The sequence below is a fragment of the Pseudomonas sp. 1L-B-1-E-C1 genome (assembly GCF_057291835.1).
The window spans coordinates 285,206-328,959 of record NZ_JBXAWN010000009.1 but is presented as its reverse complement, the minus strand read 5'-3'; the positions used below and the strand labels follow the sequence as shown (position 1 = coordinate 328,959).

General features: G+C 57.1%; 25 protein-coding genes and 2 pseudogenes (1 of these 27 cut by a window edge). 15 read left to right on the top strand and 12 right to left on the bottom strand.

All coding sequences use genetic code 11. The features are described 5' to 3' along the window. Positions 1-168 precede the first annotated feature (168 nt). Entirely contained in the window at positions 169-1,560 is a 1,392-nt protein-coding gene (locus AC0Z4S_RS17845; RefSeq protein WP_485623978.1) for an aldehyde dehydrogenase family protein, read from the bottom strand. Positions 1,561-1,663: 103 nt separating this feature from the next. Here AC0Z4S_RS17845 and ptrR point away from each other — a divergent pair, with 103 nt between their 5' ends. Then, the gene (gene ptrR, locus AC0Z4S_RS17840) at positions 1,664-2,542 is read left to right on the top strand and encodes a putrescine utilization regulator PtrR (RefSeq protein WP_485623990.1); all 879 of its coding nucleotides are present in this window, start codon (positions 1,664-1,666) and stop codon (positions 2,540-2,542) included. A gap of 12 nt (positions 2,543-2,554) precedes the next feature. On the opposite strand, the gene AC0Z4S_RS17835 is transcribed toward ptrR, so the two are convergent. Both AC0Z4S_RS17835 and AC0Z4S_RS17830 read right to left on the bottom strand, forming a co-directional pair. Further along, entirely contained in the window at positions 2,555-3,178 is a 624-nt protein-coding gene (locus AC0Z4S_RS17835) for a glutathione S-transferase family protein (protein WP_485623976.1), read from the bottom strand. A 116-nt stretch (positions 3,179-3,294) separates the two neighbouring features. Beyond that, a complete protein-coding gene (locus AC0Z4S_RS17830) occupies positions 3,295-4,113 on the bottom strand; it encodes an alpha/beta fold hydrolase (protein WP_415762218.1) in 819 nt (272 codons plus the stop codon). Positions 4,114-4,336: 223 nt separating this feature from the next. Between AC0Z4S_RS17830 and AC0Z4S_RS17825 the strand changes: the two genes are divergently transcribed. The 4 genes from AC0Z4S_RS17825 to AC0Z4S_RS17810 all read left to right on the top strand — a co-directional run bounded on the left by AC0Z4S_RS17825 (position 4,337) and on the right by AC0Z4S_RS17810 (position 18,998). Next, positions 4,337-6,043 carry a ShlB/FhaC/HecB family hemolysin secretion/activation protein gene (locus tag AC0Z4S_RS17825; protein WP_485623974.1) on the top strand — a complete coding sequence of 569 codons (1,707 nt, stop codon included), beginning with the start codon at positions 4,337-4,339 and terminating at the stop codon, positions 6,041-6,043. 26 nt (positions 6,044-6,069) lie between these two features. Beyond that, positions 6,070-17,982 carry a two-partner secretion domain-containing protein gene (locus AC0Z4S_RS17820; RefSeq protein WP_485623973.1) on the top strand — a complete coding sequence of 3,971 codons (11,913 nt, stop codon included), beginning with the start codon at positions 6,070-6,072 and terminating at the stop codon, positions 17,980-17,982. A 2-nt stretch (positions 17,983-17,984) separates the two neighbouring features. Further along, positions 17,985-18,350, top strand: a complete 366-nt coding sequence (locus AC0Z4S_RS17815) for a hypothetical protein (RefSeq protein ID WP_122507940.1) — start codon at positions 17,985-17,987, stop codon at positions 18,348-18,350. Between the two features lie 303 nt (positions 18,351-18,653). Then, positions 18,654-18,998: a hypothetical protein gene (locus AC0Z4S_RS17810; protein ID WP_485623971.1), complete on the top strand. Its 345-nt coding sequence runs from the start codon at positions 18,654-18,656 to the stop codon at positions 18,996-18,998. A gap of 93 nt (positions 18,999-19,091) precedes the next feature. On the opposite strand, the pseudogene AC0Z4S_RS17805 reads toward AC0Z4S_RS17810, so the two are convergent. Continuing rightward, positions 19,092-19,607, bottom strand: a pseudogene (locus AC0Z4S_RS17805) (LLM class flavin-dependent oxidoreductase); the annotation flags it as partial. Between the two features lie 578 nt (positions 19,608-20,185). Between AC0Z4S_RS17805 and AC0Z4S_RS17800 the strand changes: the two are divergent. From AC0Z4S_RS17800 to AC0Z4S_RS17780, 5 genes and pseudogenes are all read left to right on the top strand, one after another. Further along, positions 20,186-23,896: pseudogene (locus AC0Z4S_RS17800) on the top strand (DUF637 domain-containing protein); the annotation flags it as partial. Continuing rightward, complete coding sequence (locus tag AC0Z4S_RS17795; protein ID WP_485623969.1) at positions 23,886-24,533, top strand: hypothetical protein; 648 nt, start codon at positions 23,886-23,888, stop codon at positions 24,531-24,533. The pseudogene AC0Z4S_RS17800 and the gene AC0Z4S_RS17795, both read left to right, overlap by 11 nt. A 259-nt stretch (positions 24,534-24,792) precedes the next feature. Further along, positions 24,793-25,419: a hypothetical protein gene (locus tag AC0Z4S_RS17790; protein WP_485623967.1), complete on the top strand. Its 627-nt coding sequence runs from the start codon at positions 24,793-24,795 to the stop codon at positions 25,417-25,419. An 869-nt stretch (positions 25,420-26,288) separates the two neighbouring features. Next, a complete protein-coding gene (locus AC0Z4S_RS17785; protein ID WP_485623965.1) occupies positions 26,289-26,873 on the top strand; it encodes a hypothetical protein in 585 nt (194 codons plus the stop codon). Between the two features lie 695 nt (positions 26,874-27,568). Further along, positions 27,569-28,120: a hypothetical protein gene (locus AC0Z4S_RS17780; RefSeq protein ID WP_485623963.1), complete on the top strand. Its 552-nt coding sequence runs from the start codon at positions 27,569-27,571 to the stop codon at positions 28,118-28,120. A gap of 115 nt (positions 28,121-28,235) precedes the next feature. Here the strand turns inward: AC0Z4S_RS17780 and AC0Z4S_RS17775 are convergent, their stop codons facing one another. Next, positions 28,236-29,279 carry an LLM class flavin-dependent oxidoreductase gene (locus AC0Z4S_RS17775; RefSeq protein WP_485623961.1) on the bottom strand — a complete coding sequence of 348 codons (1,044 nt, stop codon included), beginning with the start codon at positions 29,277-29,279 and terminating at the stop codon, positions 28,236-28,238. Between the two features lie 203 nt (positions 29,280-29,482). Between AC0Z4S_RS17775 and AC0Z4S_RS17770 the strand changes: the two genes are divergently transcribed. Beyond that, positions 29,483-31,429: a methyl-accepting chemotaxis protein gene (locus tag AC0Z4S_RS17770; protein WP_485623959.1), complete on the top strand. Its 1,947-nt coding sequence runs from the start codon at positions 29,483-29,485 to the stop codon at positions 31,427-31,429. A gap of 139 nt (positions 31,430-31,568) precedes the next feature. Here the strand turns inward: AC0Z4S_RS17770 and AC0Z4S_RS17765 are convergent, their stop codons facing one another. Continuing rightward, complete coding sequence (locus tag AC0Z4S_RS17765; protein ID WP_016775037.1) at positions 31,569-32,054, bottom strand: flavin reductase family protein; 486 nt, start codon at positions 32,052-32,054, stop codon at positions 31,569-31,571. Between the two features lie 322 nt (positions 32,055-32,376). On the opposite strand from AC0Z4S_RS17765, the gene AC0Z4S_RS17760 reads away from it, so the two are divergent. Both AC0Z4S_RS17760 and AC0Z4S_RS17755 read left to right on the top strand, forming a co-directional pair. Beyond that, complete coding sequence (locus AC0Z4S_RS17760) at positions 32,377-33,783, top strand: purine-cytosine permease family protein (RefSeq protein ID WP_485623957.1); 1,407 nt, start codon at positions 32,377-32,379, stop codon at positions 33,781-33,783. A gap of 250 nt (positions 33,784-34,033) precedes the next feature. Continuing rightward, complete coding sequence (locus AC0Z4S_RS17755) at positions 34,034-35,134, top strand: polyamine ABC transporter substrate-binding protein (protein ID WP_471878689.1); 1,101 nt, start codon at positions 34,034-34,036, stop codon at positions 35,132-35,134. Between the two features lie 124 nt (positions 35,135-35,258). Here AC0Z4S_RS17755 and AC0Z4S_RS17750 read toward each other — a convergent pair whose 3' ends face one another. From AC0Z4S_RS17750 to AC0Z4S_RS17740, 3 genes are all read right to left on the bottom strand, one after another. Then, a complete protein-coding gene (locus AC0Z4S_RS17750) occupies positions 35,259-36,233 on the bottom strand; it encodes a TerC family protein (RefSeq protein WP_485623956.1) in 975 nt (324 codons plus the stop codon). 175 nt (positions 36,234-36,408) lie between these two features. Next, entirely contained in the window at positions 36,409-36,882 is a 474-nt protein-coding gene (locus AC0Z4S_RS17745) for a hypothetical protein (protein ID WP_485623955.1), read from the bottom strand. A gap of 163 nt (positions 36,883-37,045) precedes the next feature. After that, the gene (locus AC0Z4S_RS17740; RefSeq protein ID WP_485623989.1) at positions 37,046-37,834 is read right to left on the bottom strand and encodes an AraC family transcriptional regulator; all 789 of its coding nucleotides are present in this window, start codon (positions 37,832-37,834) and stop codon (positions 37,046-37,048) included. Between the two features lie 82 nt (positions 37,835-37,916). Between AC0Z4S_RS17740 and AC0Z4S_RS17735 the strand changes: the two genes are divergently transcribed. Next, positions 37,917-38,915 (top strand): bile acid:sodium symporter family protein, encoded by a 999-nt coding sequence (locus tag AC0Z4S_RS17735; RefSeq protein ID WP_485623954.1) that lies wholly within the window; start codon positions 37,917-37,919, stop codon positions 38,913-38,915. A gap of 6 nt (positions 38,916-38,921) precedes the next feature. Here AC0Z4S_RS17735 and AC0Z4S_RS17730 read toward each other — a convergent pair whose 3' ends face one another. Continuing rightward, entirely contained in the window at positions 38,922-39,524 is a 603-nt protein-coding gene (locus AC0Z4S_RS17730; protein WP_485623953.1) for a LuxR C-terminal-related transcriptional regulator, read from the bottom strand. A gap of 114 nt (positions 39,525-39,638) precedes the next feature. Here AC0Z4S_RS17730 and AC0Z4S_RS17725 point away from each other — a divergent pair, with 114 nt between their 5' ends. Then, a complete protein-coding gene (locus AC0Z4S_RS17725; RefSeq protein ID WP_485623952.1) occupies positions 39,639-41,267 on the top strand; it encodes an ATP-binding response regulator in 1,629 nt (542 codons plus the stop codon). A gap of 52 nt (positions 41,268-41,319) precedes the next feature. Here the strand turns inward: AC0Z4S_RS17725 and AC0Z4S_RS17720 are convergent, their stop codons facing one another. Next, positions 41,320-42,492, bottom strand: a complete 1,173-nt coding sequence (locus tag AC0Z4S_RS17720) for a cystathionine gamma-synthase (RefSeq protein WP_485623951.1) — start codon at positions 42,490-42,492, stop codon at positions 41,320-41,322. Further along, positions 42,489-43,754: the 3' portion of a pyridoxal-phosphate dependent enzyme gene (locus AC0Z4S_RS17715; protein WP_485623950.1), read on the bottom strand. Its footprint extends 111 nt past the window's final position; the window shows 1,266 of its 1,377 coding nt (coding positions 112-1,377); its start codon lies beyond the right edge, outside the window; the stop codon is at positions 42,489-42,491. The genes AC0Z4S_RS17720 and AC0Z4S_RS17715 overlap by 4 nt, the downstream gene beginning before the upstream one ends.

The following is a 43,754-nucleotide window of genomic DNA, read 5'->3' as shown; positions in this document are numbered from 1 at the left end:
AGCAAGCTCGCTCCCACAATGGAAGGGTGTTACGCCCCACATCACATACGCCGCCGTCCCCCTGTGGGAGTGAGCTTGCTCGCGAAGAGGTTGTGTCAGTCAATACATTCGCGACTGACAGACTGCTTCGCGAGCAAGCTCGCTCCCACAGGTTTCAGGGCGTCTGGCTTATTTGCGATCCAGCCACACGGTCTGGGCGTTGCAGAATTCCCGTACGCCGAAGTGCGACAGCTCACGACCGAAGCCGCTCTTCTTCACGCCACCGAAGGTCACGCGCGGGTCGCTGGCGGAGTAGCCGTTGATGAACACGCCGCCGGTTTCCAGTTCGCTGGTCAGTTGCTCGGCCAGCGCGACGTTGGCGGTGTAGATCGTGGCGGTCAGGCCGAAATCGCTGTCGTTGGCCAAGGCGACGGCGTGCGCGCAATCGCGGGCGGTGATGATCGAGGCGACCGGGCCGAACAGCTCCTGCTTGAACGAGGTCATGCGGTCGGTCACGTCGGCCAGCACGGTCGGTTCGTAGTAGTTGCCAGCGCCCTCGGCTTTGCTGCCACCGAGCAACAGGGTCGCGCCTTCTTCAAGGGTGTCGCGCACTTGTTGATCGAGTTCGTCGCGCAGATCGAAACGCGCCATCGGCCCGATGTAAGTGTCGGCGTTCAGCGGATCACCCATTTTCAACTGGCGTGTCGCTTCAACGAACTTGCGGGTAAATTCCTCGACCACACCTTGTTCGATGATCAGCCGCTTGGCAGCCGCGCAGACCTGCCCGGAGTTCTGATAGCGACCGACCACCGCCGCATGCACGGCTTCATCCAGATCGGCGTCATCAAGCACAATGAATGGATCGGAGCCGCCCAGTTCCAGCACGCACTTCTTCAACGCCGCACCGGCCTGAGCGCCGATGGCCATGCCGGCGCGGACGCTGCCGGTCAGGGTCACAGCGGCGATGCGCGGATCGGCGATGGCGGTGGAAACGCCCTCTGGGGTGACGTTGATCACCTCAAACACGCCCTCGGGGAAACCGGCGCGGACGAACGCATCGCGCAACAGATAAGCGCTGCCCATCACGTTCGGCGCATGCTTGAGCACGTAAGTGTTGCCGGCAAGCAGCGTTGGCACCGCGCCGCGCAGTACCTGCCAGATCGGGAAGTTCCACGGCATCACCGCCAGAATCGGCCCCAGCGGGCGGTATTCGATGCGTGCCTTGCCGCCTTCAACCCGCGTGGCTTCAGCGTCGAGCATGGCCGGGCCGTGTTCGGCGTACCACTCGCAGAGCTTGGCGCATTTCTCGATTTCGCCACGGGCCTGGGCGATCGGTTTGCCCATTTCCTCGGTGATCATGGTTGCCATGGCTTCGGCGGTTTCACGCAGCGCGCCGGCGAGGGCGGTCAAAAGGCGCGAACGATCCTGCAGCGGCTTGCGCTTCCACTTGCCGAAAGCGAATGCAGCGCGAGTCAGTGCCGCATCGAGGGCAGTGGCGGATTCAAATGCGTAGTGACCGATCCGCTCACCAGTGGCGGGGTTGATCGAGATGGCGTGGGTCTGGCTGGAGATCTGGCTCATGACGTTGTCCTGTAGGTTCGTCGAATGGGCCTAGAGTAGGGTGGCTTTAGTTTTCTGGAAACTGAATAATAAAGATCGTTTCCTTCACGTTTGGAGAATGACTGTGGATCTGGTGCAACTGGAGATCTTCAAGGCCGTGGCCGAGCACGGCAGCATCAGCGCGGCCGCCACGCAGATCCATCGCGTGCCGTCGAACCTGACCACTCGGATCAAACAGCTGGAGCAGGATCTCGGCGTCGATCTGTTCATCCGCGAGAAAAGCCGTCTGCGCCTGTCACCGGCCGGGTGGAGTTTTCTCGAGTACACGCGGCGCATTCTCGATCTGGTGCAGGAAGCCCGCGCTACGGTGGCAGGTGAGGAACCCCAGGGCGCGTTCCCTTTGGGTTCGCTGGAAAGTACCGCGGCAGTGCGCATTCCGGAACTGCTGGCGGCGTACAACCAGCAGCACCCGAAGGTCGATCTCGACCTCTCGACCGGACCCTCGGGGACGATGATCGACGGCGTGCTGGCCGGGCGTCTCGCCGCTGCATTTGTCGACGGCCCGGTACTGCATCCGGCCCTGGAAGGCGTGCCGGCGTTCGAGGAGGAAATGGTCATCATCGCGCCGCTCAACCATTCACCGGTCGAGCGTGCGGCAGACGTGAATGGCGAAAATATCTACGCTTTTCGTTCCAACTGTTCCTACCGTCACCATTTCGAAAAATGGTTCAGCACTGACGCCGCCGTGCCCGGCAAGATTTTTGAAATGGAGTCCTACCACGGCATGCTCGCCTGCGTCAGCGCCGGTGCCGGCCTGGCGCTGATGCCGCGCAAAATGCTGCAAAGCATGCCCGGCAGCGCGACGGTGAGCGTCTGGCCGCTGACGGCGGATTTTCGTTATCTGACCACATGGCTGGTCTGGCGCCGGGGCACCGTGTCGCGCAGTCTGAGCATGTTCGTGCGTTTGCTTGAAGAGCGTGGCGTGGTGCGTGAGCAAGCCTGATCGAGCGTGTCTTTATGGCGTGCCGTTGCGCCCGTACAAACGATAACCGTCGCGCTGATTCAAGCGATCGTAATAGGCGCGCACCGCAGCCAGGTCCCCGTGATCGAGCGGCGTTTCGAACCAGCGATTCACTGACAGCCCGAGCGGAATATCCGCCAGGGAAAACTGCTCGCCGCTGACGTAAGCGCCGGTCTTCTGCAGTTGGCGATCGAGGATTTCCATGTTCCGCGTCCAGTCTCGGCAGCCAGCAGCCAAGGCGTCGGGGTCCTGATAATCCGGCGACTTGCGCACCAGCGCCATCAGCGGGTATGACCACGAGCGATTCAGCTCCGAAGCCTGCCAGTCGATCCATTGATCAACCCGCGCTCGGGCGATCGGCTCAGCCGGATACAAATGAGCGCCGCCGTAACGTGTCGCCAGATAACGGATGATCGTGTTGGATTCCCACAGCGTGAAATCGCCATCCTGAATCACCGGCACCATGGCGCAGGGGTTGAGCGCGAGAAACTCCGGTGTGTTCGGCGACTTGAAACCCGATCCCCAGTCCTCGCGCTCGAACGGGATGTCCAGTTCGGCACAGGTCCACAGCACTTTGCGCACATTGATCGATGAGGCTTTGCCGAGAATTCGCAGCATGGGATTTCCTTCTCCTGATGTCGGATGCTGAAAAATACCATAGCGCAAAACACAAGGCCCTCATTGCGCGGGCCTTGGTGGATCAGCATTTACCGGCCGCTTGTGCCAAGCGGAATTCAGCGATTGAGGAACGCCAGCAGATCCTCATTCAATGCCTGCGCATGAGTCACGGCAAACCCGTGCGGCGCACCTGCGTACACCTTCAACTCAGCGCCCTTGATTTGCGCGGCGGCCTGCTTGCCGGTGGTTTCGAATGGCACGATCTGGTCGCCGTCGCCATGGATCACCAGTGTCGGCACGTCGATCTTGGCCATGTCCGGGCGGAAGTCGGTTTCAGAGAACGCGGTTACGCAGTCGACGGTGCCTTTGAGCGACGCCAGCAGCGCGATGTTCAGGGTTTGCGTGAGCACGCCGTCAGAGACTTTCTGGCCCTGATTGATGCCGTAAAACGGCGCGTTGAAGTCAGCGATGAACTGCGCGCGATCCTTCAGCAGGCCGGCCTTGATGCCGTCGAATACCGACTTGTCGACGCCGTCGGCGAAGTCGGCTTTCTTGCCGAACAGCGGCGTAACCGCGCCGAGCAATACCAGGCCGGCAACGCGCTCGCTGCCGTGGCGGGCGATGTAGCGGCTGACGTCGCCGCCACCCATGGAAAAGCCGACCAGGGTCACGTCGCGCAGATCCAGATGGTTGATCAGGCCGGCGATGTCATCAGCGAAGGTGTCGTAGTCGTAGCCAGTCCACGGCTGATCCGAGCGACCGAAACCACGCCGGTCGAACGCGATAGTGCGGTAGCCGCGGCTGCTCAGGTATTCCATCTGGTATTCCCACATGTCGGCATCCAGCGGCCAGCCGTGGCTGAACAGCACGGGCTTGCCGCTGCCCCAGTCCTTGTAATAGATCTCGGTGCCGTCTTGGGTCTTGAAGGTGCTCATGCAAACTCCTTGTGATGGTGTGTGGCAAGAATAGATGCCGAATGGGCAACGGCAACTATCCGCGCAAAACGCGCCGGCCACTTGTACGCAGGTGCTGGTTTCACCCGTATGAAGGCGCGGCAAACATCGATGAACGGTGCAAACATAAGTTTGACGTCAAAATGATGGCCATCTAATATCGCGCCACTATTTTGATGTCACTTTTTCTGTCGAGGGATCGAAGATGTTTTCACCCGCCTTCACGGCGCGGTTGTGCTTGGCTTTGCTCTGCCTTTCTCCGCTTGAATCCGCTTGGGCTGCGCCCACCCCCGGCGAAACCGACCTGATCCGCGAACGTCAGAACCGTTTGCTCGAAGAGCAGCAGCGGCGCCTTGAAGAACTCAAGGACCTGCCCGGCAAAGACGCCAAGCCTGCGCAACCGACGGCGCCCGTCGATAGTCGCTGTTTCACCATCAAGGACATCGAGCTCAAGGGCGCCGACAGCCTGTCGGAGCGCGAAAAGGCGGGTTTGCTCAAACCCTATATCGGCGAATGCCTCGGCGTGCCGCAGCTCAACGAGCTGCTTAAAGTCATTACCGACCTTTACATCGAAAAAGGTCTGGTCACCAGCCGCGCATACTTGCCACAGCAGGATCTGTCCGCCGGGCACCTGAAAGTGCTGGTGGTCGAAGGCAGACTCGAAGGCTTGAAAGGCGCGGAAAACAGCCGGCTCTCGGATCGCGAACTGGCCATGGCCTTTCCCGGCAAGAGCGGTGAGCTGGTCAACCTGCGCGAGATCGAGCAAATGGTCGACCAGCTCAATCGCCTGCCGTCCAATCAGGCCAAAATGGAGCTGGCGCCGGGGCAGAATGTCGGCGGCAGTGAAGTGCGGGTCACCAATACGCCGCAGACGCCATGGCGCGCCGGCCTGTCCCGCAGCAACGATGGCCAGCGCAGCACCGGCGAGCAGCAGTGGGGCACGTCATTCGACTGGGACAGCCCGCTGGGCCTCGCCGACCAACTGAGCCTGCGCGGCGGTCACGATGCGATGACCGATCACCAGCACACTTCCAACAACGCCATGCTCAATTACAGCCTGCCGTGGGGCTGGTGGACGTTCAGTTACACCTACAGTCAGAGCGAATACCGTTCGCAGATCGCCGCCAACGGCTACAACTTCAAGCAGACCGGCGACAGCGAAACCCATCAGCTGCGCGCCGAGCGCGTGATCCATCGCGACTCGGTGAGCAAGACCTCCCTCAGTGCGGGACTTTCGTACCTGCGCAGCAACAACTTCATCGAAGACAGCAAGCTCAAACTGAGCAGCAATCGCATCAGCGAAGCGCAGTTCGGTTTCAACCATGGCCGTCGTGTCGGCAGCGCGTTCGTCAACTTCGATGCCGGCGTGCAGGAGGGCATCGGTGCTTTCGATGCGCAGGGCAGTCACGATCCCGGCCCCGGTGAACCGGACGCACGCTACCGCAAATACACCGCAACCCTGAGCTATTTGCAGCCGTTCAAATTGCTCGGCGAATCCTTCAGCTTCAGCAGCCTGATGACCGGCCAGCGCAGCGAAGATGTGCTGTTCAGCCCGCAGCGCACCAGCCTTGGCGGCTCGGCGTCGATCCGTGGCTACAAGGATCAATCGCTGTCCGGCGACAGCGGTGGCTACTGGCGCAACGACCTGCGCTGGAGTCGTCCGGTAACGGCCGAATGGCTGCAACCGGTGTTCGCCGAATACGGTACCAGCCTCGGTTATGACCAGGGCGTGATTCGTGGCGATCGCTACAACGGCGATCAGCACGGGCGCATGTCGAGCAACTCGCTGGAGCTGTTCGCCCGCGGCCAGCACGTGGCGGCAAGCGTGACCTTTGCCCATTCCCTGGAACGACCGGACGCGCTGACCGAGCGCGAAGCGCCGATCTATTTCCGCCTCGACTTTTTCATCTGATAACGACTTTTTAGAGAACCGCCCACATGGACGTTCGTGACCACACCTCGCTCGCCAATCAGCCCCGCGCGGCCGTAGAAAAACAGGATACTTTTCTGGGCATGCCCAAGCGCGGCCTGGCCTTCCTGCTGGCGAACGTCATGTTCTGGCAACCAATGTGGGCGCAGGCCGATGGCATCGTCGTTGCCAACCCCAATACCTCGCTGGACCGCGCCGGCAACGGTGTGCCGATCATCAACATCGCCACGCCCAATGGCAGTGGTCTGTCGCATAACCAGTTCCATGATTACAACGTCGGTGCGCAGGGCGTCATCCTCAACAACGGCGCGGCGCAAACGTCAAACACGCAACTGGGCGGGCACGTCATCGGCAACCCGAACCTGAAAAACAGCGGTCCGGCCCAGGCGATTCTCAACGAAGTCATCAGCGGTAACCCGAGCCAGTTGCGCGGTTACACCGAAGTGGCTGGGCAGTCGGCGCGGGTGATTGTCGCCAACGCGTATGGCATCACTTGCAACGGATGCGGTTTCATCAACTCGCCGCGCGTCACACTGACCACTGGCAAACCGGTGATCGAAAACGGCCGGCTGGATCGCTTTCAGGTCGATCAGGGTTCGGTGGCCATCGAAGGCGCGGGCATCAACGCGACCAACGTCGATCGCTTCGAAATCATCACCCGCAGCGCGAAAATCAATGCGCAGATTCAGGCACAGAACCTGACCATCGTCGCCGGTCGCAACGACGTCAATGCCGACAGCCTGAATGCCACGGCCCGCGCCGATGACGGCAGCGCCAAACCGCAACTGGCAATCGACTCCTCGGCGCTCGGTGGCATGTACGCCGGGGCGATCAGACTCGTCGGCACCGAGGCCGGCGTCGGGGTGAAGCTCGACGGCAAACTGATCGCCAGTGGCGGCGATATTCAGCTCGATGCCAATGGCCAATTGAGTCTGGCCGACACCTCGGCCACCGGCGCGGTCAACGTCAAAGCCGCCAGCCTCGACGCGCAAGGACCGGTCTACGCCGGTACCGCGCTCACCGTGCAGGCCCAAGGCAACCTGACCAACCGCCAGACCCTCGCCGCCCGTAACAGCATCAACCTCAGCGCTGGCGGGCAGTTGACCAACGCCGGCGCCATCGAAGCCGGCGTGAATGCTGACGGCAGCCGTAATGTCAGCGGCGATCTGAACCTGAGCGCACAGACCCTCAATAACAGCGGTAAAAGCCTGACTGCCAGCCGCAATCTGACAATCAACGCTGTGCAAACCCTGAACAACCAGAACGGCACGCTCAACGCGCAGAACATCGCCATCATCGGCGGCATGCTCGATAACCGCAGCGGGCAGATTCTCGGTGACATGGGGCTTAATATCGATCTGAGCGGGGCGCTGGACAACCGTGACGGCGTAATGGGTTCGGCACGCACAGTGTTTCTGAAGGCGGCCAGTCTGGACAACCGCGAGGCCGGCGCGCTGGTCAGCGATGGCAACCTGACGGGGCGCATCAGCAGCACGCTCGACAACCGCAACAAGGGCGACATTTCGGCCAAAGGCGCCATCGATCTGCAGGCCGGCACATTGCTCAACAGCGACGGCAAAGTCATCGGCAAGAGTACGCTGGCCGTGCGCGGCGACATGGCTGACAACCGGGGCGGGGTGATCCAGGCCGACCAGCAACTGAACTTGAATATCGCGCAGCTGAATAACCGCGACAAGGGCGTGGTCAGCGGCAAGGCTGGCCTGACCTACGTCGGCACCCGGCTGGATAACAGCGGCGGCCTGCTCAGTGCAGTCGGCCCGGTGAACCTTACGGCTGCGGAGATTCAAAACGCAGCGGGACGGATTTCCAGCCAGGGCGATCTGTTGGCGACCATCGGCCTGCTGCAACAGCAGGGCGGCGCGCTGGTTGCACAAGGCAATCTCAACCTTAGCGGCAAAACCCTCGATAACCGCAACGGCGGTCTGGTCGGCACTACTAAAGCGCTGACACTGACGGTCGATGACATCGACAACCGCAGCGGCGAAATCTCCAGCAGCGTGTTGATGAACGTCAAAGGCCTGCGTCTGGACAACAGCGACGGCGGCAAGATTCTATCCGGCAGCGATCTGGGTTTGAGCGTCGCCAGATTGATCAACCAGAACAAAGGTTTGATCTCCGCCGTCAAGGGCGCGGCGACCCTCAACGGTACAACGCTGGACAACAGCGGCGGCACGCTCAATAGCCTCAATGGCCTGGTGATTACGCTGGACGATGCGCTGATCAATGCCGGGGTCATCAGCACGGAAGGCGTGCTGACCGTCAATGCCGCGCGCATCGACAATGGCAAAGGCAGCCTCGGCAGTGCCGGTAACCTGCAGTTGACCAGCACCGGCGCGTTGCTCAATCAGGGCGGTTCGATCAGCACTGACTCGGCGCTGACCCTCACCAGCGCCAGCCTGGATAACAGTCACAAGGGCGTGATCTTCGGCCAGGGCGTTAGCCGCGTCGAGACCGGCGCGTTCGACAACAGCGATGGCGGCAAACTCACCAGCGGTGCGGCGCTGACGCTCAAGGCCGGGCAGGTCAACAACGCCGCTGGCCGCATCGCCAGCCAGCAGGCGCTGGACGTTTCGCTCAGCGGGCTCGATCAGCAGGGCGGTGAACTGTTCAGCAAGTCCGACCTGACGCTCGATCTGAACCATGGCCAATTGAACAACCAGAACGGTTTGATCAACGCGCCGGGCACGCTGCTGCTGAAAAACCTCAATGGGGTTAACAACCAGAGTGGCGAGATTTCCAGTCAGCAATCCTTTGCGCTTGCCGCGCACAGCCTCGATAACAGCAACGGCAAACTGCTCAGCCAGCAGGGCCTGACGTTGCGCATCGCAGCGGCATTGAACAACCTCAAAGGCGTCATCTCCGGTGTCTCGCTGGACAGCCACAGCGCCAGCCTCGACAACCGTGAAGGCCTGATCAGCAGTCGCGGCCAATTGTTGCTGAGCGCTGACAAGACGCTGGATAACCAGCTCGGCACGGTCATCGCAGACGGCCAACTCACCGTCACCGCTGATGAACTGGTCAACCGCGCAGGCAATATCGCCGGCAAGGCCGATGCCAGCGTGCAGGCAAAAACCGTCAACAATCAGAAGGGGCAGTTGATCGCCACCGGCGTGCTCAAACTGCAGGCCGATCAACTCGATAATCAGCAGAACGGTTTGCTCGGATCGAGCAAGGACATGACCCTGGCCGTCGCTGACCTGGACAACCGTGGCGGCGAAATCAGCAGCAACGGCGATTTGCTGGTCACTGGCAAAAAACTCGACAACAGCGACGGCGGCAAGATCTTCACCGGTAAAGGCCTGACGCTCACCGTCGACGAGGTGCTCAACCGCAGCAAAGGCCTGATCGATGCGGGCGCCCAGTTCACTCTGCAGGGGCGCTCGCTGGCCAACAACGGCGGACAGTTGCTCAGCCAGCAAGGCATGTCGCTGAACCTCACCGGCACCGTTGACAACAGCTCGGGCAAGGTCAGCAGCGAAGGCACACTGACGGTCGACACCGCGAAACTGACCAACGTTGGCGGGAGCCTGTCCAGCGCGGCGGATCTCAAGCTGGACAGCGACGGCAGCGTCGATAACCAGGCTGGCCAGATCGTCACCGATGGCGCGCTGCTGCTGGCCAGCGCCAGCCTCGACAACCGCCAACAGGGCACGCTCAGCGGTAAAGGCGCGGTCACCGTGACCACCGGCGCCTTCGATAACAGCAACGGTCGACTCAGCAGCGCCGACACCCTGAACCTCACCGCCGGCCAGGTCACCAACGGCGGCGACGGCAGTATTGGCAGTCAATACGCACTGACGGCTTGGGTCAGTGGCTTCGATCAGCAGGGCGGCAAGCTGTTCAGCAACACGCAACTGAGCCTGGACTTGAACCATGGCCAGTTGAACAACATCGGCGGTTTGATCAACGCTCCGGGCGCGCTGCTGCTCAAGCAGCTCAACGGCGTCAACAACCAGGGCGGCACGATTTCCAGCGCTGAGGCGTTTACCTTCACTGCGCAAAATCTGGATAACAGCAACGGCAAGCTGTTGAGCAATCAGGGCCTGACCCTGCGCATCGCGGCAGCACTGGACAACGTCAAAGGCATGATCGGCGCAGCGGCCATCGACGCGCACGCGGCAAGCCTGAACAACAGCGGCGGCAACCTGGTCAGCCGTGGCGACCTCGATCTGACCGTGGACGGTTTGCTGCGCAACGATGCCAAGGGCTTGATCAGCGCGGCGCAGTCTCTGGAGATCAGCAGTGGCGAGTTGAATAACCGCGACAGTGGTTTGATCAACAGCCAAGGCAACCTGACGCTGACCGCCACTGGGCTGGATTCCAGCGACGGCGGCGAAGTCTCCGCCAGCGGTGACATGGATCTGAAACTGACGTCCCTGACCCAGCGTGGCGGTCGCCTGCTGGGCGACAAAGCTATCACTCTCGACCTGGCCAATGGTGATTTCGACAACCAGCGTGGCTTGTTGACTGCCCAGGGACCGTTGACGCTCAAACGCCTGCGTGACGTGAACAACCAGAGCGGTGAGATCTCCAGCAACCTCGGTTTCGATCTCATCGTCCGAGCGCTCAACAACACGTCCGGCAAGATCATCAGCGGCGAAAAACTGCTGTTGCGTGGCACCGGGCTGATCAACCAGAAAGGCCTGATCTCCGGCTGGCAGGGCCTCACGGTCAATGCTGACAGCCTCGACAACCGCAACAGCGGCACGCTCTCCAGCAAGTTCGCCGATGTCTCGGTCGACCTCAAGGACGCGTTGCTCAACAGCGACAGCGGCGCGGTGGTCGCCCAAGGCGAGCTGACCGTCAAGGCAGGCAGCGTCGACAACAGCAACAAGGGCAACCTCAGCAGCGGCGCAGGGCAGACCCTGACGCTGGGCGGTGCGCTCAATAACAATCAAGGCCTGATTTTCAGTGGTGCGGCACTGGATGTCGTCAGCACGGCGTTCACCAATGCCGGCGGCTCAGTCAATGCCGAACAGGCTTTCACCGCAACCGCCTCGCGTCTGGACAACAGTGGTGGACAGATCGCCAGCAACGACGCAATCACTCTCGGCCTGAGCGGCGAGCTGAACAACAACGCCGGCAAGCTGGCGAGCAGCGGCGCGATGTCGATCAAGGGCGTGACCGACCTGCGCAACCAGAACGGCCAGATCGCCAGCCAGAAATCCCTCGAGGTGCGCACCGGTTCGCTGGACAACAGCAACAAGGGGACGGTCGCGGCCAACGATCAGTTGCAGATCACCGCAACGGGCGACGTCAACAACAGCGCCGATGGTCTGATCTACAGCCAGAACGCCGGCGTGGAACTGAGCGCCGCCAGCCTGGGCAACGGCAAGGGTTCGATCCAGAGCGAAGGCGCGTTGAGCCTTGAAGTCAGCGGCGATTTCGACAACCAGAGCGGCAAGGTCATCGCGCAAAACGGCAAGGTTTTTGTCAAAGCGGCCAACATCGACAACCGTGGCGGCACACTGTCGAGCATCAAAGGCGCACTGGAAGCACGCACGGTCGGCGTGCTGCGCAACGGTTTTGACCTGAACAACAATCGCCAGGGCGGCATCATTCAGGCGCAGGGCCTGACACTCACTGCCCTGGCTGGCCTGAGCAACAATGGCGGGCGCATTTCGGCGCAGTCGGCTGACAGCAGCATCACCACCACCGCGCTGGATAACAGCAGCGGCGTTCTGTACGCAAAAGGGTTACTCGGCGTAACCGGCTCGAATCTGGAAAACGCCAGCGGCCAGATCGCCGCGAATCGCATTGACTTCGGCCTGACCGGTGCGTTGCGCAACGGCGCGGGCGTCATCGAAAGCGAAACCCAACTGAACGTAAAAGCGGCCAGCGTCGACAACCAGAACGGTCGTCTGCGTTCGCTGGGCAACACGGGCAAGACCCTGTTCCAGATCGGCGGTCTGCTCGACAACCGCAACGGCGTACTGGAAACCGCCAACGTTGACATGACCCTGGCTGTCGGCAGCTTTCTCAATGGCGGCGGGCAACTCAACCACGTCGGGCGCGGCAAATTCGATATCTCCACCGCCAATGTCATCGGCGCCGGCGGCAGCATCGTCACCGGCGGATTGCTGGAACTCAACGCTGACAGCTGGAGTAACTCCAATGTCATTCAGGCTGGGCGCCTGAACGTCAATGTCGGGCAATTCAGCCAGACCGCGAGCGGCAAACTGCTGGCTTCGGATTCGCTGCAGATCCGTGGCGGTAACTGGAACAACGACGGGCTGATCGCCAGTGATGGCATCCTTGATCTGCAAATCGGCGGGACCTACGGCGGCAGCGGCCGCTTGACCAGTCAGCGCGGCGCTTACGTTTCTGCCGCGCAGATGAACGTCGCGGCGGGCGGTAGCTTTGCGGTAGGCGCAACGTCGACCGTCAATATCGGCGGACAGCTCACCAATGCCGGACGCATGACCTCCAGCGAAGACCTGACCATCAATGCGGGCGGTGTTGCCAACTACGGCACCCTCGGTGCGGCACAGAACCTCATCATCAACACGCCTTCGCTGCTCAATGATCGTGGGCTGATTTTCAGCGGCAACAACATGACGCTTGGTGTCGGTACGTTGACCAACCAGCACGGTGATTTCTACGGCCTGGGCGATGTGGTAATGGGCGGCTATGGCGGCGCGGCTCGGGCGGCGGGGGTGTACAACATTTCCGGCTCGATGGAGAGCGGGCGCGGCTTTACGATGAATGCGGATGTGTTCGAGAACCGTACGGAAGGCGCGGTGATGTCGGGCGACCGGAAGCTGACTTCAGGCTATATCGCTAATGTCTGCGGTGACTGTATAGGTGGCACTTACACCTTCAAACTGATAGCCCGTGAGTTTTTTCAGAGTACTGACACAGACAGCAGTGCCTCGGCAGTACTCAATGTCGGCAAGGATTTTGTTTTCCGGGGCGGTACGTTTCTCAACAGCAAAAGTACAGTTTCTGCGGGTGGCGACATTAACATCACCGCTGACAGTCTAAAAAATGTCGGCGCTAAAAGCGGCACAATCGAGCGTTCGAGTACTTACATACTGTCCATGGGGGGCGGCACTACGACGAAATTTCTCGAAGACGTCGTAATGCCCTACAACCAGCGCAACAACCCAGACTTCCCGTATGTGTACTACATCGATTCGACAGGCGCCATCCGAAAAGCCATTCCAAGTTCCGGCCGCGTCAGAGAGGGGAATCGTGACGGTGAGTGGTATAACGTTGTGTCGCTTAAGGATAGTGAGACGGGCGCAATTGTTAGCGCGTTGCGTGGATACGGCATCGCATTGCCCGCCCTGAATTACGGCTTCGAAACCACCACACCGTCTCTTTATGATCCGCATAACCTGGTTGACTTGCCTAGTCAGTTAACCCAGTACACTCCCGAATCTGTAACAGAAGTTGCCGTGGACAGCACCGGTGCCGTTGCGACAAACACCGGCCGCAACGCAGTCATTCAGGCGGGCGGCAATGTTTCCATTACCGCTGCCAAGGAACTCGAAAATAGCGTTATCCACCAGGATTACGGTTCGACCGGCGGCACCAACAAAGTCGCCGATACCCAAGTTGGAAGCAACGGTTCTGTTGTCATTCGCATCAATAGCCAACTGCCTCCAGATCTCGCGCAACAGCAGGTAAATCCGCTGAGCCTGCCAGGCTTCTCCCTGCCGACGGGTGAGAACGGCCTGTTCCGCCTGAGCGGGCAGGGCTCCAGCAGTACCGCAGCCAGCAATACCGGACCAGCACCAACGTGGACGGTCGGTAATGTTGCGGTAAATGCCCAGGACCATCTGGTCGCCGCCAGCAGCGGCGGGCCGCGCAACCTGTTCATCGATGCCCCGGCACCGGTGTCTGACAGCACGCGCGCCGTTGACACCTTCCACCGCACCCCAAGCATGGTTCAGGCGGTTGCAAGTACGGTCGACGTCAAGGTGCCCGAGGGCAGTGCCGGATCGGGCATGCCGAGTCGCGGCAACGACATGAAGGAATCGATCGACACCCGACCAGTCACTCGTGTCACCGGCCTGCCCGACACCACGGCACCGTCCAATCCGCACAAATACCTGATCGAAACCAACCCGGTGCTGACCGAGCTCAAGTCGTTCATGAGCTCCGATTACCTGTTGGAAAAACTCGGCTTCGACCCAGACCAAAGCGCCAAGCGTCTGGGCGACGGCCTTTACGAACAACGCCTGATCCAGCAAGCCGTCACCGCACGCACAGGCCAGGCTTTCCTCGACGGCCAGACCTCCAACGAGGGCATGTTCAAGTACCTGATGAACAACGCCATCGCCAGCAAGGACGCGCTCAACCTTTCCGTCGGCGTCGGCCTCACCTCACAGCAAGTCGCCGCGCTTACCCACGACATCGTCTGGCTCGAAGAACACGAAGTGAATGGCGAGAAAGTGCTGGTGCCAGTGGTGTATCTGGCGCAAGCCAATGGCCGCCTGGGTCCAACCGGGGCGCTGATTGCCGGTAACGATGTGACGCTGATTGCTGGGGAGAATCTCGATAACGTTGGTACGTTGAAGGCGACCAATAACCTGTCGGCCACCGCAGGCAAGGATCTGGTCAACAGCGGCTCGATTGAGGCTGGAAATCGTCTGGATTTGTTGGCCGGCGACAATATCGTCAATAAATCTGGAGGAATTATCTCCGGACGTGACGTCAGTATGGTGGCGCTTACAGGTGACATCATCAACGAGCGTACAGTGACCAGTGCTGACTTTAGTAAAAACGGTCAAACCCGATATCACGAGTATCTGGACAATGCTGCACGTATTGAAGCGGCCAATGATCTGACCATTAGTGCAGCACGGGATGTAACCAGCAGTGGTAGCGTTATCTCTAGCGGTCGGGATACCAAGATCGAGGCAGGTCGCGACGTAAGTATTGTTTCTACACAGCAGGTGCAAGTTGAGTCCGGGGCACGAAATCAAAGTTCCATTACTCAATTCAGTTCCAGCTTAAACGCCGGGCGCGATGTAGCCATCAGTGCGGGGCGTGACTTCAGCGCCATCGCGAGCGGAATCGATGCCAAGCGAAATGCTGTGATTCTCGCTGAAGGTGATTTAACGGTTACCTCCGCTGCCGATGAAAGTCACTCATACTCCAAAAGCAAGAAGCTCACTACCCAAGAGGATCATGTCAAGCAGATAGCCAGCAGTATAACTGCAGGCGGTAATGTGGCGATGCGAGCGGGTAATGACCTTGCATTGATTTCAAGTCGGATCACTGCAGGTGATGAAGCCTATTTAGTCGCTGGAAATAATCTCGACGTACTCGCGGCCCAAGACAGCGACTATTCGTTGTACGACAAAAAGAAGAAAGGCAGTTTCGGTAAAAAACAAACTCGACGCGACGAAGTTACCAAAGTTACTCATGTCGGCAGCGAGATTAGCACTGGAGGCGATCTGGTATTGGCCAGTGGTGGTGATCAGCGTTATCAGGTTGCGAAGCTGAACAGCGGTAAAGATCTGGTTCTTCAAAGCGGCGGTTCAATCACCTTTGAGGGAGTTAAAGACCTCGATCAGGAAAGTCATCAGAAAAGTAGTACCAGCATGGCCTGGAACTCCATGAAGGGTAAGGGGCACACCAACGAAACCCTGCGCCAGAGCGAACTGGTTGCACAAGGGAATCTGGTGATCAAAGCCGTTGATGGTCTGCATATCGACGTCAAAGACATCAACAAAAAAACAGTCAGCGAAAGTATTGATGCAATGGTTAAGGCTGATCCTCAGCTGGCTTGGCTGAAAGAGGCCGAGAAGCGTGGCGATGTCGACTGGAACTTGATTAAGGAGACTCACGAGTCTTTCAAATACAGCAGCTCGAGCCTGGGTCAAGGCGCAATGCTCGCAATCATCATAGTTGTAACGGTGCTCACGGCAGGCGCTGCAAGCGCTGCTGTGGGTAGCGTTGCGGGTGCTGGCGTCGGAAGCGGGTCGGCAATGGCAGCGGCTGGTAGCACCGCTATGGTTGAGGCAGGGACCGCGGTGGGGACCGCAGCAGCCGGTTGGGGCAACGTGATGGTTTCCAGCGTACTCACTTCGATGGCCGGTTCGGCCGCTGTGAGCACGATCAACAACCGGGGGAATGTTGGTGCAGTACTCAAAGACATCACTTCCGAAGACAACTTAAAAAACTATGCTGTCGGGGCTGCTACCGCCGGATTTACCAGCGGTTACCTGGATGATGCGTTTGGTGTGACCAGCGATAACGTCAACAAGGTTACTCACGGTTTTGATCTGAGCAGCCTTGAAGGTATTGGTAAATTCAGTGCTTATTCTGGGGCGCAAGGATTGTTCCAGGCGGGTGTCAGTACGGCGATAAATGGTGGAAGTTTCACAGACAATCTTGGTTCGTCAATGACTGCTCAGGCGCAAGCCGTTTTACAGGCCGTGGCCTTCAACGCAGTTGGCGATTATGCGAAGAAACAGAAATGGCCTGATGGCAGTCTCCAGAAAACAATTTTGCATGCCGTCGTCGGCGGGCTCCTGAGTGAAGCGGCAGGCAAGGGGTTCGCCACGGGTGCAGCGGCAGCAGGCGCCAACGAAGCGTTGAGCAATAGCTTGGCCGCAATTGTCAAAAACAATCCGAAGTTTCAGCTCACGGCATCTCAGTTGGTGGGCTTGACGGCTGCGGGGTTGGTAGGTGGAGACCTGCAAACAGGTATCGACATTGCCAAGAACGCAACCTCATTCAACCGGCAATTACATCCGGATGAGATCAAATTTGCTTCTGATGATGAACGGGTTAATCGATACGCTGCAGAAAGGGGAATTAGTGAAGATCAAGCCCGGACTGAGTTGCTGCGTACGGCCGCAGCAATGGTGGACAAGGGCTGGAATGCGACCTTCAGTGAAAGCGATGGTAAGACCAATGCAGCGGCGAATTTCCTTCGTACGGAAGTTTCACAGTCGCAGAATACTGGGTTGTTTCGGGTCACTCTAGCTGACTACAACGACGAAAGGCTGGGCTTGAAGGAGCTGCTCAAAGACCGAGATTCAGTCAAAGCTCTGCTCGACCACATTGCTTTGGTCGATCCATACAAGTACCGGCACGATCCGAAGTACCAAGCAGAAATCCTCAATGCAAAGGGAATCGGTAGCGCTGAAGGCTTCGCGGCCGTCATGGAGGGACTTGTCAGTTCCAGCTCGAAATCAGCCTTGTGGGTGATGGGAGCCGTCAATTGCCCTAGCTGCGCTGCTACCGATCTGGAGGCAGCTTTTGACTCGGTCATGAATTGGCCGGAGGAGGTTCGGCTCAAGGGGTATCTGGATGTCTTGCACACCATGCAAGACAACGGAATTGATGTCGTCAGGGCGAATGCAGCAGTGGCTACGGCCACGGGTGTCGGACTTGGGCTGGTGTTGGATGGGGGATTGTCCTGGGGCGTGAAAGACACCGTGCCCACGATTTCAACGGTGAAGCCGGATCCTTTGATTTATTTGTCCAACTCAACGGCTCCGGAAGTTCGTACAGGCCTTATAAACGCCCTTCAAGAAATACGCAGGGAGCTTCCTGCGCAGGGCAACGCTGCATTTGCAGAAATAAAGATTGACTCGCTATCTGCCGAGCCCATGGTGTTCAAGGCATACAGTAAATACAATGATCGTGAAGGATCCTATTTGCCGAAACCGCCAGGTGATGTGGATACATGGGTCTTGAAGCCAAAGGTCGCATCGAGTAAATATGTAAATTCACCTGAAGGGTACATGCGAGATATGGATACGGAATTCAAGATTCTTGAAACAGTGGCGCAACGGCTCGGTGATAACAAGGAGGCAGTTGGGAGAATAGACTTGATCTCCGAGAAGGCTGTCTGTCCTAGCTGTACCGATGTGATCACTCAGTTCCGTGACCGCTATCCAAAGATTCAATTGAATGTATTTACGGTGGAAAATTGAATATGCGAGTCGATAGTATGTTTAATCAGGCCAAGGCTATGGTTGCAGGGAACTATAGTTACGCGATTGATGAACTTTGTTTTCGTCCGGAACAAGCGTTTGCGTATACTCAGGACGAATTGGAGCGTCTTATGCGAAAGGATGCTCCTGGCGCAAACGCAGTTCTTCAGACTGCTATTTACATGGAAGGCATTCGTCGAGGGCTAAGGCTGTCAAAGGAAAGTCAATACGCGATTGATATGTTGGAGGTTTTGGCAGATACGTACGAAAAGTGCAGTGTTGAGAGTCTTATAGAAATCGGCGTTGATGATAAAGAATTAGAAATTATCCAGTCTGATATGGACACTGTTAGAAAAGTGTTTTTGTGATGAAAATTATAAGGCCGGGCTTTAACTGCTTTTTGAAGGGTAAATGGGGATAGATCACGTTTAATTCAATTAGCTGAAGCACCGGTACCGTTCATACCTTGTTGAAAGCATTTTTTAGGGGTTGTCCCTTTTTATTCAATTTAGCGTTAGCGAAGTGTCAGAGTAGTGAGAGGTATGTTGGATAAATATTTAGATGAAGTTGTGCGCATTCTGATGAGGGCTGCCGCTAATAAGGTGTGAATCAAAATAAGGGCAGGTTGTCGGCTGAAATATCTGGAGCTTAAAGCACCCAAGGATCAACCATTGAGCAATGTTGAAGCACTGAATGGCTTTCTGCGTGAATACGTTCATGTGGAAAGTCTTCGCCTGGATTCCGAAGATGGACTTACCGGTTACAACCTGTTGATGACGCTGGCGAAGTCTTCGGATCCTGGAGCAGTGACTATCGCGGTCATATTTTTTAACGTGGGCGGTCTGAACGTGCGGGGATTTGGTGGTGGCCTGACACAGTTCATGGATCTTTGCGTGTCGAGGGTTGAAGGCGGACTGGATCGTATACGGTATGAGCTGGTTGATGAGGAAGAAGAAAAAATAGCCTTCAACTTCCACTCCTTCAAAGTGCTCAGCGAGGATGTCAGCGGCGAATAGGCTGCGAAAGCCAGGTTGCACGAGTTGGTGCCTGTTTCCAAAAAAACGCCCCGTCTGAAGCGGGGCGTTTTTTTGGTTTAACCTGCGAAACCTTTAGCGAAACGCCGGCACCACATGCTTGATAAACAACTCCAGCGACTTCTTCTTCTCCTCATGCGGCAAGCTGTTGTCACACCAGAAACTGAACTCATCCACGCCCAGTTCCTGGTAGTACTTGATCCGCGGAATGATCTCTTCCGGCGTGCCGATCATTGCGGTCTTGTGCAGGCTCTCCAGCTCAAACTCCGGACGTCCGGCAAACTTCTCTTCCGGGCTCGGCGCGAGGAAGCCATTGACTGGTGTTTGCTTGTTGCCAAACCACGCATCAAAAGTGCGGTAAAAACGTGAGATGGCTTTGGCGCCGACTTTCCAGCCATCCGGGTTATCAGCGGTGTGCACGTGGGTGTGGCGCAACACCATCAATTGTGGGCGCGGTACGTCTGGGTTGTTGTCCAGTGCGGTCTGGAATTTGTTCTTCAGGTCGAGGACTTCTTCGTCGCCTTTCATCAATGGCGTGACCATCACGTTGCAGCCGTTGGCCACGGCGAAGTTGTGCGAGTCGGGGTCGCGGAAAATAAATGGGGACAGACCACGTTTAGAAAACATTACGAAAACGTGGTCTGTCCCCTTTTCATACAGGTACCACGGCGCAATTCATGGCCAACGTGATCATGCCGTACAACCAGCGCAACAATCCTGATTTTCCGTTCGTCTATTACGTTATCGCGCCCGAGGGTTTGATCCGTAAAGCGATCGCCAAAACCGTCGGCAATGGCATCGTCATCGTTGACGCCGAGACAGGCGAGAACGTCGGCAGTCGCAAATACGGTAGGGCGATGTCCGGATACAGCGCGGGCTTTGAGACTTCAACGCCGTCGTTGTACGACCCGAATAATCTGATGGCGATACCGAGTGAGCTGGCGCCTTACCAACAAGGCGTCGCTGTCGAGAAGCCCGTAAACAGTACCGGTGCTACCGACGTCACGAGCTCTCGCAATGCCGTGATTCAGGCCGGTGGAAACGTCTCGATAACCGCCACCCAGGAAATCGCCAACAGCGTCATTCATCAGGACTACAGCGCTAACGGTGGCACCAATAAAGTCGCCAATACCAATGTCGGCAACAGCGGCACTGTTGTCGTGCGCATCAACAGCCAACTGCCGCCGGACCTTGCACAACAGCAAGTCAATCCGCTGAGCCTGCCTGGCTTCTCCCTGCCAACCGGTGAAAACGGTTTGTTCCGCCTGAGCGGGCAGGGCTCCAGCAGCACCGCAGCCGGCAATACCGGGCCAGCTCCGACCTGGACGGTTGGCAGTGAGTCGGTGAATGCCCAGGACCATATGGTCGCCGCCAGCAGCGGCGGGCCGCGCAACCTGTTCATCGATGCCCCTGCAGCGGTGTCTGACAGCACGCGCGCCGTTGACACCTTCCACCGCAACCCAAGCATGGTTCAGGCCGTCGCCAGTACGGTCGATGTCAAGGTGCCCGAGGGCAGCGCCGGATCGGGCATGCCGAGTCGCGGCAACGACATGAAGGAGTCGATCGACACCCGTCCGGTCACTCGTGTCACCGGCCTGCCAAACACCACGGCACCGTCCAATCCGCACAGATACCTGATCGAAACCAACCCGGTACTCACCGACCTCAAGTCGTTCATGAGCTCCGATTACCTGTTGGAAAAACTCGGCTTCGACCCAGACCAAAGCGCCAAGCGCCTCGGCGACGGCCTATACGAACAACGCCTGATCCAGCAAGCCGTCACCGCACGCACAGGCCAGGCTTTCCTCGACGGCCAGACCTCCAACGAGGGCATGTTCAAGTATCTGATGAACAACGCCATCGCCAGCAAGGACGCGCTCAACCTGTCGGTCGGCGTCGGCCTCACCTCGCAGCAAGTCGCCGCGCTGACGCACGACATCGTCTGGCTGGAAGAGCATGAAGTGAATGGTGAAAAAGTGTTGGTGCCGGTGGTGTATCTGGCCCAGGCCAATGGCCGTTTGGGCCCGACCGGGGCGTTGATTGCCGGGAGTGATGTGACGCTGATTGCCGGTGAAAACCTGGATAACGTCGGGACGTTGAAGGCCACGAATAATCTGTCGGCGACGGCGGGCAAGGATCTGGTCAATAGTGGTTCGATCGAGGCGGGTAACCGTCTGGATCTGTTGGCAACCAATAACATCGTCAACAAGGCCGGCGGCATCATTGCCGGCAAGGACGTCAGCCTGACCACCCGCACGGGCGATGTGATCAACGAGCGGACCATCACCTCGATGGACGACAAGTACGGCTCCGTCACTCGTCATGAGGATTTTGCCGATAACGCAGCGCGGATCGAGGCGGCCAACGACCTGACCGTCAAAGCGGCCAACGACATCAACGTCATCGGCGGCGTCCTGAAAAGTGGTCAGGACATGTCGTTGAACGCAGGGCGTGATGTCAACGTGGCCTCCGTGCAGGTTAACGACAGCGCGTCGCTGGGCTGGAGAGGAGCTGTTAGCAGCGTCACGCAACTGGGCGCCGATATCGATGCCGGGCGTGATTTCAAGGCGGATGCCAAGCGTGACATCAGTGTTATTGCCAGTGACATTGAGGCCAAGCGTGATGTGTCGATGAAGGCCACCGACAACGTAGTCATAACCTCGGCGGCGGACGAGGAACATTCGCGCTCCAAAAACAAGAACATGACTCGTCAGGAGGATCATGTCACTCAAGTCATGTCAGGTATCACTGCTGGGGGCGACGTCAAACTGGATGCGGGCAAAGACCTGAGTGTGATTTCCAGCCGCGTTACAGCGGGTGATGAAGCGTATCTGGTGGCCGGCGATAACTTGCAGCTCCTGGCCCTGCAAGACACCGATTACTCCCTTTACGACATGAAGAAAAAGGGCAGCTTCGGCAAGCTGAAAATGCAGCACGATGAGGTGACCGACATTAAGCACGTCGGCTCTGAAATCAAGGCCGGTGGCAACCTGACGCTGTCGAGTAAGGGTGATCAGCTGTATCAGGTTGCCAAACTGGAAAGTGGCAACAACATCACGCTGGACAGTAGTGGGGTGATTACTTTTCAGGGGGTCAAAGACCTCCATGACGAAAACCATACCAAGACCAACAACAGCGCTGGCTGGGTGTCCTCCAAAGGTCGCGGCAATACCGACGAGACCTTGCGCCAAACCCAGATGATCGCTAAGGGCAATATCGTTATCAAGGCAGTCGATGGCCTGAAAATCGACATCAAGGATGTGAATCAGCAATCTGTCAGCCAGACCATCGACGCTATGGTCAAGGCTGATCCGCAGTTGGCCTGGTTGAAAGATGCCGAAGCCCGAGGGGACGTGGATTGGCAGCGAGTGAAGGAGATTCACGAGTCTTTCAAGTATGAGAATTCGGGGGTTGGACCGGCGGCACAAATCGCTATTGCGATCATGATGTCGTTCGTAATGGGGCCGGGTGGATTGGCTCTTGTCAGTGGAGGCTTCGGTGGCGTCATTGCTACCAGTCTGGCAACGACGGCTGTAACCAGCACCATCAGTAACAAGGGCAATCTCGGTGCTGCCTTCAAGGAAACTTTCAGTGCCGACAGCCTGAAGAATGCAGCCATCGCTGGATTCACGGCGGGCATGCTCGATTATGCGGACGCCAATTGGTTCGCGGCTGGAAACAGCAAAACGGCGAGCATTTTATCCAGCAACAACTTTACCGAAGTAGCGATCCGCACAACTGGGCGGGCCGTCATTTCCAGCGGGATCTCTACGACTATCGGTGGCGGCAGCTTTGCTGACAACTTCGGTTCCGCTTTGATTGGAGAGGCGGGCAACGTCGCCATGGCCACTGGGTTCAATTGGGTTGGCGACAACACAATTAGGTTCCCGGATGGCAGCGTTGAGAAGGTTATTGCGCACGCGCTGATGGGGGGATTGATTTCCCAGGTCATTGGCGGGGATTTTGCTACCGGTGCAGCGGCTGCTGGATTGAACGAAGCTGCGATAAATGCACTCATCGATTTCGCTGGCGGCAATGACCAGCTGCAGGTGATGTTGTCCCAGCTGACGGGTGTACTTGCAGCGACTCTCGTTGATGGCAATTCACAGATAGGAGCCAGCATAGCCGGGAGTGCCACGACCTATAACTATCTCTATCACCGGGAGGTGAAAGAAATGCTGGCCGAAATGGACAGCAAAGCCACGGATAAGGAAAAGCTTGCTGTCAGGGATAAATATGAAGCGCTAGACAAAATTCGAGAAATGGAACGCGACGGGGTTTGTGAAAAAACACCTGATACCTGTCGCCAGATCGCCCATCAATTAGCCGACGACGATACGAAATTCTCAGAGCTGGTCAAGAAATTAAGGGTTGAAGGACGGGGCGGAGAGGCCGCTTGGGTAGGAACTGTCCAAGCGGGTAATTTATCCTCCACCGCAGGTATGGCGGGTGTAGTGAATTCTGAGGGCGGCGGGTTCTTTGAGAAACTGGCCAATGAGTTGGTCTTGATGGGGGCTGGAATTCTGCCTCTAAGGAGTACGGGCAAAGGCACCTCTCCTGTAAAGAGTCCAGACGAAAAGGGTACAATTCCTGAAAATATGAGTCCACCTGGGTCTGGTCGAGGTGGCGCATTTAATGAAGCGAAACGGCAGGCCGGGATTCCGACCAGTCAGCAGCCTAGCCGAGTAATCCAAAGTGTCGACAAACGGGGCAACCCTCAGACCGGAGCCATTTATGAGTTTGAAGTGCCCGCTGCAGGTGGCGGTACGCGCACAGTGAGAATTCGTGCCGATGCAGCGGGACATGATTACGGCGATGGTGATCCTCAAAATCGGGGGCCGCACTTTAACGACGAAGCGGGAAATCATTATGATTACTGAAATCAAAATTTTGAGAGAAAATGATTTGTCGGTTCCCAATCAAATACTCAATCTAAATGGGGATGACGAAAACTGCAGATTAAAATTATCGACAGCTAAGTTTATTGCGTCAGCGAAGCCTTATGAGGCATTGAGAGCAGTATTCGATTTCATACATCAACGCGTTGTCGAAAACATGCCGGGATATGCAGCCTGGTTGCTTTTGAGTAATTCGGCTTGGCAGCCAGACACGAGGATCGTCAAATATCTAGGGCTATGGGGTGGGTTAAAGTCACAGGGAATTGAAGTTCCCCAAGGTCATTCGATAATGCATACCATAGAGCGCGATGGGAAGTTAAAGTTTTTTGGAGGTGTTCGCGTATCGGATCTGTCAGACGGCACTATCTTGGAGGCGTTTTTATCTGAGCGATGTTCTTATGTAGCCATTGTGCCTATGGATTTAGATATGAAACAAGCCTTGTTCAATGGGTGGTCTGGAAAGCTCTGGGAAGATCTCATGCTGTGCGAGTATGTGGCGGAAGGAAACGGATTATTAATGGCGAGGGTTGGTGAGTTTGATGATCTTTATAATGGTGTCGTCGGTGTCGGAGAAAGGCACATGCTGGACAAACTTTTGTTAGCCCTAGATCATCCGTAAAATGGGATTCCCTCTTTCTTCTCCTCTGACATCTGGGCAGGTCGCTGTTCGGGGTTAATGGGAAAGAATAAATGGGGACAGACCACGTTTAGAAAGCACTCCAAAAACGTGGTTTGTCCCCGTTTCCCCGCCAAAAAATCAAACCTCATTAGACAGAGCAGAGACAGATTTGGCAAACGCTGCGAGGGATGGGGAATGTTTGATCAAAGGTTGTGTTCCGGCTGACTACATTAAACCGGTGAAAAAATAGGTGAAGGCGATGGATCCCAAAACATACGAACTGCTCAATGGTATTCCGGAACACGCCGATTACGCTGTGGAGGCGGGTGACCTAGACCGAGAAGACATTTCAGAAGAAAGAATGGCCGCAGTGAGGCAACTGCTCAACAGTGGGAATGAAATGGAGCGTTTTCAGGCTTCTAAACTTCTCACCAGCTGGGGCGTTCATAACGGATTGATAGTGCTGGAAGAATATATGCGGCGCCCAGAGATTATTGAGGGTATTTACACCCATAGACTCCATGGGTACGATGATACATATCGGCATATATTGATGGCAGTGACGATGTATTTCGCAAATGCCGCTGAGGTCAGTGGAAAGGAATTAGTGAGGCGTCAGGTATATGATGTGCTTTCAAAAATAATCGCTCTGGCCAACGAGAGGCCTTTTGAAATATCGGAAATATATTCTTTCGTGCATCGTGAAAAGTATTCAGAGTACCTACCGCTGCTGAAGCAGCATTTGATCGCAATGGTTGAACATCCGGAACTTCACCGGTGGAAAATCAAGGATGCCATTGGTTTGATAATGGAATTTGACGCTGATTTTGTCAGAGCCTTATTTTCTGAGAAAAATAAAATTCTGGAAAATTTTGTGAAAGAATAAAAAAATCAAATTTTCTGTGAAAAAGAATAGGTGGGGGTAGGCTACGTTTAGAAAGCACTCTAAAAACTTGGTGTGTCCCCATTTCCCACTATTGAAGGCGGGTCTGGCATATATAATCATTTTCTTGGGGGGGTAGCCCGTCTAATTACAACCCGGTGAAGGACGCATTTTCCCACATTCCCGGAGGGTATGGCCCTGCAGTATATAGTGGCGGGGATCTTGTGTTTTCAGCTGGCGCAGGTTTTGTAAAAGTACCTTTGAAAGTCATCGCTGCGGATGGCCTCAGGTGAACTTCCATGTTTGGTGGGACTGTGGTGCGAAATAAAAAATATCGTGCTTAAACTGATTATGCACTTAAGTCTGGCAGGGTTCGTTTGGACTGACGATTACTTTAGTTATGGCTTTCTTGTTGATGGCTGTTATGTATTTGTTTTTTGAGCCGGATTTTGAAGTGGTGTTTAAATGGTTGTGCCTGCCGTTGTCTATTTTCATGTCTGTATGTTGGATTTCCAACAAGTTTTCAAATATCAAAAATTATGTTGAAGGGGCGTAAAGGGGGCGGAACAAGAGGCTGATCGAGCATTGGTGAGCTCGCTCCCTGGTTACTTGTCTCGATGACTTACGTTAGATAAAATTATTGATGATTTTCATGAGTGCCTTTAAGACTTAGAGTCAGAAGTGGTTGACCAGATTTGTGCCGCGACCAATGTAAATAATGATTTGGCGGCTCAAAGTTTGCTGTTGAAGTCGAGGCAATGATCGGTCGTCGTGTGCAGCGAGGGAGCCCGGGACGGCCGAAAAAATCGACCATTTAGTAAAAGGTGGGCTGTCCCCCTTTTTTTTCAAGAAGAATTTTTAGAGTTTAAGAAATGAATATTCATCAAGACGTTTTTGATGACCTGTGGGACGGCGAAAAAAGCATCGGTTTTTTTGTTCAGTCAGCTCAGTGTTACTGGGTTGTTGATGAAAAATGTAATTTTACTCTTGACGTTGACAAGAGTCTTAGAGCGTCATTGAGTAACGGAGGTATCACGCAAGAGCAATACGAACGATCCTGCCTGAAATTCAGGAATGGAATCTTGAAGATGACAGACGAGAACTTTCCTTCCTATCTTCATGGGCCGAGTGTAAAGATTTTGTTGTCTTCCGAATTGCAAGGCTTTATTGGGGCTGAGCCAGATGTTTTTGAAAGAATTGAAAACTACTATCTCACAGGCGAAGGTCTGGATTCGGAATTGTTCAAAAATGCAAATGTCATACGCTCGCGGCTTCCTCTGTTTTACGTGAATTTTGATCGAAAGATTTTCATGCATATGGATGACGGTCGATTTCATGAGGAGTATGTGCATCCGGGTTGGATTGCTGAATCTGGCGATTTCAGCTACTTGATTCCGTCACGAGAAAAGTATTGGGTGGATGCATGTAAAGATTTTTGGAAAGTCCGTTTTTTATAAACTAAATGCTGATCTTTAATATATTGGGGGGTAAATGGGGGCAGACCACCTTTGAACCACCTTTCAATTCGTGTCGAACGTAAAAAAAGCGCACAAAAGGGGACTGTCCCCTTTTGTCAGATATTGGTTTTGCCAGAGAGTTGATTGGAGATATCGAAAGTGCGCTCCTCAAGTAGTGATTTTATAGGTTTTTTTTCTTGGCTAAAATCCTCGCCATATTTTTCGAATCATGATATGGAGCAATTGTTGGCCTCCCTGGGAGGGAGCAGTGGGATAATTGAGAACGCTTTGTACATTTCCGCTTATGAACTGCTAGGCCGCGCTTTAGCCGAGGAAAATTCGCTCGATGTTATAAGAGAATTCTTAGTGGTTAATGAAGGGCTGCTCGGCGAAAATCCCGAGCAACTCTATTATTTTGTAGAGTCGATAATTGATCACTCTATTGTCCGGGGGGCGAGCCCTGAGTCGCTGATTGCAATTGCGCCTTCAAGTTACAAGCCGTTCTTACGCCAAAGATTTATACCAAGATAGGCCTCTGCGCATGAGTTAGGCTTGTCGTAACGCTTATTGAACTGGTTGAGGTTGTTGGGGTGATTGTGGGTATTTCCCTTTTAAGCTGAGGGGACAAGGTGCTGTCCCTTTTCATTGCAGGTATCAACAAAGCGATTGTTAGAATCCGATTCGAGAGTGAATGAATGAGCCTCACCAAACTTGAACATCAAGAACTGCGTCAGATAACCGCGATGTTATCAAGTCGTCTTGAACTGAATAAAGATTTGCCCGAGATGGTTTTTCGAAATCCAGGATTAGAGTTTTATTTTTTTGAGAGGCCTCTTTTGAGTAATGCTGATCTACTCGATGACTTACTCTGCTCTAGCTTTAAAGTTTTTTCGACGCGCGCGTTTGCCCTGTTCAGTGCACCGTTGACCAGCACTTGTTATGTTTTTGATGGGGAAAATATTCAAGAGAATGTCGACGAATTAAGCGTGGGGTTTCGAGATTTTTTCAAGGGTACAGTAAATTATCCGGTTATCATGGGTAATGTGAGTTTTGATTGGCTATTGTTTGAAAGTGCTTACGAAGAGTACGGTGTACTGGCTTTCGATTCACAGCAGGCTTCTAATGAGTTTTCTGAGTTTTTAAGCTGCAACTTGATCAGTTCTCCAGTGTTTCAGAGTCTCAAAGGTCACGATAAAGCCCTGGATAAAATAATTGCAGCGTTTCACACCTATTTTGAAAGGATATAGGTCTGACTATTTCGGGCCGGGCAAGGTTGACAATGGACAGCATGGGAGGATCAATCATTGAAACAAACGCCCCGTCTGAAGCGGGGCGTTTGTTTTGGTTTAACCTCCAAAATCTTTAGCGAAACGCCGGCACCACATGCTTGATAAACAACTCCAGCGACTTCTTCTTCTCTTCATGCGGCAGGCTGTTATCACACCAGAAGCTGAACTCATCCACCCCCAGTTCCTGATAGTACTTGATCCGCGGAATGATCTCTTCCGGCGTGCCGATCATCGCGGTCTTGTGCAGGCTTTCCAGTTCAAACTCCGGACGCCCGGCGAACTTCTCTTCCGGACTCGGCGCTAGGAAGCCATTGACTGGCGTTTGCTTGTTGCCAAACCACGCATCGAAGGTGCGATAGAAACGTGAGATGGCTTTTGCGCCGACTTTCCAGCCGTCCGGGTTATCAGACGTGTGCACGTGGGTGTGACGCAGCACCATCAATTGTGGCCGCGGCACGTCTGGGTTGTTGTCCAGGGCAGTCTGGAATTTGTTTTTCAGGTCGAGGACTTCTTCGTCGCCTTTCATCAATGGCGTGACCATGACGTTGCAGCCGTTGGCCACGGCGAAGTTGTGCGAGTCGGGGTCGCGGGCGGCGATCCACATTGGCGGGTTGGGCTTCTGGATTGGCTTCGGCACGCTGGTGGAGGTAGGGAATTTCCAGATGTCGCCGTCGTGGGCGTAGTCGCCTTGCCACAGGGCGCGGACCACCGGGACCATTTCGCGCAGGGCCTGGCCGCCGCTGGAGGCGGGCATGCCGCCGGCCATGCGGTCGAATTCAACCTGATAGGCGCCACGGGCGAGACCGACTTCCATGCGGCCGTTGCTGATCACGTCGAGCAGGGCGCATTCACCGGCGACACGCAGTGGGTGCCAGAACGGCGCGATGATGGTGCCGGCGCCGAGGTGGATGGTGGTGGTTTTCGCTGCGAGGTAGGCCAGCAGCGGCATCGGGCTTGGGGAGATGGTGTATTCCATGGCGTGGTGTTCGCCGATCCACACGGTGCTGAAACCGCCGGCCTCGGCCATCAGGGTCAGTTCGGTCAGGTCTTCGAACAGTTGGCGGTGGCTGACGCTTTCGTCCCAGCGTTCCATGTGTACGAACAGGGAAAATTTCATGACGCTACCTCGAGTCTTTTGTAATTGGCCGGTCGTGTGCGGGCCTGTCGAACTGACGTGAACGCGTTGCGCTCGCGAGTCTTCTCACCATTCAAGCACGCCTTCGAGGACGGCTGTTCGGTTGATTGAATATTGGTATACCATAATACGGAATATCCGCAAAATATTTCTGACCGACACTTCGAACAAGGAAGGCGCAAGCAATGAACATAAAACAAAAACTGACTCTGGCGTTTGCGGTAATCGCCAGCCTGCCGGTGTTACTGGTGGCAGCGCTGATCATCGTCAACGTGCGCGAGGGTGCGCGTGACACCTTTACCGACAGCACCGGGCGCGAAGTGCGTCAGGTGGAAAACGCGATGCAGCTGTTTTTCGAGGGCATCAGCCAGAACGTCGCTTACCTGGCCGAGCACCCGCAGTTGCAAAGCATCGACACCAGCCTCAAACGCTACTTGAGCAGCGACGCCGCGCAAGTGCCGATGGGGCCGCAGGATCAACAGCTGTTCAAACTGTTCGATGGCCTGGCCAAAGCGCATCCGGCCTATACCTATCTGTCCGTCGGCACCGAGCAGGGCGGTTATCTGTTCTGGCCGGGCGATGCGCAATTGGCCAACTACGATCCGCGCATCCGTCCCTGGTACAAAACGGCGATGGCCAACCCCGGCAAGACCCTGCGCACCGAGGCCTATTACTGGGCGGCGGATGACGTGGTGCTGGTGAGCACCGTACGCAGTTTCAACAACCAGTTGGGAAGCAATGCCGGCGTGGTCAACATCGACGTGTCGCTCAAGCAATTGACCGATCTGGTCAAGCAGATCCGCCTCGGTGAAAGCGGTTATCTGATGTTGATGGAAGCCAATAACACGGTGCTGGTCGATCCGAGCGACCCAGCGCACAACTTCAAGAAACTCAGCGATCTCGGCGACGGTTATCAGCAACTGGCCGAGGCGGGCAAAGGCCTGGTCCAGGTGCAATTGGCCGGCGAGGATTACATGGCCCTGGTCTGGCCGTCTCAGTCGTTAGGCTGGCGGTTTGTGGGGCTGGTGAAGGCCAGTGAAGTGATGGCGGGGGCGACTCGTTTGACCTGGCTGATCGGCGCTATCGCAGTGGTCTGCGCGTTGCTGTTTGCGATGGCCGGTGCGTGGTTCGCCGGGTTGATGGTCAAGCCGATTCGCGGTGTCGCCAGTGGTCTCGAAGGCATTGCTCAAGGCGAGGGCGATCTGACTGCGCGACTGGAAGTACGCGGGCAGGACGAAACCGCGCAATTGGCTGGATGGTTCAACCAGTTTCTCGAGGCGATCCGTACGCTGATCCAGCGCATCGGCCAGGCAGCGGGGCAGATTCACAGCAGCTCCGGCAGCGCCACCGAAGTCTCGGCGGAAATGGCCGACGTGGCTTCGCGTCAGCGCGAGGCGGTGGACATGGTGTCGACCGCATTTCACGAAATGGTCGCCACCTCCAACGAGGTCGCGCGCTCGTGCAGTCAGGCCGCCGACTCGGCAGACAACGGTCAGCGTCAGGCACACACCGGGCAGCAACAGATCGACGCGGCGGTGAGCAACGTTGGGCGTTTGAGCCAGGAGATCGGTCACAGTGCCGAGTCGATGCAGCAACTGGAACAGGACAGCAACGATATCCAGTCGATCCTCGGCACGATCCGCTCGATCGCCGAGCAGACCAATCTGCTTGCGCTCAACGCCGCCATCGAAGCCGCTCGTGCCGGTGAGCAGGGCAGGGGCTTTGCAGTTGTCGCCGATGAAGTTCGCGCGCTGGCCAAACGCACCTCGGATTCCACTGGTGAGATTGACGCACTGCTCGGCAATCTGGCGCGGCGCACCCATCAGATGGGCAAGCAGATGCACGCCAGCCTTGAGGTGTCGCGGGAAACCGTGGTGTCGATCAACGAGGCGCGGGCGAGTTTTGAATTGATCCGGGAATCGGTCGACGTGATTCGCGACATGAACACGCAGATCGCCACAGCGGCGGAGGAACAGCATCAAGTGGCGGAGGACATCAATCGGCACATCAGCCAGATTCATGGCGATGCGCAGTTGGTGGCGAGCCTTGCGGACTCGACTCGCCAGGATGCGCAGAACCTGACGGCGCTGTCGCAGACGTTGAATCAGCTGGTGAGCCGGTTCCGTACCTGACACGGTCGCCCAGGCAACACCAAAACCTGTGGGAGCGAGCCTGCTCGCGAAGGCGTCGGGTCAGTCAAAAATGTAACAACTGACCCATTCCATTCGCGAGCAGGCTCGCTCCCACATGGCTTTCGGCGGATTTGAAAAATCACGCCACAACCGGCAACGCGCCCATCTTGCCATGGCAATACACCAGCGGCCCGGCGACCTGCTCGGGAACGATCAGGTTCTTCACTGCGCCGACCATGATCGCGTGGTCGCCACCTTCATATTCACGCCACAACTCGCATTCGATCACCGCCGTCGCATTGGCGAGGATCGGGTTGCCCAGTTCGCTCAGTGTCCACTCGATGCCCTGCGCCTTGTCCTTGCCTTTGCGGGCAAAGGCATAGGCTTCGCTTTGCTGCACGCTGGACAGCAGGTGAATCGCAAAGCGTTTGTTCTTGATCAGCACGGGATAGGAATCGGAGCTGTAGTTGGGGCAAAACAGCACCAGCGCCGGGTCCATCGACAGCGAGCTGAACGCGCTGGCGGTCAGGCCGACGATCTGGCCGTCGTCGTCCAGGGTGGTGATGACGGTGACGCCGGACGGGAACGAGCCCATGACTTGTTTGTAAATGGCAGCATCGATCATTGGGTGGTCCTCGGGTGTGTGACGCGGTTTTTATGATTTGTAGGCCTGATGGTATACCGTAATACATATCTTGCAAGGGCTTTTCTGATGAAACGATAAACGTACGGCTTTCGTCGGAAACTCAGTGTTTACGGGGCTTTCAGCTAGCGAGACTGGGGCGGGATCAGCGAGGATAGCGGATCAGAGAGCGACAGATTCAGCAGATCAGGCTTGTGCAAAGCTTGGAATACCATAATATGGTCTGCATCTGAGGGGCGACCCAAGAGTCCTCCCGGTTTGGCTTCATACAAAGATAAAAACAGACAAACTCGAGTTCACGCATATGTCCCAGATGTCCCGGCAAGATCCGTTGATCGAGAATCATACGGTCGATTACGTCCCACTCGCGGAACGCCACGGGAAGGCCCGCGACCTGTTCACTCTGTGGTTCAGCACCAACATCGCGCCACTGCCTATTGTCACCGGCGCCATGGTGGTTCAGGTGTTCCATCTCAATCTGTTGTGGGGGCTGCTAGCGATTGCGTTGGGGCATATGATCGGCGGCGTGGTGATTGCGCTGGCCTCGGCCCAGGGCCCACGCATGGGCATTCCGCAAATGGTCCAGAGTCGCGGCCAGTTCGGCCGATATGGCGCGCTGCTGATCGTGTTCTTCGCGGCGCTCATCTACATCGGTTTCTTCATTTCCAACATCGTGCTGGCCGGCAAATCGATCGTCGGCATTGCGCCGTCGGTGCCGGCACCGCTGAGCATTCTGATCGGCGCGCTGGCCGCCACCGCGATCGGTGTGATCGGCTACAACTTCATCCACACGCTCAATCGCATTGGTACTTGGGTGATGGGCGGTGCGTTGTTGGCCGGGTTCATCTACATCTTCGCCCATGACTTGCCGGCGGACTTCCTGACGCGCGGCAGTTTCAACCTCTCGGGCTGGCTGGCGACGGTGTCGCTGGGGATCATCTGGCAGATCAGCTTTTCACCCTACGTGTCCGACTACTCGCGTTATCTGCCAGCGGATATCGGCATTGCCAAACCGTTCTGGGCGACTTATCTGGGCGCGACGCTGGGCACGATTCTGTCGTTCAGCTTTGGCGCGGTAGCGGTGCTGGCGACGCCGGAAGGCACTGAAGCGATGGCGGCGGTCAAGCAATCCACCGGTTGGCTGGGGCCGATTCTGATGGTGCTTTTTCTGCTCAATATCATCAGCCACAACGCGCTGAATCTGTATGGCGCGGTGTTGTCGATCATCACCTCCATCCAGACCTTCGCCAGCCAATGGACGCCGAGCATCAAGGTGCGCGTGGTGTTGTCGAGCGTGATCCTGGCCGGTTGCTGCGTGGTCGCCCTCGGTGCGTCGGCGGATTTCATTTCCGAATTCATCGGGCTGATTCTGGCGTTGTTGCTGGTGCTGGTGCCGTGGGCCTCGATCAACCTGATCGACTTCTATCTGATCAAGCGCGGCAACTACGACATCACCTCGATCTTCCGCGCTGACGGCGGGATCTACGGGCGCTTCAACCTGCACGCGATCATTGCCTACTTCATCGGCATCATCGTGCAACTGCCTTTTGCCAACACCTCGATGTACGTCGGGCCGTACGCCAATCTGGTGGAAGGTGCGGATCTGTCATGGCTGGTTGGCCTGGTAGTCACTGTGCCGCTGTATTACTGCCTGGCAACTCGCGGGAAGGTGCAGCAGAGCAGGGCGGCCAGACTCGGCTATACCGACTGACTGCAATCGCAATCCAGCAATGCCCGGCCCAGAGCCGGGCATTTTTGTTTGCGCATTTCCGCGGTCACGGACATTGGCCATATCGATCCCCTTTTGGCCCGCCGTCTACTGTCATCCGGCTGCGCTGTCAGCAAGAATCAAAGCCATAACAAACGCGCTTTACCCTTTTTGCCCTCGGCTATCGTTACAGCCACTGCCGTGTAAAGAACATAAAAACCATCGATCTCACGTCGCATTCGGGGAAACAACCATGGTCACGATCCAACGCATTCTGGGCGCCACTGTATGTGGGCTGACGCTGCTGGCCAGCGCCGTCCAGGCCGAGCAGCGCGAACTGCGGGTGTACAACTGGGCGGATTACGTCCTGCCGTCAGTGCCCAAGGATTTCGCTGAGCAAAGCAAGATCAAAGTGACCTGGGACACCTTCGACACCAATGAATCGCTGGAAGCCAAACTGCTGACAGGCAACTCCGGTTACGACCTGGTGGTGCCGTCCAACCAGTTCCTCGACACCCAGATCAAGGCCGGCGTGTTCCAGAAACTCGACAAGTCGAAACTGCCGAACTGGCAGCATCAGGATCCGGCGTTGCTCAAGTTGCTCGATGCCAACGACCCCGGCAACCAATACGGCGTGCCGTACATGTACGGCACGGTGTTGATCGGTTTCAACCCGGCCAAGGTCAAGGCTGCCCTGGGCGACAATGCGCCGGTAGACAGCTGGGATCTGGTGTTCAAGCCCGAGAACATGGAAAAGCTCAAGGCCTGCGGCGTAGCGATGCTCGATTCGCCGTCGGAGATCCTGCCGCTGGCCCTGCATTATCTCGGCCTGGATCCGAACAGCCAGAACCCGGCGGACTACGAAAAGGCCAAGGCCTTGATGCTGAAAATCCGTCCCTACGTGACCTACTTCCACTCGGCCAAGTACATGACCGACATCGCCAATGGCGACATCTGTGTGGCGATCGGTTACTCCGGCAGTTTTTATCAGTTCGGTAATCGCGCCAAAGAAGCGGGAAATGGCGTGGTGGTCGACTGGCGTTTGCCAAAGGAGGGCGCACCGATCTGGTTCGATACGTTCGCCATTCCGAAGAGCGCGAAGAACGTTGCCGAGGCCCACGAATTCCTCAACCACTTGCTCGATCCGAAAGTGATCGCACCGATCAGCGATTTCCTCGGCTATCCGAACGCCAACAAGGACTCGATGCCACTGGTCAACAAGGACATTACCGACAACCCCAACCTGACCCCGACCAGCGAAGCGTTGAAAACCCTGTACGTGGTGCAACCGTTGCCGCAGAAAATGGAGCGCGTGCGCACGCGGGTGTGGACCAGTATCAAATCCGATAAATAAGAGCACCGCACTTCAAATGTGGGAGCGAGCCTGCTCGCGAAAGCGGGGTGTCATTCAACTCAGATGTTGAATGATCCGGCGCATTCGCGAGCAGGCTCGCTCCCACAAGTGGGGTTGGGTGCTGTCATTCCGTGCGGCGTTCAGCTTCGCGGGAAGTCACCAGGCTCAACAGCACCGACCCGAGAATCACCGACCCGACTATTGCCAGCGACCATTCCACCGGCATGTGGAACCACGGCATCAGCACCATCTTGCCGCCGATGAACACCAGCACGACCGCCAACCCATACTTGAGCAAATGAAAACGATCAGCCATGTCCGCCAGCAGGAAGTACAACGCGCGCAGGCCCATGATCGCGAAGATGTTCGAGGTGAACACAATGAACGGGTCGGTGGTGACGGCGAAGATCGCCGGGATGCTGTCGACCGCGAACATCAGGTCGCTGGCCTCGATCAGCACCAGCACGAGGAACATCGGAGTCGCCCAGCGCACGCCGTTCTGCAGGATGAAAAACCGCTCGCCATGAAAGCCACTGGTGATGCGCATATGCCCGCGAACCCAGCGCAGTATCGGATTCTTTTCCAGATCCGGTTGATGATCAGCGAACACCAGCATCTTGATCCCGGTGATGATCAGGAACACACCGAAGGCATATAGCAGCCATTCGAACTGCGACACCAGCCACACACCGGCGAAAATCATGATCGCGCGCATGACAATCGCGCCCAGCACGCCGTACAGCAGCACTCGTCGTTGCAATTCCGGTGGCACCGCGAAGTAGCTGAAGATCATCACGAAGATGAACATGTTGTCGATCGACAGGGACTGCTCGATCAGATAGCCGGTGAGAAATTCCAGGGTTTTCTGCCGAGCGATCTCACCGCCGAATTCGCCGTGCAGGTACCACCAGAGCAGACCGGCAAAACTCAGCGCCAACAGGCACCAGGCAACCACCCAGGCCAGTGCTTCCCGCACCGACACCCGGTGCGCCTTGCGCCCGCCGAAGACAAACAAGTCCAGGGCCAGCATGGCCAGAACGAAAACGATGAAGGCGCCCCACATCCAGGGTTCGCCGATATTGATGTTCGTGGCAGGCATGGCACGCTCTCCTGTCTTTTATTTGCTCAGGGTCAGACAGGGCCATGCTAGCGACTGATTTGTGGCAAAGAAAAATCGTTTATTTCTGCGTAACAGTTCGTTAAAAACGAAGCATCCGAACGCTTGGCGGCGGCGTCACGTGCTGGCGCTGAGGTACCTGCACAACATGCCTTGCTCATAGAGGCCCTGTTGCCAGCAGGAACAGTTTTCCGCTTTCCACTCTGTAGATTTGTCTCTTGTATAGAAATTCATAGTCGAATGTCGCCTTGATTGACTGGCGAGTTTTATCTTGTTCAATGGTGACGGTGCCATTCCTGCCAGAGTAACCAATGTTTCCTGCGATCACAGTGCAACTCACTCCGCCATTGCCCGATTCGACAACATCATATCTGCCGTTTTTAACGTCGCGAGGCATGACAATGGAAAGCTGATAAAAATCATTGGCAGAATCATGGGTCCCGAGGACGCTGATGCTATTTTCAGTCAGAGAGGCATAAACGTATTTGTTAGGCTTGAATTCTTCGATCAGAGGGAATGTGGGTAAGAAAACGACTTTGTAATACTCTGCTTCCGTGAATTCTTTACTGTGACGGGAAAGAGGCGTTTTAGCTCTGTCAAGTCCATGTTCAGCGAGTTCGATCTCAGTCATTGATAGCTCCTTAGTCTTCAGTGTGTGGAGCGGAATAACAGCAAGCGCTCCTGTCAAACGCTAGGCTTTATGGATTGCGCTGACAACTGTCAGACTTGTCAGTTGTGGCGTTTCTGGAGTTGTGCTATTCGCTCCCTTGCCGAACTGTCACATCAATTGATTCTCAACGAAAAAACTCCCCCGGCGTCTCACCAAACTGCTGACGAAACGCGGCGATGAACGCCGAGGTGGAGTCGTATCCGCAGGCCAGCGCAACATCAGTTACACGCTCACCTTTTTCCAAAGGCGTCAGCGCCCCGAGCAGGCGCAGGCGTTGGCGCCAGGCGCGGAAGGTCAGGCCGGTGTCGCGCTGAAACAGCCGCGTCAGAGTCTTTTCGGTGACGCCGAATTTTTCGCTCCAGTGGCTCAGGGTGGTCTGCTGTTCCGGGTGTTGCTCCAGGCTCTGGTAGATCTGCTTCAGGCGCGCGTCTTGCGGCAGCGGCAGCATCAGGTCGATGGTCGGCGCGTCCGCGAGTTGGTCGAGGATGACCTGGGCCAGGCGTCCGTCAGGGCCGCTCTCGTCATATTCCACCGGGACCAGACTGAAAGCGCGGATCAACTCCCTGAGCAGATCGCTGACGCCGAGTACATGGCAATGTTCGGCCGCCCAACCGGTGACGCGGCTGTCGATGTAGAGGCTGCGCATTTCAGTGTGTGGCGCGCTGAACACCCGGTGCGGCACGCCGGCCGGAATCCACACTGCACGCTCCGGCGGCGCGACGAAACGCCCGGCGCTGGTCTGCACTTCGAGCACGCCTTGAATCGCGTAGGACAACTGCACCCACGGATGGCTATGACGGCGGGTGAGGGCGCGATTGGGCAGTGATTCGGTACGTCCATACACAGGACGCGGCAGGCTGGGCAACCCGGGAACACTGCGGCGAACGCTCTTGGCATGTCCTTTAGGCGGCATCTTGTGGCTCTTCGGCGTTAGTCGGTAATGGCCAGTCACGTTAGAGTCGTCGGCACGCACTGGCAACCCCCGGATGAACCTCATGACGCGCCCCCGTTTTCTGCCCGATAACTTCACCCTGACTTTGATCGCTGTTGTCGTGCTGGCGAGCTTTCTGCCCGCCAGCGGCCAGGTCGCGGTCGGCTTCGGCTGGCTCACGAACATCGCCATCGCCCTGCTGTTTTTCCTGCACGGCGCCAAGCTGTCGCGCGAATCGATCATTGCCGGCGCAGGCCACTGGCGTCTGCATCTGCTGGTGTTCGGTCTGACCTTCGTGTTGTTTCCGATACTCGGTCTGGCGCTGAAGCCATTGCTGTCACCGCTGATCGGCGATCAGCTGTACATGGGCATGCTCTACCTCTGCGCATTGCCAGCCACGGTGCAGTCGGCCATCGCGTTCACTTCGCTGGCGCGGGGCAATATTCCGGCAGCCATCTGCAGCGCGGCGGCGTCCAGCCTGTTCGGGATTTTTCTCACGCCACTGCTGGTGACGTTGCTGCTCAACGTCCACGGCGACGGCGGTTCGACCCTCGAAGCGATCGTGAAAATCAGCGTGCAGTTGCTGCTGCCATTTATCGCCGGGCAGATCGCCCGCCGCTGGATCGGCGCGTGGGTAGGGCGCAACAAGAACTGGCTGAAATTCGTTGATCAGGGTTCGATTCTGCTGGTGGTTTACGGCGCATTCAGCGAAGCGGTCAACGAAGGCATCTGGCAGCAGATTCCGTTGTTCGAGTTGCTCGGGCTGGTGGCGGTCTGCTGCATTCTGCTGGCGCTGGTGCTGGTGGCCTCGACGCTGTTGGGCAAGGCATTCGGTTTCAACCAGGAAGACCGCATCACCATTCTGTTCTGCGGCTCGAAAAAGAGCCTGGCCACCGGTGTGCCGATGGCGCAGGTACTGTTTGCAGGTAGCACCATCGGCGTGCTGATTCTGCCGCTGATGCTGTTCCATCAGATTCAGCTGATGGTCTGCGCGGTATTGGCCCAGCGCTATGCCAAGCGCCCGGAGTCGGTGCCGGATCTGATGGCGCAGGTCGACCCGTAAAACCCTTCACAGCCCCGAGTACTTGACCGCCGCTGCGGCTCGCGTCGGCACGTCCAGCGTGCGCAACAACGAAGACACATGGATGCGCACCGTGAACGGCGAAATGTCCAGTTCACGGGCGATTTCCTTGTTGGTCTTGCCTTGCGCGATCAACCGCAGCACGTCCTGTTGACGCGGCGTCAGCGTCGTTGCGGTTTCCAGCGGCAACAAGCCGGACGGCGCCGACTTCACCAGCACCTCGCCTTCACGGATTGCCAGAATCGCCTGACCGATTTCATCTGGCGCAATGTTCTTGCCGATGAAGCCGTCAATGCCCGCCGCCATGACCTCACTGATCAGCGTCTGGTCATCGACCATCGACACCACGATCAACGTGGTGCGCGGCAATCGTTGGCGCAAGTCGGCGAGCTGGCTTATGCAGGTCAGCCCGGGAAAACGCAGATCGAGCATCAGCGTATCGGGTTCGGTGCCCACTGCCAGCAGCGCGAGCACGGCGTCGAAGTCGCCGGCCTCTTCGACAATTGCGTCGGGCAGCAGACGCAGGACCGTGCGCAACATCGCCTCGCGAAACAGTGGGTGATCGTCGGCTATGATGATCCGGCATGTCATGACGTGACCCTCCCTGGGTCAGGCGTGATTCAAGGCCTGCACCTTAGCATCGGACGCGAAGGTTGCCTGTAGGCTGCTTCCGAAACTGACGATCGCTGCACAAGGACGTTTACCATGAAGTTTGAGAAAAACACCGAACTCGACCAGGCCAACCTACGCATCATCATCGCCGCCATTGCGGTGGTGTACATGGTGGTGCTGGGTTTTCTGCCGGGGCATCGATTCGATACGTACCTGCCGGTCATCACTTACATTGTCCTGTTTCTGCTCGCCTCGATCGTGTTCCGCCAGGCCATTGCGCGCTGGCCGGGGCATTATCCGGCGCGACGGATTTTCGCCATGGTCCACGATTACACCGGCACCTGTTTTGGTCTGGTGATTGGCGGCGAGGCGGCGCTGCCTCTGTACGCGGTGATGGTCTGGGTCAATCTCGGCAACGGCATGCGCTACGGCTCGCGCTATCTGGCGATTGCCACCGGCCTTGCATTGCTGGCGCTGCTGGTGGTCTATCGCCTGACGCCCTATTGGCAGGCGCAGCCGTTCATGGTTTTGATGCTGCTGATCACCAGCACGGTGATCCCGTTTTATGCGCACTTGCTATTGGAGCGCACGCGCAAGGCGTCGGAAGAAGCGGTGGCGGCGAATCTGGAGAAATCGCGCTTCCTCGCGCAGGCCAGCCACGATTTGCGTCAGCCGATTCATTCCATCGGCTTGTTCACTGCCTGTCTTCGCGAGTCGCGTTTGGGCGATGACGAGCGGCGGCTGGTCGATAACATCGACCGCTCGCTGCTTAACGTCTCGCAGTTGTTCCGTTCGATTCTCGATCTTTATACGCTGGATAACGGCCGGGTCGAGGCGAAATGGCAAACGCTGAATCTCGGCGAATGGCTCGCGGACCTGATCCGCCAACATCAGGAAGCGGCGCGTTGGGCGGGTGTCGAGCTGCGGCTGCGACCGTGCAACTACTGGGTCAGAACCGACCCGGCGCTGCTGGCGACCATGGTGCAGAACGTGCTCTCCAACTGCTTCAAATACGGCGCGCAGCGGCCAGTGTTGATCGGCGTGCGTAAACGCGGGGCAGGGCTGGCCATTGTTGTTTATGACTGCGGCAATGGTATTGCCCAAGAGCATCTGCACAAGGTCTTCGAGGAGTTTTATAGGGTTCGGCAAGTGCGGGACAAAGACGTTGAAGGCGTAGGGCTGGGCCTGTCGATCATCAAGCGTCTTGGTGAACTGATCGATGTGCAAGTTGCTCTGCGTTCACAGTTGGGGCGCGGCACTGCTGTGACCCTTGCGGGTGTGCCGATCGTGGCGGCGCCGCAGTCACTGGTCGTTCGCGGTGAAGCGCGGCAGGTCGGATTGTTGACAGGGCTGAAGGTGTGCCTGGTGGAGGATGACCGCAACGTGCTGCTGGCGACTTCGGCGTTGCTCGAGCGCTGGGGCTGTGTGGTGCAGGCCGAGTGGTCGGCGGAGAATCTGGTGACTGACTGCGACATCATCGTCGCCGACTATGACCTCGGTACTCACGCTACCGGCATCGAGTGCATCGATGAGGTGCGCAGGCAGCGCGGTTGGGCAGTGCCGGCAATGATCATCACCGGCCACGACGTCGAAAGGATTCAGGCTGCCCTGCACGATCGGCAGATTGCCATTCTGTCGAAACCGGTACGCCCGGCCGAGTTGCGCGCGACATTACGCGGCCTGCGTGATCGACAAGGCGAAGCGGTCGAGAATGCCCTGTAAACCTCTCTAAGCACCAAGCCCGCGTCATGCGGGCCTGGTGGTTTTTGGGGTTCTAGATTTTCGCCAGTGCGTGCGCCAGGTCAGCGCGCAAATCTTCGACGTCTTCAACCCCGACCGACAGCCGCACCAGCCCATTGCCAATCCCCAGCTTCGCGCGGGTTTCCGGTGGAATCGTCGCATGCGTCATGATCGCCGGATGTTCGATCAGGCTTTCCACACCGCCCAGACTTTCCGCCAACGCAAAGATCTTCACGTTCTCGAGAAAGCGCCGTGCGCCGGCGAGATCGCTGTTCAGGTCGACGGAAATCATTCCGCCGAAACCGCGCATCTGCCGCTTGGCCAGTTCATGCTGCGGATGCGACGTCAGGCCCGGATAGTAGACGCGCTTGACCTGCGGTTGCTGCTCGAGCCACTGCGCCAGATCCAGGGCGTTGCTGCAATGGCGCTCCATGCGCAGCGCCAGGGTTTTCACCCCGCGCAAGGTCAGGAACGCATCGAACGGTCCGGAAATCGCGCCGACGGCGTTTTGCAGGAAACCGAGTTTTTCCGCCAGTTCGGCGTTCTGCCCGACCACGGCGATGCCACCAATCACGTCGGAGTGGCCGTTGAGGTATTTGGTGGTCGAGTGCAGGACGATGTCGAAACCCAACTCGAGCGGACGCTGGATGTACGGGCTGGCGAAGGTGTTGTCGGCGACGCAGATGATCCCGCGAGCGCGGCAGATGCGCGCGATTCCGGCCAGGTCCGACAGACTCAGCAGCGGATTGGTCGGGGTTTCGACCATGACCATGCGCGTGTCGTCCTGCAGCGAGGCTTCGAACGCCGACAGGTCGGCCAGATCGACGAAGCTGAAGCGATGCCCGGCGCTGCGCTGGCGGACCTTGTCGAACAGGCGGAACGTGCCGCCGTACAAGTCGTTACCGGAGACGATGTGCGAGCCGGCATCGAGTAATTCCAGCACCGTGGAAATCGCCGCCAGCCCTGAGGCGAAGGCGAATGCGCGGGTGCCGCCTTCGAGGTCGGCGACACAGCGTTCCAGGGCGAAGCGCGTCGGGTTGTGCGAGCGGCCGTAGTCGAAACCCTTGTGCACGCCGGGGCTGTCTTGCAGGTAGGTGGAGTTAGCGTAGATCGGCGGCATCAGCGCGCCGGTGGTCGGGTCCGGCTCCTGCCCGGCGTGGATCACCCGGGTGGCGAAGCCTTGGGATTTATCGTCGTGCTGACTCATGCAAGGGATCTCCGTAATTGGTTGAGCATGTCGGTGCGGGTGATCAGGCCATGGAAGCCGGAGGCGTCGGCGATGATCGCAACGAGGCCGCGGCTGAGCACCGCTTCCAGCTCGGCCAGGGTCGCAGCCGGGGCGAGGGTTTGCAGTTTGTCGGTCATCACGCTGGACACCGACTGGCTGAAGCGGGCGGCGTCTTCATGCACGCCGAGCAGGATGTCGGACTCGTCGATCACGCCCACCAGTTGCTTGCCTTCGATCAGCACCGGCAGTTGCGAAACATCCGCCAGACGCATGCGCTGGAACGCGGTGAGCAGGGTGTCGTCAGGGCCGACGCTGATCACCCGGCCGTCCTCGAAACGCCGGGCGATCAAGTCGCGCAAATCGCCGTAGCCCTTGCGTTGCAACAGGCCTTGATCGGTCATCCACTGGTCGTTGTAGACCTTCGACAGGTAACGCGTGCCGGTGTCGCAGACAAAACTGACCACGCGTTTCGGCTCGGTCTGTTCACGGCAATAACGCAGCGCGGCAGCGAACAGGGTGCCGGTCGATGAGCCACCGAGAATGCCCTCGGCCTTGAGCAACTGGCGGGCGTGATCGAAGCTTTCTGCATCGCTGATCGAATAGGCGTGACGCACGCTGGACAGGTCGGTAATCGACGGAATGAAGTCTTCGCCGATACCCTCGACCGCCCACGAACCGGGCGTCGGCAAGGTGCCGTCGCGGCTGTATTGCGCCATCACCGAGCCTATCGGATCGGCGAGGACCATTTCCAGATCCGGTTGCACGCGCTTGAAGAAACGACTCAGCCCGGTAAGCGTCCCGGCCGAACCGACACCGACGACGATGGCGTCCAGATCATGTTCGGTCTGCGCCCAGATCTCCGGCGCGGTGCTGCATTCATGGGCCAGCGGGTTGGCGGGATTATTGAACTGATCGGCGAAAAACGCCCCGGGAATATCCTTGGCCAAACGCGCGGCGACGTCCTGGTAATACTCGGGATGACCCTTGCCGACATCGGAGCGGGTGATGTGCACTTCGGCGCCCATGGCCTTCAAGTGCAGGACTTTCTCGGTGGACATCTTGTCCGGCACCACCAGCACCACGCGATAGCCTTTGGCACGGCCGACCAGTGCCAGACCCAGGCCAGTGTTGCCGGCGGTGGCCTCGACAATCGTGCCGCCCGGTTGCAGGCGGCCGTCACGTTCAGCGGCGTCGATCATCGCCAGACCGATGCGGTCCTTGATCGAGCCGCCGGGATTCTG

Excerpts from the sequence above, each read along its gene's own strand:
- AC0Z4S_RS17845 (WP_485623978.1), bottom strand. The coding sequence starts at position 1,560 with ATGAGCCAGATCTCCAGCCAGACCCACGCCATCTCGATCAACCCCGCC.
- AC0Z4S_RS17835 (WP_485623976.1), bottom strand. The coding sequence starts at position 3,178 with ATGCTGCGAATTCTCGGCAAAGCCTCATCGATCAATGTGCGCAAAGTG.
- AC0Z4S_RS17830 (WP_415762218.1), bottom strand. The coding sequence starts at position 4,113 with ATGAGCACCTTCAAGACCCAAGACGGCACCGAGATCTATTACAAGGAC.
- AC0Z4S_RS17825 (WP_485623974.1), top strand. The coding sequence starts at position 4,337 with ATGTTTTCACCCGCCTTCACGGCGCGGTTGTGCTTGGCTTTGCTCTGC.
- AC0Z4S_RS17820 (WP_485623973.1), top strand. The coding sequence starts at position 6,070 with ATGGACGTTCGTGACCACACCTCGCTCGCCAATCAGCCCCGCGCGGCC.
- AC0Z4S_RS17815 (WP_122507940.1), top strand. The coding sequence starts at position 17,985 with ATGCGAGTCGATAGTATGTTTAATCAGGCCAAGGCTATGGTTGCAGGG.
- AC0Z4S_RS17795 (WP_485623969.1), top strand. The coding sequence starts at position 23,886 with ATGATTACTGAAATCAAAATTTTGAGAGAAAATGATTTGTCGGTTCCC.
- AC0Z4S_RS17790 (WP_485623967.1), top strand. The coding sequence starts at position 24,793 with ATGGATCCCAAAACATACGAACTGCTCAATGGTATTCCGGAACACGCC.
- AC0Z4S_RS17785 (WP_485623965.1), top strand. The coding sequence starts at position 26,289 with ATGAATATTCATCAAGACGTTTTTGATGACCTGTGGGACGGCGAAAAA.
- AC0Z4S_RS17780 (WP_485623963.1), top strand. The coding sequence starts at position 27,569 with ATGAGCCTCACCAAACTTGAACATCAAGAACTGCGTCAGATAACCGCG.
- AC0Z4S_RS17775 (WP_485623961.1), bottom strand. The coding sequence starts at position 29,279 with ATGAAATTTTCCCTGTTCGTACACATGGAACGCTGGGACGAAAGCGTC.
- AC0Z4S_RS17770 (WP_485623959.1), top strand. The coding sequence starts at position 29,483 with ATGAACATAAAACAAAAACTGACTCTGGCGTTTGCGGTAATCGCCAGC.
- AC0Z4S_RS17765 (WP_016775037.1), bottom strand. The coding sequence starts at position 32,054 with ATGATCGATGCTGCCATTTACAAACAAGTCATGGGCTCGTTCCCGTCC.
- AC0Z4S_RS17760 (WP_485623957.1), top strand. The coding sequence starts at position 32,377 with ATGTCCCAGATGTCCCGGCAAGATCCGTTGATCGAGAATCATACGGTC.
- AC0Z4S_RS17755 (WP_471878689.1), top strand. The coding sequence starts at position 34,034 with ATGGTCACGATCCAACGCATTCTGGGCGCCACTGTATGTGGGCTGACG.
- AC0Z4S_RS17750 (WP_485623956.1), bottom strand. The coding sequence starts at position 36,233 with ATGCCTGCCACGAACATCAATATCGGCGAACCCTGGATGTGGGGCGCC.
- AC0Z4S_RS17745 (WP_485623955.1), bottom strand. The coding sequence starts at position 36,882 with ATGACTGAGATCGAACTCGCTGAACATGGACTTGACAGAGCTAAAACG.
- AC0Z4S_RS17740 (WP_485623989.1), bottom strand. The coding sequence starts at position 37,834 with ATGCCGCCTAAAGGACATGCCAAGAGCGTTCGCCGCAGTGTTCCCGGG.
- AC0Z4S_RS17735 (WP_485623954.1), top strand. The coding sequence starts at position 37,917 with ATGACGCGCCCCCGTTTTCTGCCCGATAACTTCACCCTGACTTTGATC.
- AC0Z4S_RS17730 (WP_485623953.1), bottom strand. The coding sequence starts at position 39,524 with ATGACATGCCGGATCATCATAGCCGACGATCACCCACTGTTTCGCGAG.
- AC0Z4S_RS17725 (WP_485623952.1), top strand. The coding sequence starts at position 39,639 with ATGAAGTTTGAGAAAAACACCGAACTCGACCAGGCCAACCTACGCATC.
- AC0Z4S_RS17720 (WP_485623951.1), bottom strand. The coding sequence starts at position 42,492 with ATGAGTCAGCACGACGATAAATCCCAAGGCTTCGCCACCCGGGTGATC.